General features: G+C 44.4%; 52 protein-coding genes and 2 pseudogenes (1 of these 54 only partly in view). 33 read left to right on the forward strand and 21 right to left on the reverse strand.

Annotated features, from left to right (window positions below; all coding sequences use genetic code 11):
• The first annotated feature begins 96 nt into the window (after positions 1 to 96).
• Positions 97 to 633: a GNAT family N-acetyltransferase gene (locus OCV20_RS22305; RefSeq protein ID WP_086775376.1), complete on the forward strand. Its 537-nt coding sequence runs from the start codon at positions 97 to 99 to the stop codon at positions 631 to 633.
• Positions 634 to 771: 138 nt separating this feature from the next.
• Here the strand turns inward: OCV20_RS22305 and OCV20_RS22310 are convergent, their stop codons facing one another.
• Both OCV20_RS22310 and OCV20_RS22315 read right to left on the reverse strand, forming a co-directional pair.
• Positions 772 to 2,121 carry a sensor histidine kinase gene (locus OCV20_RS22310; protein ID WP_086775375.1) on the reverse strand — a complete coding sequence of 450 codons (1,350 nt, stop codon included), beginning with the start codon at positions 2,119 to 2,121 and terminating at the stop codon, positions 772 to 774.
• Positions 2,114 to 2,803, reverse strand: coding sequence for a response regulator transcription factor (locus OCV20_RS22315; protein WP_048608971.1), 690 nt, complete (start codon positions 2,801 to 2,803; stop codon positions 2,114 to 2,116). The genes OCV20_RS22310 and OCV20_RS22315 overlap by 8 nt, the downstream gene beginning before the upstream one ends.
• A gap of 532 nt (positions 2,804 to 3,335) precedes the next feature.
• Between OCV20_RS22315 and OCV20_RS22320 the strand changes: the two genes are divergently transcribed.
• The 4 genes and pseudogenes from OCV20_RS22320 to OCV20_RS22335 form a co-directional block, all read left to right on the forward strand.
• Complete coding sequence (locus OCV20_RS22320) at positions 3,336 to 3,893, forward strand: hypothetical protein (protein WP_048608973.1); 558 nt, start codon at positions 3,336 to 3,338, stop codon at positions 3,891 to 3,893.
• Between the two features lie 133 nt (positions 3,894 to 4,026).
• Positions 4,027 to 6,027, forward strand: a complete 2,001-nt coding sequence (locus OCV20_RS22325; RefSeq protein ID WP_086775374.1) for a putative bifunctional diguanylate cyclase/phosphodiesterase — start codon at positions 4,027 to 4,029, stop codon at positions 6,025 to 6,027.
• 249 nt (positions 6,028 to 6,276) lie between these two features.
• On the forward strand, positions 6,277 to 6,756 hold the full coding sequence (locus OCV20_RS22330; protein WP_048608977.1) for a type II secretion system protein: 480 nt from the start codon (positions 6,277 to 6,279) through the stop codon (positions 6,754 to 6,756).
• Between the two features lie 841 nt (positions 6,757 to 7,597).
• Positions 7,598 to 8,083: pseudogene (locus OCV20_RS22335) on the forward strand (EAL domain-containing protein); the annotation flags it as partial.
• A 40-nt stretch (positions 8,084 to 8,123) separates the two neighbouring features.
• On the opposite strand, the gene OCV20_RS22340 reads toward OCV20_RS22335, so the two are convergent.
• Complete coding sequence (locus OCV20_RS22340; protein ID WP_086773621.1) at positions 8,124 to 9,044, reverse strand: IS5 family transposase; 921 nt, start codon at positions 9,042 to 9,044, stop codon at positions 8,124 to 8,126.
• A gap of 72 nt (positions 9,045 to 9,116) precedes the next feature.
• Here OCV20_RS22340 and OCV20_RS22345 point away from each other — a divergent pair.
• Positions 9,117 to 10,406: pseudogene (locus OCV20_RS22345) on the forward strand (EAL domain-containing protein); the annotation flags it as partial.
• Between the two features lie 25 nt (positions 10,407 to 10,431).
• Here OCV20_RS22345 and OCV20_RS22350 read toward each other — a convergent pair.
• Positions 10,432 to 13,011 carry a bifunctional diguanylate cyclase/phosphodiesterase gene (locus OCV20_RS22350; protein WP_086775776.1) on the reverse strand — a complete coding sequence of 860 codons (2,580 nt, stop codon included), beginning with the start codon at positions 13,009 to 13,011 and terminating at the stop codon, positions 10,432 to 10,434.
• 159 nt (positions 13,012 to 13,170) lie between these two features.
• Here OCV20_RS22350 and OCV20_RS22355 point away from each other — a divergent pair, with 159 nt between their 5' ends.
• The 3 genes from OCV20_RS22355 to OCV20_RS22365 are packed head-to-tail and all read left to right on the forward strand — an operon-like array spanning position 13,171 to position 15,250.
• Complete coding sequence (locus OCV20_RS22355; protein WP_017060587.1) at positions 13,171 to 13,542, forward strand: GntR family transcriptional regulator; 372 nt, start codon at positions 13,171 to 13,173, stop codon at positions 13,540 to 13,542.
• Positions 13,539 to 14,393, forward strand: coding sequence for an ABC transporter ATP-binding protein (locus OCV20_RS22360; protein ID WP_086775775.1), 855 nt, complete (start codon positions 13,539 to 13,541; stop codon positions 14,391 to 14,393). The genes OCV20_RS22355 and OCV20_RS22360 overlap by 4 nt, the downstream gene beginning before the upstream one ends.
• A complete protein-coding gene (locus tag OCV20_RS22365) occupies positions 14,393 to 15,250 on the forward strand; it encodes a hypothetical protein (RefSeq protein WP_086775774.1) in 858 nt (285 codons plus the stop codon). Before OCV20_RS22360 ends, OCV20_RS22365 begins: the two co-directional genes overlap by 1 nt.
• A gap of 105 nt (positions 15,251 to 15,355) precedes the next feature.
• Here the strand turns inward: OCV20_RS22365 and OCV20_RS22370 are convergent, their stop codons facing one another.
• Positions 15,356 to 16,198: an IS3 family transposase gene (locus OCV20_RS22370; protein WP_108721729.1), complete on the reverse strand. Its 843-nt coding sequence runs from the start codon at positions 16,196 to 16,198 to the stop codon at positions 15,356 to 15,358.
• Positions 16,195 to 16,704, reverse strand: coding sequence for a helix-turn-helix domain-containing protein (locus tag OCV20_RS22375; protein WP_086774936.1), 510 nt, complete (start codon positions 16,702 to 16,704; stop codon positions 16,195 to 16,197). Before OCV20_RS22375 ends, OCV20_RS22370 begins: the two co-directional genes overlap by 4 nt.
• Positions 16,705 to 17,610: 906 nt before the next feature.
• On the opposite strand from OCV20_RS22375, the gene OCV20_RS22380 reads away from it, so the two are divergent.
• The 3 genes from OCV20_RS22380 to OCV20_RS22390 all read left to right on the forward strand — a co-directional run bounded on the left by OCV20_RS22380 (position 17,611) and on the right by OCV20_RS22390 (position 19,015).
• Positions 17,611 to 17,898 carry a putative quinol monooxygenase gene (locus OCV20_RS22380; RefSeq protein WP_086775496.1) on the forward strand — a complete coding sequence of 96 codons (288 nt, stop codon included), beginning with the start codon at positions 17,611 to 17,613 and terminating at the stop codon, positions 17,896 to 17,898.
• On the forward strand, positions 17,898 to 18,452 hold the full coding sequence (locus OCV20_RS22385; RefSeq protein WP_086775495.1) for a nucleotidyltransferase family protein: 555 nt from the start codon (positions 17,898 to 17,900) through the stop codon (positions 18,450 to 18,452). The genes OCV20_RS22380 and OCV20_RS22385 overlap by 1 nt, the downstream gene beginning before the upstream one ends.
• Positions 18,453 to 18,577: 125 nt before the next feature.
• On the forward strand, positions 18,578 to 19,015 hold the full coding sequence (locus OCV20_RS22390) for a bifunctional diaminohydroxyphosphoribosylaminopyrimidine deaminase/5-amino-6-(5-phosphoribosylamino)uracil reductase RibD (protein ID WP_086775494.1): 438 nt from the start codon (positions 18,578 to 18,580) through the stop codon (positions 19,013 to 19,015).
• Between the two features lie 17 nt (positions 19,016 to 19,032).
• On the opposite strand, the gene OCV20_RS22395 is transcribed toward OCV20_RS22390, so the two are convergent.
• Positions 19,033 to 19,485 carry an NUDIX hydrolase gene (locus tag OCV20_RS22395; protein ID WP_086775493.1) on the reverse strand — a complete coding sequence of 151 codons (453 nt, stop codon included), beginning with the start codon at positions 19,483 to 19,485 and terminating at the stop codon, positions 19,033 to 19,035.
• A 279-nt stretch (positions 19,486 to 19,764) separates the two neighbouring features.
• Between OCV20_RS22395 and OCV20_RS22400 the strand changes: the two genes are divergently transcribed.
• From OCV20_RS22400 to OCV20_RS22410, 3 genes are all read left to right on the forward strand, one after another.
• Positions 19,765 to 21,477: an RluA family pseudouridine synthase gene (locus OCV20_RS22400; RefSeq protein ID WP_086775492.1), complete on the forward strand. Its 1,713-nt coding sequence runs from the start codon at positions 19,765 to 19,767 to the stop codon at positions 21,475 to 21,477.
• 155 nt (positions 21,478 to 21,632) lie between these two features.
• Positions 21,633 to 22,013 (forward strand): hypothetical protein, encoded by a 381-nt coding sequence (locus OCV20_RS22405; RefSeq protein ID WP_017064884.1) that lies wholly within the window; start codon positions 21,633 to 21,635, stop codon positions 22,011 to 22,013.
• A 274-nt stretch (positions 22,014 to 22,287) separates the two neighbouring features.
• Positions 22,288 to 23,484 carry a multidrug effflux MFS transporter gene (locus OCV20_RS22410; protein ID WP_456154906.1) on the forward strand — a complete coding sequence of 399 codons (1,197 nt, stop codon included), beginning with the start codon at positions 22,288 to 22,290 and terminating at the stop codon, positions 23,482 to 23,484.
• A gap of 64 nt (positions 23,485 to 23,548) precedes the next feature.
• On the opposite strand, the gene OCV20_RS22415 is transcribed toward OCV20_RS22410, so the two are convergent.
• A complete protein-coding gene (locus tag OCV20_RS22415) occupies positions 23,549 to 24,505 on the reverse strand; it encodes a GlxA family transcriptional regulator (protein ID WP_086775491.1) in 957 nt (318 codons plus the stop codon).
• A gap of 89 nt (positions 24,506 to 24,594) precedes the next feature.
• Here OCV20_RS22415 and OCV20_RS22420 point away from each other — a divergent pair, with 89 nt between their 5' ends.
• Entirely contained in the window at positions 24,595 to 25,155 is a 561-nt protein-coding gene (locus tag OCV20_RS22420) for a cysteine hydrolase family protein (RefSeq protein WP_086775490.1), read from the forward strand.
• A gap of 145 nt (positions 25,156 to 25,300) precedes the next feature.
• On the opposite strand, the gene OCV20_RS22425 is transcribed toward OCV20_RS22420, so the two are convergent.
• From OCV20_RS22425 to OCV20_RS22440, 4 genes are all read right to left on the reverse strand, one after another.
• Positions 25,301 to 26,659, reverse strand: a complete 1,359-nt coding sequence (locus OCV20_RS22425) for a Na+/H+ antiporter NhaC family protein (RefSeq protein WP_086775489.1) — start codon at positions 26,657 to 26,659, stop codon at positions 25,301 to 25,303.
• 189 nt (positions 26,660 to 26,848) lie between these two features.
• Positions 26,849 to 27,613 (reverse strand): hydratase, encoded by a 765-nt coding sequence (locus tag OCV20_RS22430; protein WP_086775488.1) that lies wholly within the window; start codon positions 27,611 to 27,613, stop codon positions 26,849 to 26,851.
• Positions 27,614 to 27,825: 212 nt separating this feature from the next.
• On the reverse strand, positions 27,826 to 28,131 hold the full coding sequence (locus OCV20_RS22435; RefSeq protein ID WP_050711803.1) for a DUF3861 domain-containing protein: 306 nt from the start codon (positions 28,129 to 28,131) through the stop codon (positions 27,826 to 27,828).
• Between the two features lie 63 nt (positions 28,132 to 28,194).
• Positions 28,195 to 28,656, reverse strand: a complete 462-nt coding sequence (locus OCV20_RS22440) for a DUF2798 domain-containing protein (protein WP_086775487.1) — start codon at positions 28,654 to 28,656, stop codon at positions 28,195 to 28,197.
• A 97-nt stretch (positions 28,657 to 28,753) separates the two neighbouring features.
• Here OCV20_RS22440 and OCV20_RS22445 point away from each other — a divergent pair, with 97 nt between their 5' ends.
• A complete protein-coding gene (locus OCV20_RS22445) occupies positions 28,754 to 29,179 on the forward strand; it encodes a MarR family winged helix-turn-helix transcriptional regulator (protein WP_050649739.1) in 426 nt (141 codons plus the stop codon).
• A gap of 111 nt (positions 29,180 to 29,290) precedes the next feature.
• Here the strand turns inward: OCV20_RS22445 and OCV20_RS22450 are convergent, their stop codons facing one another.
• Positions 29,291 to 30,352 carry an MBL fold metallo-hydrolase gene (locus tag OCV20_RS22450; protein ID WP_086775486.1) on the reverse strand — a complete coding sequence of 354 codons (1,062 nt, stop codon included), beginning with the start codon at positions 30,350 to 30,352 and terminating at the stop codon, positions 29,291 to 29,293.
• 187 nt (positions 30,353 to 30,539) lie between these two features.
• On the reverse strand, positions 30,540 to 32,324 hold the full coding sequence (locus OCV20_RS22455) for an SgrR family transcriptional regulator (protein ID WP_086775485.1): 1,785 nt from the start codon (positions 32,322 to 32,324) through the stop codon (positions 30,540 to 30,542).
• Positions 32,325 to 32,926: 602 nt separating this feature from the next.
• Between OCV20_RS22455 and rimK the strand changes: the two genes are divergently transcribed.
• Together rimK and OCV20_RS22465 are read left to right on the forward strand one after the other, a co-directional pair.
• Complete coding sequence (gene rimK, locus OCV20_RS22460) at positions 32,927 to 33,832, forward strand: 30S ribosomal protein S6--L-glutamate ligase (protein ID WP_019824669.1); 906 nt, start codon at positions 32,927 to 32,929, stop codon at positions 33,830 to 33,832.
• Positions 33,833 to 33,864: 32 nt separating this feature from the next.
• A complete protein-coding gene (locus tag OCV20_RS22465) occupies positions 33,865 to 34,293 on the forward strand; it encodes an ATP-dependent zinc protease family protein (RefSeq protein WP_019824668.1) in 429 nt (142 codons plus the stop codon).
• A gap of 130 nt (positions 34,294 to 34,423) precedes the next feature.
• On the opposite strand, the gene OCV20_RS22470 is transcribed toward OCV20_RS22465, so the two are convergent.
• Positions 34,424 to 35,212, reverse strand: coding sequence for an MBL fold metallo-hydrolase (locus OCV20_RS22470; RefSeq protein WP_086775484.1), 789 nt, complete (start codon positions 35,210 to 35,212; stop codon positions 34,424 to 34,426).
• A gap of 402 nt (positions 35,213 to 35,614) precedes the next feature.
• Here OCV20_RS22470 and OCV20_RS22475 point away from each other — a divergent pair, with 402 nt between their 5' ends.
• The 9 genes from OCV20_RS22475 (at position 35,615) to OCV20_RS22515 (ending at position 44,211) form a co-directional block, all read left to right on the forward strand.
• The gene (locus tag OCV20_RS22475) at positions 35,615 to 36,217 is read left to right on the forward strand and encodes a 2OG-Fe(II) oxygenase (RefSeq protein ID WP_050621773.1); all 603 of its coding nucleotides are present in this window, start codon (positions 35,615 to 35,617) and stop codon (positions 36,215 to 36,217) included.
• A gap of 93 nt (positions 36,218 to 36,310) precedes the next feature.
• A complete protein-coding gene (locus tag OCV20_RS22480) occupies positions 36,311 to 36,820 on the forward strand; it encodes a helix-turn-helix domain-containing protein (RefSeq protein ID WP_086774936.1) in 510 nt (169 codons plus the stop codon).
• Positions 36,817 to 37,659: an IS3 family transposase gene (locus tag OCV20_RS22485; RefSeq protein ID WP_108721729.1), complete on the forward strand. Its 843-nt coding sequence runs from the start codon at positions 36,817 to 36,819 to the stop codon at positions 37,657 to 37,659. The genes OCV20_RS22480 and OCV20_RS22485 overlap by 4 nt, the downstream gene beginning before the upstream one ends.
• A gap of 292 nt (positions 37,660 to 37,951) precedes the next feature.
• Positions 37,952 to 39,244 (forward strand): extracellular solute-binding protein, encoded by a 1,293-nt coding sequence (locus OCV20_RS22490; RefSeq protein ID WP_086774563.1) that lies wholly within the window; start codon positions 37,952 to 37,954, stop codon positions 39,242 to 39,244.
• 242 nt (positions 39,245 to 39,486) lie between these two features.
• The gene (locus tag OCV20_RS22495) at positions 39,487 to 40,368 is read left to right on the forward strand and encodes an ABC transporter permease subunit (protein ID WP_017071586.1); all 882 of its coding nucleotides are present in this window, start codon (positions 39,487 to 39,489) and stop codon (positions 40,366 to 40,368) included.
• A gap of 38 nt (positions 40,369 to 40,406) precedes the next feature.
• Positions 40,407 to 41,249 carry a sn-glycerol-3-phosphate ABC transporter permease UgpE gene (gene ugpE / locus OCV20_RS22500; RefSeq protein WP_086774564.1) on the forward strand — a complete coding sequence of 281 codons (843 nt, stop codon included), beginning with the start codon at positions 40,407 to 40,409 and terminating at the stop codon, positions 41,247 to 41,249.
• Positions 41,239 to 42,537: a sn-glycerol-3-phosphate ABC transporter ATP-binding protein UgpC gene (ugpC, locus tag OCV20_RS22505; RefSeq protein WP_086774565.1), complete on the forward strand. Its 1,299-nt coding sequence runs from the start codon at positions 41,239 to 41,241 to the stop codon at positions 42,535 to 42,537. The genes ugpE and ugpC overlap by 11 nt, the downstream gene beginning before the upstream one ends.
• Before the next feature lie 56 nt (positions 42,538 to 42,593).
• Positions 42,594 to 43,313, forward strand: a complete 720-nt coding sequence (locus OCV20_RS22510; RefSeq protein ID WP_086774566.1) for a glycerophosphodiester phosphodiesterase family protein — start codon at positions 42,594 to 42,596, stop codon at positions 43,311 to 43,313.
• Positions 43,314 to 43,473: 160 nt separating this feature from the next.
• Positions 43,474 to 44,211 carry a sulfite exporter TauE/SafE family protein gene (locus OCV20_RS22515; RefSeq protein WP_048612840.1) on the forward strand — a complete coding sequence of 246 codons (738 nt, stop codon included), beginning with the start codon at positions 43,474 to 43,476 and terminating at the stop codon, positions 44,209 to 44,211.
• A 105-nt stretch (positions 44,212 to 44,316) separates the two neighbouring features.
• On the opposite strand, the gene OCV20_RS22520 is transcribed toward OCV20_RS22515, so the two are convergent.
• Complete coding sequence (locus OCV20_RS22520; protein ID WP_086774567.1) at positions 44,317 to 45,090, reverse strand: L,D-transpeptidase family protein; 774 nt, start codon at positions 45,088 to 45,090, stop codon at positions 44,317 to 44,319.
• 2 nt (positions 45,091 to 45,092) lie between these two features.
• On the reverse strand, positions 45,093 to 45,575 hold the full coding sequence (locus tag OCV20_RS22525; protein ID WP_086774568.1) for a GNAT family N-acetyltransferase: 483 nt from the start codon (positions 45,573 to 45,575) through the stop codon (positions 45,093 to 45,095).
• A 219-nt stretch (positions 45,576 to 45,794) separates the two neighbouring features.
• On the opposite strand from OCV20_RS22525, the gene OCV20_RS22530 reads away from it, so the two are divergent.
• From OCV20_RS22530 to grxB, 3 genes are all read left to right on the forward strand, one after another.
• The gene (locus OCV20_RS22530) at positions 45,795 to 46,775 is read left to right on the forward strand and encodes a Gfo/Idh/MocA family protein (protein WP_086774569.1); all 981 of its coding nucleotides are present in this window, start codon (positions 45,795 to 45,797) and stop codon (positions 46,773 to 46,775) included.
• A 164-nt stretch (positions 46,776 to 46,939) separates the two neighbouring features.
• Positions 46,940 to 47,098 (forward strand): hypothetical protein, encoded by a 159-nt coding sequence (locus tag OCV20_RS22535; RefSeq protein WP_004733064.1) that lies wholly within the window; start codon positions 46,940 to 46,942, stop codon positions 47,096 to 47,098.
• 347 nt (positions 47,099 to 47,445) lie between these two features.
• Positions 47,446 to 48,078, forward strand: coding sequence for a glutaredoxin 2 (gene grxB, locus OCV20_RS22540; protein ID WP_086774570.1), 633 nt, complete (start codon positions 47,446 to 47,448; stop codon positions 48,076 to 48,078).
• 280 nt (positions 48,079 to 48,358) lie between these two features.
• On the opposite strand, the gene OCV20_RS22545 is transcribed toward grxB, so the two are convergent.
• Positions 48,359 to 50,323 (reverse strand): CHASE3 domain-containing protein, encoded by a 1,965-nt coding sequence (locus OCV20_RS22545; protein WP_086774571.1) that lies wholly within the window; start codon positions 50,321 to 50,323, stop codon positions 48,359 to 48,361.
• A 267-nt stretch (positions 50,324 to 50,590) separates the two neighbouring features.
• A complete protein-coding gene (gene ppsR / locus OCV20_RS22550) occupies positions 50,591 to 51,424 on the reverse strand; it encodes a posphoenolpyruvate synthetase regulatory kinase/phosphorylase PpsR (RefSeq protein WP_086774572.1) in 834 nt (277 codons plus the stop codon).
• 178 nt (positions 51,425 to 51,602) lie between these two features.
• On the opposite strand from ppsR, the gene ppsA reads away from it, so the two are divergent.
• Positions 51,603 to 53,975, forward strand: coding sequence for a phosphoenolpyruvate synthase (ppsA, locus tag OCV20_RS22555; RefSeq protein WP_050645846.1), 2,373 nt, complete (start codon positions 51,603 to 51,605; stop codon positions 53,973 to 53,975).
• A gap of 116 nt (positions 53,976 to 54,091) precedes the next feature.
• Here ppsA and OCV20_RS22560 read toward each other — a convergent pair whose 3' ends face one another.
• A complete protein-coding gene (locus OCV20_RS22560; protein WP_086774573.1) occupies positions 54,092 to 55,447 on the reverse strand; it encodes a serine hydrolase domain-containing protein in 1,356 nt (451 codons plus the stop codon).
• Positions 55,448 to 55,539: 92 nt separating this feature from the next.
• On the opposite strand from OCV20_RS22560, the gene OCV20_RS22565 reads away from it, so the two are divergent.
• On the forward strand, positions 55,540 to 56,517 hold the full coding sequence (locus OCV20_RS22565; RefSeq protein WP_086774591.1) for a helix-turn-helix domain-containing protein: 978 nt from the start codon (positions 55,540 to 55,542) through the stop codon (positions 56,515 to 56,517).
• A 55-nt stretch (positions 56,518 to 56,572) separates the two neighbouring features.
• On the opposite strand, the gene OCV20_RS22570 is transcribed toward OCV20_RS22565, so the two are convergent.
• Positions 56,573 to 57,671, reverse strand: the 3' portion of a protein-coding gene (locus tag OCV20_RS22570) for a hypothetical protein (RefSeq protein WP_048609044.1). The gene runs 17 nt beyond the window's last position; only the last 1,099 of its 1,116 coding nucleotides appear in the window; its start codon lies beyond the right edge, outside the window; the stop codon is at positions 56,573 to 56,575.

Below are 57,671 nucleotides of genomic sequence, written 5' to 3' on the forward strand. Positions count from 1 at the left end.
TCCGTGCTACAAGTGGTTGCATATTAAAAATCATGCGACATTATAGCCTGCCGACTAAGATTCGCTTAAATAAGCAGCCATAAGAAAAGGAAAGACATGTTTAAAACGGTTATCGACAACGAACTCTCCATCGCATTGGTTGAAGAGAGCTTCGCTTCTCACTACGCGGAAATCTCACAAAGCCAGAATGAGTACCTAAGCCAATGGCTCGTGTGGCCGCCACATTGTAAAACCGAACAAGACTTTAGGATCTTCATCCAACGCTCGCTACACGATTATGCGGAAGGGAAAAGCATGACTTGTGCGATCGTGTATCAAGACAAGGTCGTCGGTAACTGTAGTTTCAATACCATTGACCATGATAAGCGAAAGGTGACCATAGGTTATTGGTTATCTGAGGCCTACCAAGGAAAGGGGATTGTGACTCGCGTTGTCCAGAAGCTGATTGATATTGCTTTCAATGAGTTAGATATGGAAAAGGTCGAGATATCAGCCGCAACCGGTAACCAAAGCAGCCGTAAGGTTTGTGAGCGCTTACATTTCACGTTAGAAGGTATCATCACACGTAACGAAAACTTGAATGGTCGCATCGTTGACCACGCTATTTATGGCCTTCATCGCTCTAAGCTCTAAGCTCTAAGCTCTAAGCTCTAAGCTCTAAGCAGTAGTAACTAAGAAGTCACTAGCTTGTAAATCAGAATATGAAAAAGCCACGGTATTAGTCCGTGGCTTTGTTATTTGACGAGCCTGAACAGCTCTTAAAGCTACAGCTTATGCGATCTTAGGAATCACGATACTGAACTTGGCGCCACCATAGTTGCTGTCGTCGATTTTGATATCCCAAGAAAGCTTTTTAGCCGCCGATAGAGCAATCGCGAGGCCTAATCCCAATCCACCTGTGGTCGACGTTCTGCTTGAGTCTAGTCGAGAGAACGGAAGGAATACCTCATCACGCTTATTTTCGGGTATTCCAGAACCATTGTCTTCAATCACCACCAGCCAGTTTTCTGAGTTTTCATCTAACGTTATCCACACTTTGTCTTTCGTGTAATTCCCCGCATTCTTGAGAACGTTATCGAACACCAAGCGCGCCATTGAACAGTCACATTTAATCTTGCACTCTAGATGTACCTTAGATTCAAAGGTGACATTCTCTAGTTTCGAGTAACGAATTCGGTCTAGGCAATACTCACGAAGATCGGAGGTCACTTTAACGAGCTCAAAGAAAGAGTTATCCATGACATTCAACTTCGACAGCATGATGATTTCTGACGTGAGCTCGTTGATATCCTCAATGTAGGTATCAATGTCATCGAAAAGAACCTGATGATTATCGGGCGCTCCCCTTCTTAATATATCGGTCGCCAGTTGAATACGACTTAGCGGAGTTCGCACTTCGTGTGGGATAGCTTGAGCGAAGATATGACTTTGTTTTACTTTGCTTTCGATCTCTTCAGCCATGAAGTTAAAACTGCTGGCCAAATCAGAAACAGGATGGATGTCGTCCATGTCAGATCGAGTACTAAGCTTGCCCTTACCAAATTGCTTCTGCTTCTCGACGAGCAACTCTATTCTTTCTTGAAAACGCCTCACAGGTAAGTAAACACTTGCTCCAATCGCCACAATCACAGCCAACAACAGCCCTAACAAAAAGTGTCGTTCTGAATCTTCGTACCATTCAATGTCAGGAGAGAAAAAGTCCCCTACCTCACTGAACCCAAAACTAAATTTAGAGTTTGGTAGCTGAAACACGGCCGAATAGAGGTTGTCATCACTTAGATATATCGGCACACCGTTTAAGGTTGTGTATAACTCACATTGTTGGCAAGGCGCCTCGCCCGACCAATTCTCCAACAGGCGTAAATTGAAGATATAAAATTGTTGGTAGCCTGTTCTATCGAGCTCTTTATAGAGTGAGTTTTCTTGATTGTGTTGACGAACATACTGCTCCGCAAAGTAGATGCCATCATTGAGGAAGGTTTCGATCTCGGTGCGTCGCATGTGCCCTTCACCAAGGTTCAAAAACAAAAATATCGTTGCCGACATCCCAGTCACAATCCCAAGGTATAAGCGAGCAAACATCGAAACCGAGCGAAGCTTCGTAGCAATGAACTTACGCAACCAGCATGTACCCCTTGTTGCGAACCGTACGAATCAACTGTTTGTCTTTTGCGTGAATGCGCAGCTTTCGCCGTAACCCAGACACGCGCATATCAATCGAGCGATCATTAAACGCGTAATCAATCCCTCTGAATAGCTGACAACACTGGTCTCGAGTCACGACCTGACAGATGTTATTAACAAGAAGGTTTAAGATTTCAAATTCAGCAGAAGTAAGCTTGAGGTTTTGGCCATAGAGTGTGGCACTTTGAGCAGAGCTGTTGATCACAATATCGCACTGTTTTTCAGCCGTGGTTTCTTGGGTAGTTGTTACGGGAGTGGCTCGACGCAATAACGCTTCAATTCGCGCTAACAAAGCATGGCCACGAATCGGCTTGGCAACGTAATCGTCCGCGCCAAACTTAAATAAGCTGACCTCACTCATTTCATCGGCAGAGGCCGTTAGCACTAAAATCATTCCATTGTAAAACTCACGGGCTTGACGGCAAATCTGCGCGCCGCTCATCCCTGGAAGCATCAAGTCCAACAGGACTAAATCAGGTTCAATACTGCGAATCGCTTCAAGTGCCAAGTTCCCTTCATGAACAACGCTAACATTGTAACCTTCGGCTTCGAGGTAAAGCGTCGTTAAACGAGCTATCTCTTGGTCATCTTCAACAATGAGCACTTTGGTTTTCGACATTCCTATCACCAGTATTTATTAAAAGCGAGGGCAGTATATATACTGGTCATAGATCATCAATGTTGCGATCATAGCCCTACATTTACCGTACGCAAAACATAGTAATCACTTTTGTACATACACGTTTACAAAATAGAGAAGCAACAGCCAGTGCGCCTTGGTTTATCAAGGTTTCCTCCTTCAGAGCACATTATTTGCTGTGTTTTAATCGCCTACCACCCGCTTACATTTGCTTTATTTTCTTACGCGCACTTACATTTGAGGCGTTTACAAAACCCAATCAAATCAACTATCCATGCACCAATGATATAACAGTTAATAATACTGAAAAACCCCAACTTATTGGCTAGAAAATTCAAATAAATAGGCTTGCAAGCAAAGGTAATCGATTACTTAACCCCATACTCAGAGCTTTCCATTCTTCATAGTGAGGTAGATCCTGTTAAGCAATACCTTCTTAAAGTAACATTCATCCAATTAATGAATAGATTCAATATTACGCAATAATCACTTTCACAGGGCCCATTTTGAGATGAATAAAACGCTTTCATTGTTACTGACCACCACCGCTTTAGTTTCAACACCACTCATGGCTGGCACCAATAAACAAGAAATGGTGAATCAGATTCAATCGCAAGTCAGTTCTTGGATAGACATTCAGGTCACGCCACAAAACAGCATTATTCAAAAGATGGTCTTCAACTGTGAGTTCTACAGTGCAACGCCTTACATTAAGTCACCAGACGGAAGCGAGAGCAGTTCTGGCTCATACCGCTTTTACGCACATAACGGTGTATTGGGCTCGATGACAGAACCCTTCACCACTCAACCTCTGCCTGAATTGACGATGTGCCTGAAAGAAGAGTTCGTGGTGACCAACCAAGATGAAGCACAGCTATTATTTGAAGCTATCGAAACGGTCTATCCAAACCACTCTATGTTTGATGAGAACTTTCCTAAAGAGATCATCCAACAACCAAATGGTTGGCACTTCATCGACGGAGAGATTTTTGATGATAAGAAAGGCTATGTCGTCGAAATTACCCCTGAAGGTAAAGTGAACAAAATCATCCGCTCACTGAACCTTTAACACGCTGTTTCTTCTGTGGCACTTTGCTGTGCTTAAGTTCTTTATTGTTCTTAAGCTCTTTCCTGTTCTTTAAAACAGCTTCTTAACAGCGATTAAAGGCCAGAATTCAATTTGATACGCGACGACCGAACATATGATTTCGGTGGTCGCTGTTCGACAAAAATATCAGTTCACCGAGTTCAATATGATGACCAGTTATCAACCCTTCGAGCATCTCCAGTGTCCAATTTGGATATACGACATTGATAATAAAAGAATAACTTGGGCAAACAGCAGCGCCCTGCCTCTGTGGGAGTCTGAATCTCTATTTGAGCTGACATCTCGCGACTTTAGTGTCGAGATGTCAAAAGCAATCGAAGCGACATTGGAAGAGTACCAAAGGCAATTTCTACGCAACGAAAGCATCAAGACATGGTGGAACTTCACTCCCAACTACATTTCGAAGCGTGCATTGTGTCTGTTTTCTGGGATCCCACTGCACGATGGTCGAACGGGTATGTTGGTACAAGTCGTCGCTGAAGAAGGAAGCTTAAGGCACGACCTCGCTTGCTCTGATGGTGCAAACCTCTCCCTTCTGTTTAATAAGTCGGGAAGCGTAGTGAGTGCTAACTCCGAATTTTTTCACAACTACGGCTCACCGTTTAGCACCCTATCCGACTTCGTTTCAAGTGAAGAGACAGCAGCACAATGGCTGTTTACCGTGCGTAAAGGCCGAGAGATATTAGAAGAAGTCAGCTGCGAAATAGATGGCAAGACACACCATTTTGATGTGCAAGGAAAGTGGCTCTTCGATAAAAGCGAACTGCTGTTAAACCTAACCTGTACAACTAAGCAAAAAGAGAAACTGATAAAAGCCAGGTACAACGCTGAACACGACTGTTTAACGGAGCTTTATAATCGCCGTGGGATCACCAAACTTCTAGAAACCAGCATTGCCTATCGCTCACCGTTTGAATTGATGTTTGTCGACCTTGATGGCTTCAAATTAGTTAATGACACTTATGGGCACACTGTCGGAGACCAACTACTCAAACAGGTTGGTGAACGCCTTAAAGAGTTGGTTGATGAGAAATGCATGATCGGGCGATTTGGTGGCGACGAATTCATTGTTATTGCCCACACCTGTCGAAATCAAAATATCCCATTACTCTGCTCTCGTATCATTGATGCATTAAACCGAAGTTTCCATATCAGAGGCATCGGCAGTTTGTCTGTCGGTTGCAGCATAGGTACCGCACATTTCCCTGATAACGCGGTTGACCAAGAAACATTGCTAAAACAAGCAGGTATGGCGATGCATCTTGCTAAAGCGAATGGTCGAAACCGCTTCCAAACGTTTACCCCAGACTTAGCACAAACCCTACATCGCAAAGTGGAGATCCGCCACCGACTGGCACGCGCCATCGAAAACGACGATCTCAACCTTCACTACCAACCGATCATGAACACCAACAGCGACAAGGTAAAAGGGTTTGAAGCCTTGCTTCGATGGTCGGACAAAGAGCTAGGTAACATCGGCCCTGATGAGTTTATTAGCTTAGCGGAGGAGACAGGACAGATTGTGCCGCTCGGGAAATGGGTTCTTAACTCTGCACTCAAACAGCTATCTATATGGCAACGTGAGTTTGATAGTGAATTGATGATGAGTATCAATATTTCGAGTATTCAGATGCACGCCACCTTTGCCGAGCAGCTATTAGCAATGTTGAACTTCTATAATATCCAACCTCAAAGCATCGCCCTTGAGATCACCGAATCTTCCATGATCTTCAAGCATGGTGAAGTCAGACAAGCGTTAAGCGATATTTCTAAATTGGGCGTAGAGCTACACCTTGATGATTTTGGTACAGGCTACTTGTCGATGTTGCATGACTTACCGATTAGCACCGTGAAACTCGATAAAAGCTTCGTCCACGGTTCACACAAAGGGAGCAAAGCGATTGTCCAAGCCACCCATGCTATCTGTGAAAAATTGGGGTTGAAAGTGGTTGCTGAAGGTGTCGAAACCGAAACGCAAAAAGCGTTCTTAATCGATTGTGGATACGAGTATCTTCAGGGATTTTTATTTAGTAAGCCAATTCCCTCAAATGAAGTCGAAAGTCAGTTTTTGAACGGTCGACAAATCCACAATTAAAGACTTATTTATCAATAAATTAAGTAGTTTGAATACTTCGTAAACAATCGGCTGCTGTGGGTGTGCACGCTTACGTATGCTTACATAGCGTTTAACAGTAAGCAAAATGACTAAGCTATTGTTTATAAAGAAATTTCCTTAGAGACTCACACAATAAAACACCAAACCATTATACCCACTAACTGTAATGACTTTGGTATTTAGATTACCCTCATTCCGTCCCTTTAGCAGAGCAAATAATCGGTAACCATGAACAGACAAAACGGCTTCACTCTCTTAGAGCTCATCATCTCTGTATTAATTTTAGCGGTCGTTTCGGCGACAGCTATGGTCAAGTTCTTAGACGTTCAAGGAAGTGCTCGGGCGAGCAAAATACACGATGTGGCTGGTAACCTTCGCACGGGTATCGATATGATCTACGCGAAGTCAGCAATTGCTGGCGTTGAGGATGAGTGCAACTATGTTGAAAAGACGGAGATTGAAACCTACTACGTCTGCCACGGCTATCCAATCGCCTATGTTGATTCGCTAAGAAGACTGCTCAATATCGACGCAACAGAGCTTCATGTTATCAACAAAGAAGTAGACTCTGGCAGCAATGCAGAAAGAGTAGCCGCCATCTCTTTCGACACCGAAAACTACACCTATTCGCCAGAAGGAGACTTTTGCCAGGTGCTTTATCAGCCAGAAAAAGAACCACAAATCGTGGTGCTTGATGGTGCATGTTAAATACTCAACGATTGCACGCTTTCTATAGTTAACACAAAGCCACCGCAACAGATCTTTGAATATCATGTGGTTACGCTAATAGTTGCTCAAAAATAACACTAATTGATCTAACTTGTTGCTGATTACACTTTTAGGCAGTGCTCATGGTATAACACCAACCTCATTTATATCTTATTTTCATCACTAGCCGATGGATATTTACATGGGTACACGTTTGATACATATGTCAATAATAATCCTATTAAAATCCTTTAATCAACGCCTCATGATAAACATCATACTTTCCCTATTTTAAATATCCCACCTTAAAGCTTCATCATTTAAAATATGTAACAGAATAAATCAAAGTCAATTATTCAACAAATATAATCAATTCTATCATTGACCAATTTAATTTAATTTAATTACCAAACCAATAAGAAAATTAAATTATATTAATATCACATAAATTGACATAATTTAATTTTATCCTGAAAAATTCTGATAAATCTGACATATCGATAAGCTGAATGAATACCACCAGAAGCTACGTTAGAAACCTCTAAATCCAGTCGCTAAACCTACCGCGTAGAAGCTGTGAAATGGATAAATACCAAAACAAATGGATAAATCCCCTTTACCCCTTGTAAATCATTGGCTTTCATTTATAAATTCAACTTTTGGGTGAACATCTCCATAACCTTTCATTAAAGCCCAAATTCTGCGATTAGTATCAACATCTTGAGAGAAAATGGTGACATTTTGGTTATATTATTTAGATCGAACTCTTGTGTTGAATGAAAATCCCAGCCATCACATATCCATCACACAAATATAATAACTATCGCTTAGGAGTTGAGCTATGCACTGTTCTTTCAATATAAATAACAATAATGAGAGCTTGCAACTAATCTACAATCAAGAAAAAATATACATAAAAAGAAACAGTAATAAGATATCAGAGGAAACTCTTAATAGTAAAGAGAGTTTTGTTTTCAAATACCTTATTGAACACTCGTCAATATCAAACCCTCAATCTGCACGAGATGTTGAAGAATCTTTTAAATTACATTTTGACGAAGAGTTTAGCTTATACGCGTTAAAAAACATTATTGCTTCTATAAGAAAGAAATATCGAAGCTTATGCAAAAAAGCGAAGGTTGATAATAATAGCGAACTTATCTCTAACCTTTATAAGGTAGGTTACTTTATCGATCTCGATAAAAGCTCAACCAACCGTATCGCACCAAAGTACGACATCAACCAGTTCAAGCCCAGCCAGATCGAGATGCTGAAACTGATGTTCAACACCTATCATCGAGAGCTGATCAAGGGGCTTTGTTGCGTAATTAAATTTAGAGATAGAGCCAACCCGTTTCGCTTGTTTCTTAGTCAATACGACAAGTTTCAGGCATACCTAACCCAGTAAGCTTGTTCAACGCTTTTATCATCGCGTAAGTTTCACCCACCTGGGCATTGTAATTTCTTAAGCTCAGTTTCCCTCCTAGCAACTGTTTAACTCGATACATCGCTGTTTCTGAGAGTGAACGTTTGTGGTATCCATACCGCTCTTTCCAATACTTATTTGAGTCGTATAATTTCTGGCAACCCACGGCGAAATTTCGAGGGTGACCACGCTCCCAGAAGGCAGCCCCTTCTCTTGGGGGAATAAGCGCAATAGCTCCCTTAATCTTAATAGCAGCGTGACACGCTCTCGTGTCGTAAGCGCCATCACCAGACACCTCAAGGATACTTCGGCGTGTTTGTTTCAGTAAGTTCGGGAGTACTTCTCCATCTGTAACCGTCGATAAACTTAGCTCGGCGGCAATGATCTCATGAGTGTTGGTATCGACTGCAATATGCAGCTTTCGCCAGACTCTACGCTTGCCATCCGTCCCATGTTTTTTGACTTTCCATTCACCTTCGCCATAAACCTTAAGGCCAGTAGCATCAATGGCTAGGTGCTGTATCGCTCCTCTCGTTTTAGTCTTAAATGAAACCTCAACTTGCTTGGCTCTACGACTGATGCAGGTGTAATGCGGACAACTTAACGGTACATGGGCTAACCTAAATATCGAGTCGATAAATCCTTGCAGCGCTCTCAATGGCATAGAAAAAACTCGTTTGACCATGAGTGCTGTCGTGATAGCTAAATCACTGAACCGACGCGGCCTACCGCGCTTATTCTGTTTGCTTTGCGCCCATCCGCTTATTGCTTCTTCATCAATCCAAAAAGTCAGAGAACCACGGTTAATGAGTGATCGGTTGTATTGCTTCCAGTTGGTTGTTTTATAACGAGGCTTAGGCATAGGACTACGAGATAGAGTGGAGGTAGCTGATCAGATCGTAGGTTCTTGATTTAGTTCCATTGAATTACGCAACAAAGCCTGATCAAGGCTCTGATAGCCGTGTTCACCATCTCTTCCTTTTTCCTATTCGTTGTCTACTTTTTCCAAATCCTTTATACGACGAAGATTGCGAATGAATACAGTGAGAACACCAAACATATAGCAGCAGAACTCATGGACTACGGTTGCGATAGCCACGGGGCTGTGCACTCGCTAAGGCACTCGCTCAACCTTGATTCTGTCGTCATGACCACACCTTATGGCTCATGCTATATCTCTAAAACACGCTCTAAGATGATAGAGCTCGATCAGGTAGACGACTTCTACGATAGCGCTGATTTTGCCTATTCACGCTTCATAGATACCGAACACGACATCGAGATGATTGTTCGAATATCTAAACGCTCTATCGAAGCTCGATACAAGAACTCACTATTGCCTCTGTTAGTCGATTCTATCTCCATCCAGAAGAATGGTTACTACATCCTAAACCTTGGCGAAGAAAGTAAATCTATCTATCAAACATCCCTGCCAACCGGTGCGACCATCACCTTCTACAGTGACGACATTGTTGCGCTGTGGATTGCGCTTTCTCTGATACTCGCCACCCTGCTTTATCGCTCCTATATTCTGGGCTTTGTGATCTACCTGTTTCGTTGGAAACACATCTCCTTTGAAGAAGAGCCGATCATCAACACCGAAGATAACAGCGTTCTCTACTACGAGTTATTATCTCGTGTGCGTAACGTCGGTGTCTTAAGCTTCATCAACACCATGAGACGCACCAATTTACTCACCTTTCATACCATCTTGCTCATCGAGACAGTCAGAAAAGCGAAGTTAAACAACAGCCATGAGATCTATGGTGTCAACGTGTGCCCGAGCGCTTTGGTAGGGTCGAACTTCGCAAGGCTCAGAGAGCATTTAGCCGCGATGGAAGCGAATGAGTTTGTCGTCGAGATTACTGAATATTCGAATATTGGCTATGGATGTGAGGTTATCGATAACATTAAGGATATCAAAAAGCTTGGTATCACCATCGCTCTAGATGACTTCGGTACGGGCAATAACAACATCGAAATCATCAATGTCATCTCTCCTACCTATCTAAAACTGGATCGCTGCTTTGTTAAAGATATCGAGTCAGGAGAGCACCATCAGGGTGTATTGCTTAATATCTCGGAGATTGGACGCCTATCAAATATCACAATGATTTATGAAGGTGTCGAGACGCGTAGGCAGCAATATATCTTGTGTCAGTTAGGCTATAACTTACATCAAGGTTACCTGTATAGCAGGCCTCAAAGTACAACCGACGCATAGCCTAGCCAATATCACATCCTGTGGTTCAAGCAACTGCGTGCTCTGCTGAGTCAAGTGGATGTGGTGTAGGGCGAATGGTCGCTCTCACACAAGCTTCTGGCTCCACTGGAAAGTAGGCGTCAATCAACCCTTGGGCAGAAAGCGGCTTATCAAAGTAATAACCTTGTAGTAAATCACAATGGTATTGCTGTAACTTCGCCATCTGTTCTGGGGTTTCTACCCCTTCAGCCACAACCTTCATCTGGCAAGATGCACCAATATCAATAATGGCTTTCACCAAGGTTTCACTGTGTTGGCTGGAATTCAGTTTGCCAATGAAAGAGCGGTCTATCTTTATCTCGGTGATCGGCAAAGTATTTAGGTAATTCAGTGATGAAAAGCCTGTACCAAAGTCATCGAGTGAGATGCCAAATCCATATTCTCTTAGCCTTTTCAATATTGGCTCGACAATATGCAGGTCTTTGATGAGGATGTTTTCGGTCAGTTCTAACGTCACTCGGCAAGGGTCGATGCCGACTTCTTCAATGAGGCGGATGACTTTATCGTCGAACCCTAGCTCAAACACTTGTTTAGGTGACACGTTCACGGAAACACAGACCGCCTCAGGACCGTTTGGCATCAAACGTAAGGTATCTTCACACGCTTTCCTTAATACAAACTCACCAATCTCATGAATCTTGCCGATTCGCTCTGCTGCGGGAATAAAATCCAACGGAGACACAAAGCCAAGCAAGCTATTATGCCAACGACATAGCGCTTCAACGCCTTTTAGCTGCTCGGTATGGGAATCCACTTGAGGTTGGTAAAGCACACTGAACTCGCCCTTCTCTAATGCAGTTTTGAGCTGTTCTTCGACTGAAAATCCGTACTTCACTTTCTGATTGATCACATCGTCATAGAAAATCGCATCGCCTTTATTCAGCTCCTTGGCCTTGTACAACACAATATCGGCTTTGGTTAGCAGTTCCTCTACCTCTGTTCCATCATAGGGATACATCGACACGCCAGCCGAGCATTGTGTCGAGACCGAAGCACCATGAATATTAAATAAGGGTTTGAAGACATCTTGGATTTGTTGGACTTTCTGCTCCGCTTCCACAAGGTCGTGAATACCCGGTAGGCAGAAGACGAACTCATCGCCTCCGAAACGTGAAACAATATCGTTAGCCCCTAAAATTCGCTCAAATCGCAAACCTATCTGTTTAAGGAGTTCATCTCCACTCGCATGGCCATATTGGTCATTGATGCGTTTAAAGTTATCTAAGTCAACGAACACCAACGCCACCAATTTGCCTTCCAATTTCGAATGAGCGATAGCTCGACTCACTTGCAGTTCAAGCTCAGAGCGATTAGGGAGTGCGGTCAGTGAGTCGTGTCTTGCCATATGTTGTAGACGGCGACGGCTATTTTGGATTCGATTGAAGTCGTCAGAAATCCTCTGCTCCATTTGATCAAAGCGCAGTGATACCCTTCGACTAACCAGAGCGCTGATAAAAATACAGAGTAAGGTCGCCAGCACACTTAATATAAGAATCAGTCCAAACTCATTACGTGAGTCCAAGAGTAGCTGGTTTTTTCTGTGTTCAATGGAAGCATTAATATTGTTCAAGTACACGCCTGTACCCACTATCCAATCCCAATCTCCGACCTTTTTTACGTAGCTACTCTTAGGTCCAATGAAACCTTGTTTATCAACGGTGATGTAGTCAACAAACCCACCCGACTCAGCCTGTGCTAACACGTCTTGCTTGAAGTTGTTTCCAAGGTCGTCGTAAACATTAAGATCTTGCCCGGTATGAATTTGGTGGGCGTGAAGTAGGCTGTCACCATTCTGTTCAAAAACGAACAAGTATCCATTATCACCGACCGTTACCTTCGACAATATCTCAAGAATTCTTTGGTAACTGACTCGTTTAACATCATCGAGAGAAATGCCAGTACCGAAATACCAATCAAAGGGTTCGAACCGACGAATGTAGCTGAGTTTTTCGAAGTGCGTATTGTCGATGTGTGGCTTTTCAAAATCTTGTCCATCAAAGCCAGGGCGAGGCACAAAATAGCGGGAATAAGCCCCATTATTCTGTTTAAGAAGCGCTATTTGTTGTTTGATGACCGCCACACCACGGCTATCAGTCGTTTCAAGTTGATTGGTATTTTCTAACTCAGGAGCGCGAGGATGAACCAGCACTGTGCCCTGCATATCGTAGGCGTAAATATAGTCTTTTTTGTCCGCGTAGCTCAGCTTTCTGATCTCGTTAAGAATGAGTAATTTAAGCTCTTCTTCCGGCAGGTGTTGATTCGAGGAGTAGATATTCTGTGCGGCGGTATAGGCTCTATCTAACCGACGAGTAATACGCTTTTTCACCTCGATTTCGACAAGACGTTGAGTGTGCTTTATCTGTTGCGACACTTGCAGAACTTGCGTCTCAATAGAGTCCTTTTGGGCGGAGATGTAGTCTGTTCTGATGAGGTCTACCAATGCCTTGACCTTCTGGTCTACGCTCGTAAACATCGCCACGTTCAAGACGATTGCAGAAAAGATGATGATGGTGATCGGCAAATACTTAGTAAACCAGACCAACTTTTTATCATTAATGTGCAACATACAAACTCAACACTACAGAACAGTATTCCATATAATCTCATTATTTTACTGAACATCCAACCATAAAAGTTAACATTCAGATAATTTATAGAAAAAGCTTGTCTATCTTGTAAAAAAGGTTAGTGTTATACACATGTATATCACCATGCAGTTTTAATTATGACCGAATGGAAAGACGACCAGCCGATCTTTAGGCAGCTTGCCGCCAAGATCAGTGACCAAATTCTTCAGGGTGTTTGGCTAGAGCTACAAGCACTGCCCTCTGTACGTGCGGTTGCCGCCGATCTCAAGATCAACCACCTTACTGTCATGAAAAGCTACCAGTTACTGGTGGATGAAGGCTTGGTAGAGAAAAAACGCGGCCAAGGCATGTATGTGGCCGAAGGGGCACTTCAAAAATTGAAAGAGTCTGCACACCAATCATTCATCAACACACAAATCCCAGCCATCGCTGAGACGCTAAGCATCATTGATATGAGTGTCGAAGAACTCGTGAAACAGCTAGCACAACATATAAAGGACAAGTCATGAGTACTTTACTTTCCGTGAAAAACGTAACCAAAACCTATTCAAATCAAGTGGGTGTCGAGAACATCAGCTTTGAGTTAAAACCGGGGCAAGTACTTGGTCTGCTCGGCCACAATGGTGCGGGTAAATCGACGCTGATCAAATCACTGCTTGGCGGACACAGCTATCAAGGTGAGATAGAGGTTAATGGCTACCACCCTATCCACCAGCATGCAGAACTCATGCTGCACTTGTCGTACATCTCAGACGTTAACGTGTTACCCGAGTGGATGACCGTTAAACAACTGCTCCGATATACCCAAGGTGTACACCCTAGCTTCAATAAACAAAAAGCTGAGCAGACATTAAGCAGCACCAACATCAAGATCTCCTCGACTATCAAGCAACTTTCTAAGGGAATGAAGGTACAACTTCACCTTGCGATCATCATCGCGACTGACACCCAAGTGTTGATCTTAGATGAGCCTACACTTGGCCTAGATTTACTGTACCGCGATACTTTTTATCGCCACCTACTCGAGTGGTTCCACGACGGCGAACGCGCCATGATCATTGCAAGCCATGAGGTTTCAGAGATTGAACACCTATTAACGGATGTGCTTATTTTAAAACAAGGCCATTGTGTGCTGCAAAAGAGCATGGAAGACATCGAAAACGACTATTTCATTATCGAAGTCGCAAATAACCATTCAAGCGAGATACAGAAACTCAACCCACTGACCTCGCAATCAGGCCTGGGCACCACCAAGTGGTTGTTGGAAGGTCAGTACAAAGCGCAGGTTGAATCACTGGGTAACATCTATAACGTTGGTCTCGCAGATCTATTCCTTGCAACACAGACGGAGAAGGCATAATGCATCCAAGTTTTTACATGCTAGAAAAAGAACTCATCGAGCACAAAATTAACACTCGATTGCCTCTGTTTGTCGCGTTATGTGGTTTCTTACTGTTCGTTAGTCTGTTCTTTAATGGCGCAGCGCAGCATGAGTTTTTCTTCGAAATGCAAGTGAACGGCGACGTGAGCGACATCCACAGAGAGTTCGCACAAGACCTCAACTCAGTGATCTACTTTGGCGCGGGCCTTATTTCACTGATCCTGTCGACGCTTTACATCCCTAAAACGCTGCGTAAAGAGCGCCAAGAAGGCAGTTCGATGTTTTGGAGAAGTATGCCAGTATCTAACGCAATGACTCACGGTGTGAAACTCGGCTTCGGTTTAGTGGTTATTCCGGCAATCTGTGCGTTGCTCGTGCTGTTCGCCGATTTCCTATTCTGGATATTGAACGTGTCTAGCGAGCAACAACTGGCGCTACTGGTTGAGCAGCAATCCCTAATGTACGTGCTGAGCAACTGGCTCGTATTCTTCGGGAGAATGTTGTTAGTTGCACTGGTTTTACTACCACTGGCAACTGTGACCCTAGCGATTTCGCAGTTGGTGAACTCTCCATTGCTTGTCATTTTTATCTCAAGCTATGCGATTAAGTTCCTCTCTGTCGCTGTATTTGGGTTCTATGGCATCAACGATTTCCTATCTCTCATCGCATCACTGCCAATGAAGGTACTGACAGCAAGCAACCCATTCAGCGCAATTGCAGAAGCGCCGGTTTTATCGTTAAGTATTTACGTACTGATTGGCGTTGGCGGTTATCTGCTAAGCCTAAAGCTAAATAGAACTGACGATGTGAGCTTAAAGACACTGTTCCAACGCTAGAGTCTATCCTAAGCACGAGTCTTTATCGGGCAGTCACATCAGGTACCAAAATCTAAATCAAAGCTTCCAAGAAATGAAGTGACCCCGTAAAGTTGGACATTTCTGTTAAGCGGCTTTCAAGGCCTGAGTTCGATATTCTATCGGAGTCAGGCCTTTTAGTTTCACTTTTATACGTTTGGTATTGTAGTACTCGATGTATTCTTTAATCTGCTCTATCAGAGCATCTGCATCTTCAAAGCTTTGGTTGTGATACATCTCGGTTTTGAGTAAAGCAAAAAAGTTTTCAGCAACAGCATTATCCAAGCAGTTACCTTTTCTCGACATGCTTTGCGTTAACCCACTCTCCGCTACCTTTTTCTGATACTGTCGATGGCGATATTGCCAACCTTGATCGCTATGTATAATTGGCTTTGAGTTGGGTTTAAGCGTTGATATAGCTTCCGTCAGCATATCTGTGACAAGCGGCAAGCAGGCATTTTTGGCCACTCTATAAGCAACCACCTCCTGAGTAAACAAGTCGACAACGGGAGATAAGTATACTTTCTGCTCTTTGACTTTGAACTCCGTGACATCAGTTACCCACTTTTCATCGGGTTGAGTCGCACTAAAATCTCTTTCAAGAACGTTGGGAGCAGCTTTTCCTGACTCTCCTCGGTATGAACGATACTTTTTAATCCTGACCGTCGATTTAAGGTTGAGCTGAGCCATAAGCCTTTGAACCGTTTTGTGATTAAGCACGAACCCCTGATTCTTTAGTTCCAAGTGAATACGGCGGTAGCCGTATCGCCCCTTATGTTCATGATAAATTGACTTTATCAACCGCAGCTCACGTTCGTAGCTATTTTGGCGCTTGCTCGTTTGAGCCTGATAATAAAAGACACTTTTTGCCAACTGTAGAGTGTGCAGTAAGTGCTTTAATGGGTACTTGCCTTTAAGAGTTAGAGCTATGACCGCTTTTTCTTTGTTCGACGGTTTTTTTTCTGCTCCAACTCTTCCAACTTTTTTAGAACGGCATTCTCGGTTCGTAAGTAGACCAACTCCTCTTTTAGCTCCTCAAGTGTCATTTCATTATCAGGCTTAGTGGTACGTTGAGGTTGCTGTTTCATTGAGGGTCTTCCTTTCTGGCGCATTTCGAGCCCCTTGATACCGAGCTCATTAAATCGTTTAAGCCAGACAGAGAGTATTCCAGGGGATGAGAGGTTTAATACAGCGCTAGTGTGCGTGAGAGACCATTCATTCGTCCACATTAAATTCAATGCTTTTCGTTTTGTTTGAGCAGTCGCGGCATGATTAGTTGGTAAAAATGAATCAGTACCATGGATGGCAAAGACTTGAGCCCAATACCGTATCTGCCTTGAAGAAATTGAATATTGTTTTGCTAAGTAGAGAGATGACGTGCCATCTAAGTATTGCTTAGCAATGATACATTTTAGCTCTCGGCTATATTTGGACATAAAAAGACCCCCAATAATTGGTGTCCAACTATTGGGGGTCAGTTCAAAATCGGGAGCTTTTTTATTATCAGGACGTTAACGAATACAGGGATGCGAGAACGAGGAACAAACAAGTTTTAATTTGGAGAACGGATTTAACAAACGAAGATAAACTTAGAGGAGGTATTAATGAGCTGACATTGAATTGCATTGTTGTTAATGCCTGCCAGCTCTTTGGGGATGATTTCGTTAGTCGCCGACCAGATGAAGGTCCTTGAGAGTGCTAATGAAATCGGTTTGTTGCGTTTTACATTTGATTAAGCTTTTCAGCTTTTAAAGCTTTACGATTTAAAGCTTATTTCTTTGATGCTTCTTTTGACGTGTCTTTCCAGTATTGGATACGAACGCGATGAAGCTGTGCTCTTCTCATTTTTTTCATAAGGGATATTTCCTTTTCTTTAACTGCTCTTCATGAGCTATTTTTATTGCCAACCATTCGAATCTAACGGTGTTTGATGCCCAGATCAATGATACAAATCACAAAATATATAGAGTTTTGAGTACCATTTACATCAAAGTATGACCTAGATATCAACTATGGCTCAATTCAATCCTATGAGCCGCTGTTCAAAATTAAGGTTAGTTCTCTCAGATGACAAATTCATTTCAGTATCAATACAGTTCAATGATACTAATTTAATAGACCGGACCAACGCTGATTTAGTTCCAGTATCTTATCATTTATTGATTACATCGCCCTTAAAGTTACAGCGTAACTATAAATACATTCGATGTGAGCAAATAATCGCCACATTAGCCTATACGTCACAACATCAAAATGGGATTATGTTTGTAACGGATAGAGCTTTTGATAGAAAAAAACCGTAATGGACCAAATTAAATAGACGTAATTAAATGGACGTAATTATGAGTAAAGTAATTCTGCAAGGGCATATTCTAGTGCCAGACAACGATCTAGAAGCCGTCACACAAGCCTTGGTTGTACACAAAGAACTGACACTGGAAGAACCTGGTTGTATTGTGTTTCGAGTCAGTCAAAGCACCCTTCAACCTAATCGCTTTGAAGTGTATGAAGAATTCACTAGCCGAGAAGCATTCAAAGCCCACCAACAGCGAGTAAAAGCGTCTGAATGGGGTGAAATCTCCCAGAACGTGACACGTCATTACCAAGTCACTGATGTTCCGACATCATAATGATACATCCGCTAGCCAAACGCATCGTCACATTGATCAAAAAAGATCCCTTACGAATGCAGGTTTTAGACTGTGTCGCTCAGTTGGATTTACCGCAATGTTACGTCGCTGCGGGCTTTGTGAGAAACCTCGTTTGGGATCACCTGCATGGTTATGCCTCCCCGACCCCACTCAATGATATTGATGTGATCTACTTTGATCCCATGGATACCTCTTACGAGTCGGATCTTAGATACGAGGCTCTGCTTAAACAACGGTTACCCGACCTGAATTGGCAAGTTCGCAATCAAGCCTGCATGCACACCAGAAATGGGGATGAATCTTACCAAGGCTCATTGGATGCGATGAGTTATTGGCCAGAGAAAGAAACCGCCGTCGCTGTAAAACAAAGCCTCAATGGAGACATCGAGTGTCTTGCATCTTTTGGTTTAGAGAGCTTGTTTGATTTGAAAATTACACCCAACCCAAAGCGTAGCCGAGATATCTTTGCTCAAAGAGTGCAATCCAAAGATTGGCTAACCCAATGGCCCAAGTTAACGATTAGTCACCGTTAACTAGCAGTCGAATTCAAACGCTAAAACCATTGACTAAAAGTCCAATCAGATCGAACATGCCCCACTTCTCAAATCAAACGCGCACTTCACCAACTGCTGCGCCCTCGTCATACTGAGTAACGACCATGAACCAACAATACATGCTGCAAGCACTTGAAGCTTCGCGCCAAGCCCTACCCGATTGCCAACCAAACCCGCCAGTAGGCTGCGTTTTGGTGAAGAACGATAAGGTGGTGTCTGTTGGATACACGCAAAAAGTCGGCGGAAACCACGCCGAGGTTGAAGCGCTCAATAGCTATGACAACGGAAAGGACGGAGAAATGGAAGGGGTTACCGCTTACGTGACTTTAGAGCCATGTTCATTTGTTGGCAGAACACCCGCTTGCGCCAATACATTGGTTAAAGCAGGTGTAAAACACGTAGTCGTGGCGATGCTAGACCCAGACCCTCGTAATAATGGTCGTGGTGTTGCGATCCTTGAATCGCACGGCGTGAAGGTGGATGTGGGGTTATGCCAAGCACAAGTGAGCGCCTTTTTAACCCCTTACCTTGGTAAGTCCTAGATCTTAAACAGCCAGTATTAGTTCAATTTCACTCGATAAAGCGGATTGACTGGCTTATCGACAAAATACGACCAAATATGATCGTAGACGGCATGTTGGTTGGGGAACGGCGCTAACGCTTTTGCTTCTTCTAAATTACACCAGCGGTACTCGGTGTGTTCGTCATTCAGTTCAATCGCTTGGTTGGGCGGGCATAGCACTGCAAAGACAGGGATTAGCTGAATTACATTCACGTGCGCCTCGTAAAACTGCTCCAGAAACTGCGCGTTATACAAAGCTTCCACTTTAATTTGGGTCTCTTCTTCAAACTCGCGCACGATAGCCTGCCAGCCTGTTTCTCCCGCTTCAATCGAGCCTGCGACATGGCACCAAAATTCGCCCTTCACACGCTTCATTAGTAGCATTTTCATTTGTCCGTCGATCTCTGAAATAGCGACACCGGAAACAATCGAAGTATTGATTGGAATCATAACGTTACCTTAGTTTTCATAACAGGGCGGCAAGGCTATCACCCTTGGTTTGTTAAATTGTCTTCCATGATTAAAAACGAGAAGTTACTCATCAATTAATGACGTTCAAGCCATAACTCATAGGTTCGTCGCTTGGCTATCTAACAATAGAACCATTTCTTATTTGAGGCGCTTTTCGATAAAGAGTAGAATCGCCGCCTTGTACTGTGTTTAACGTCTCTAAATATACACAGTAGACTCACAACCATTTATCACCACGATATAAGTATTAATACGACTATGCACTCATCAAAACCAACGCACGACTCAGAAAACAGCCACACACCTGAGCATTGCTTCACTCGTTTTCAACAGCCGATCGAGTCATATTCGTTGCCTGAGCGTTTCACATTCCCGTTCTACTACGAACCACACCCATTGTGTGAAATCGCTTCTCATCAGCTTCAACAGTATCTAGAAACTCAAACCGATTGGCAGCATGACTTCGGACTGGATTCTGACGCTGGTCGCGGCAAAATGTTTGGTGTGTTACTGGTGAAAAGCCCAGAAGGTGAATTGGGTTACTTCTCGGCTTTCTCTGGAAAAATCGCCGACCAAAACCTACTGCCTCACTTTGTGCCACCCGTGTTCGACATGCTGAGCAGCGATAGCTTTTTCCATCAAGACACAGCCGACATGATGGCTGTCAACGCTGAGTTTAAAGCGCTGCAAGCAAATACTGAATACCTTGAATTGTGCGAGCAACTGGCGCAGCAGAAAGCGCAAGCGGAGCAAGAGATTGAAGCTCAGCGCCTATTGATTATTGAAGGCCGAAAAACGCGTAAAGAACAACGTGAACAAGGTAAAGAAAGCCTTGATGAGCAAGCTTTCGAACAGCTAAATAACGAGCTAAACAAGGCCAGTGTTGCTGACAAGAACCAGCAGAAGTACCTAAAACTTAACTGGGAACAGACTCTGCAAGTGTTGCAGGCTAAAGTTGATGTGTTCACCACTCAACTGGCTGAGCTAAAAGAGCAAAGAGCACATATTTCTCATCAGCTTCAACACAAGTTGTTTTCACAATACGCTTTCCAAAATGCGGAAGGAAACGTTGAAGACCTTAACCAGATCTTTGAAAACACGCCAAACAAGATACCACCAGCTGGCTCAGGCGAATGCGCTGCGCCTAAATTGCTGCAATACGCGTACTTGAATGGCTACACACCGTTGGCATTAGCTGAGTTTTGGTGGGGTCGCTCTCCAAAGTCGGAAATCCGTAAGCACAAGAAATACTACGCCTCTTGCCAAAGCAAATGTGTACCAATCCTTGGCCATATGATGAAAGGCCTTGAAGTCGATCCAAACCCACTATTAGAGAACCCAGCAGAAGGCAAAGAGCTGGATATTCTGTTCCAAGATGAGCACATCGTTGTAGTCCACAAGCCAGCAGGTTTTCTATCTGTGCCGGGTAAAACCATCAAAGATTCCGCCTACACACGTGTTCAAGAAATGCATCCCGATGTTGAAGGCCCATTTGTTATTCATCGCTTAGACATGGCGACCTCTGGCATTCTAATCTTCGCTCTAACTCGACGTGCGAACAAGAGCTTGCAGAAGCAGTTCATTACTCGTGAAGTCGAGAAGCGATACGTGGCAATGATTGAAGGCGTTCTAGCAGAAGATGAAGGCTATGTTCGACTGCCATTGCGTGGTGATTTGTATGACCGCCCTCGTCAGATTGTCTGCTTCGAACACGGCAAGCCTGCAGAAACCAAATGGGAAGTGATTGAACGAAACGAGCAAACCACTAAGGTTTACCTGCATCCTAAAACAGGGCGTACACACCAGTTGCGTGTTCACTGTTCACACGAAGAAGGCCTTAACATGCCTATCGTCGGTGATGGCCTATATGGCAATAAAGCCGACCGACTGCACCTACACGCAGAAAGACTTGCGCTGCACCACCCTGTGACCAAAGAGTGGATGGAATTCCAGTTCGACGCTGAATTCTAAAATTTCTCTTTAGTACCGAGCTTTGATAAGGAGTCACAACCACTTGTGGCTCCTACCTCTTTTGGGTATATCTCCACGCTTATTGCACTACATCAAGATTCACTTTGTCGTGAAGAGTAGCATGCCCACCTTCTTCTCTCCTTGAGGCCTTTGATATGTCATCAGCTGCTTTGAATTTACAACCTAACAAACTGACTTCCCCATTAATTGCGACTCAAGCACCAAGCTTGAAGCCACTGACATCCAAAAAGCCAGACTTAAACTCGGCAATGCTTAACTTAATTGAAGAAGTTAAAAACGAACTCCCACTTTACGAGTCGGAGACGTTTATCTGTGGTCCAAAAGGAAACTGCTCGGGTTGCTCTAAGAAACTACTTGAGATGGTCGACAGCGAGTTAATGTATTGGGAGCACAGTATTTCCATTGGCCAAGGCCCTAACTTCGAAGAACTGCGCCGCTTTGGTAAACTCTGCAGCAGCGTTCGACGTGGTTTAGAGCGTAACGGTTTAGTCGAAAAACGCCCAAAGAAAAGATAACAAGCCAAGTCGATAATCATTACAATGTGTCGCTGGCGATTACAAGCTACACTGCTACTAACTGATTGAACTCGTTAGCTATAAAAGCAATAATGTTTTGTAATACAATTTAGTACGCAGACCGACTTCATAGATTCGAACTCATAGAGATAAGTTCATCGATATTTTCAGCATATTCTTGAACGACTCTATCCTTCTTGTCTGACGTGCCTTAGCCTTCTGTATATCGATATCACATCAATTACAAACCTATCTTGGACAATGGAGAGCCACCTTGAAGAGACCACAACCAGTACTGGGAAAGACCGGTATGCTATTTTTTCTCGTCATAATAAGTGCTTTCCCTCCATTGACCATCGACCTTTACTTACCTGCGCTTCCGCAGATGGTCGAGGTGTTTAATACTGACCGATCAATGGTCAACCTAACCCTGAGCAGCTACTTCGTTACTTACGCCATCGGTCTTTTGTTCTGGGGGCCGCTCAGCGAAAAATTTGGTCGTAAGCCGATCCTATTGATTGGATTAGCGGGTTATATGGTCGCGAGCATATTGTGTGCGATGACCAATAGCATCGAACAGTTAATTGGCGCTCGTGTATTCCAAGCCTTTGCTGGTAGTGCTATCACCGTTATCGCTACTGCCATCGTAAAAGATCTTTATGATGGCCGAGAACGTGAAAAGATCATGGCGACTATCATGTCACTGGTGATCATCGCGCCGATGGTTGCGCCTGTATTTGGTGCCTTCTTACTGAAAATTGCGTCTTGGCGAATGATGTTCGTCACCCTCGCCATTTTTGGTGCATTTGCGTCAGTTTTAGCTTGCTGCTATCGAGAAACGCTCGAAACCAAATACCAAGGTTCTATGTTCCGTTCATGGGGAAGAATGGGCGTGGTCATGAAAAACCGCTCGTTCCTCAAGCTACTGGTCATTTTCTCTATCATACCGATGGCATTAATGGGCTTTCTTGCGGCGGGTTCTTATATCTACATCGATCACTTTGGCTTGACCGAACAACAGTTTAGTTACGCGTTCGCATTCAATGCATTGTGCGCCTCATTTGGTCCAACAATTTACATGAAGTTGTCCTACCGAATGCCGGTTCAAAAGGTCATCTCAGGATGTTTTGCTTTATTGGCACTTGCGGGCATCTTCACCCTAACCATTGGCGACCTGTCCCCTTGGTTCTTTATGTTCATCGCTGCACCAGCGACACTGATGGCGATCATCATGCGAGTACCGGGCACCAACTTAATGTTGAATCAACAAGATCATGACACGGGTTCTGCCGTCGCACTGATACAGTTCTTCAGCATGATTTGTGGCTCGCTTGGCATGGTATTAGTTTCAATACGCCCAGAGTCACTGATTGAAAACCTAGGCTTTATTCAGTTATCCATCGGTACGCTAGGCGGTCTGATGTGGCTAATGGTCAGAAACAAAGAGTTCGTGACGACGAAGCTGAATTAGGCCCTTCCACGATAGTCGCTGACAGTACCAGTCGATAAGCCAGAGGAATGGTGACTAATAAAAATCATTCCTCTGATAGAAATCTAGAGCGAAACCTTGATGGTGTTAAGCCAATGATTTTCATGAAGACTTTTCGGAAGCTGTTTACGTCCTCATAGCCAACCAGGTAGCTGATCTGATCTACCGATTTGTGGGAGCTTTCCAATAGCTCGCATGCGCTTTGAATACGCACGTGTTGGATATAATTGATAGGCGTAAAACTGGTCGCTTTAGTAAATTGTCGGATAAAGGTTCTTCGAGTCATGAAGGCTTCTTCTGCCAATTGATCGAGCGACAAAGGGAGATGATGATGCTTCTGAATAAAACGCTGCACCGATACAATCTTGTCATTGCCGTGAGCATAATTCGGTACAAAACTCTGATAGTAGCGCTGCTCTCTCAAGCCCGTATCAAGCACTAGGTATTTACCGAGATTACGAGTATTGGTCGGCGTCGTGTATTTGGTCAGGATAAACAGAGCCAGATCCATCCACGACATCAAACCACCTGCGGTGATAATGTCAGCGTCATCGATCAAGATTTTGTCGACATCAACATCGACCTCAGCATACTGCTCCGAAAATTGTTGCTGGGCTTGCCAATGCGTTGTCACGGTTCGTCCTTGCAACAAACCCGTTCCCGCCAAAATAAACACGCCTGCGCAAGCAGAACACAGGATCGCCCCACGTTGATGAGACTGCACAAGGTAGTCTAACAGCCCTTCATCTGGCTCTAGGTAATATCTGCCATCTAAGTTTGGCGGCACTAGAATGATGTCGGCCTTTGAGTCCTCAAGTGGTCCGTTGGTCGACATAGACAAGTCGTCGTGAGGCTTAATTTCAACATGAAACTGAACCTGCTCATTGGAAGACTCAATGCTATTCGCCAACTGAAGAAACTCTTTCACTCCGAACACGGCACTTTGCAAAGAGCCTGGATAGTCGATGATTTCGACCACAACTGATTTTGTCACTATTGCCATAGAGTCTGTCATTTTTGACGTGCGATAAAAACTACAGAGTATTCATAATATCCCTACACCGCAATACACCAAATACAAAGGTATAGACTATGAAGAACACTGCATTACTACTTATCGACTTTCAAAATGATTATTTCCCTTCATACGAGGGTTCAAAGTGGGCACTGTCTGAAACAGAAAAGGCAGCCGAAAAAGGGGTACAGTTATTAAAGGCTTTCAGAGACAAGCAACTTCCTGTGGTTCATGTACGCCATGAATTTCCGACCAACGAAGCACCCTTCTTCTTGCCGGATTCAGACGGCGCTCAAATCCACAACAGCGTGACTCCGCTAGAGGGTGAACCTGTTGTCGTAAAGCATCAAATCAATAGCTTTAGAGATACGGAACTGAACAAGGTGCTAAAAGATCAAAGCATTGAGAAACTGATCATTGTCGGCGCAATGAGCCACATGTGTATCGATGCTGTGACTCGTGCAGCTACCGATTTAGGCTACGAATGCCACGTAGCGCATGATGCTTGCACAACCTTAGACATGGAGTTCAACGGTGTTAAGGTTCCCGCTGCGCAGGTCCATGCGGCATTTATGGCCGCACTGAGCTTTGGTTACGGCAATGTCGCGACCGCTAGCGAGCTTGAAAGCCAACTTTAGTAAGGCTCAAAACCGTCCACATGGGCGGTTTTGTCTATTTTCAAATCAGAGTCAGCTTCCAAACAATTCTTTCAGGCGCAAAAAAGGCCCCTATTGAGGAGCCTTCTTATCAGAGCCAGTGATCACTCAGTTTAGTCAATTGTTACTAAGCATTAGCCACTTGACGCGCTGGGTGTTTAATAAATACAGCGACTACAGCCACGATTGCAAGTGCGAAACAGTAGTAAGAGTTAGACACGATCTCTAGAGGCGATAGGTTAAACACAGAGCCCAATAGCAATACCTGAGCACCGTAAGGCAATACGCCTTGAATCACACACGAGAAGATATCCAATAAGCTTGCAGAGCGGCGTGGAGACACATCGTTCTCTTCTGCTAATTGGCGAGCAACACTACCAGACACAATGATTGCTACCGTGTTGTTTGCCGTACATAGGTTCACCATTGATACCAAGCCTGCAATGCCTAGCTCACTTGCGCGGCCATTCGCTTGCTTAGAGTGAGAAGAACCAAATGCACGAATCAAACCGCTCACTAAGTTAGTCAGAAACGCTAATCCACCTTGGCGACGCATCAGCTCACTCAAACCACCAATCAGCATCGACAGTAAGAAGATCTCTTGCATGTTGCCAAAGCCTGCGTAGATATCTTGAGCGTAATCCGTCAAGCCGTAGTTCTCAACTGAACCTAGGCTCACTCCACCCGCTAGCAAGATACCGATCGTTAACACAACGAATACATTCATACCCGATACCGCAAGGATTAGGATAGTGATGTACGGAAGGACTTTCAGCCATTCAATTGGACCTGTTTCAGGTACCTGAGTCGCTGTGCTGTTGAAAGCAAAGATAACAATCGCGATAAGTGCAGCAGGCAGTGCAATACGGATGTTCTCTTTAAATTTGTCTCTCATCTCACAGCCTTGCGAGCGAGTCGCGGCAATCGTGGTATCAGAGATGATTGAAAGGTTGTCACCAAACATAGCGCCACTTAGCACCACACCAGCAGTCAGAGGAATACTCATGCCAGCTGAGTCAGCAATGCCTAGTGCAACAGGGGCTACCGCAGCGATAGTACCCATAGAGGTGCCCATTGCGGTCGCAATGAACGCCGAAATAAGGAAGATGCCCGGTAGGATCATGCTCGTTGGGATAGCCGATAGACCAAGGTTTACCGTCGCGTCCACGCCACCAGAAGCTTTAGCCACAGCAGCAAAAGCACCCGCCAATAGGTAGATCATACACATTGCAATAATGTCTTTGTGACCCACGCCACCTAAGAACTGCTCGATCGCACGGTTCAATTTATCTTTGCTCAATAGCAGCGCTAACATCACGGCAGGCAGAGCCGCAATCGGAGCTGGAAGCTGATAGAAAGCAAAATCGACGCCTTGTAGCGACAGGTATGTACCCACGCCAATAAACAGCGCAAGGAAAACAATCAGAGGGATAAGCGCAACTGCAGAAGGGGCAATTACCGCGTTAGAATTTTTTGAATTGGACATGGAACGACAACACAATAGAACAGGAAGGTGAGCAGACTAATGTCACACTTGGAACTTGTCAACGTCTAGACGTCTAAACGCCTAATTTAATGCAAAGTAATAAGAACCCTATTGAGCATCACGTAATAAAAAAGGCTATTTACTCATCAGTAAACAGCCTTTCGATAACAAATAGTACGCCGCTAGAAGTTAGCGTTTCTGCTTGAACGTCACTTGGTATTCACCAATGCCTTCATAGTGGAAGATCGTTGGCTTATCGAATTCCATTTCCACGATACCGCAGTAAGAGCCCGTGATAATGGCTTCACCCGCTTGGAAATCAACACCACGACGCGTCATGTAGTTAATCAGCCAGTAAATTGGGCTTGGTGGCAGTGTATTCGGGTGCTTACCGTCGAATGCTTGAACTTGCTCGCCTTGAGTCACTTCAATACTGATCTCTGCAGAAGTGAACGCTTTTTCGCGATCAATCTCAGGGCCAATAAATAGACCTTGATTTACTAGGCCATCGGCCAGCTTTTCATAGAACTCAGCGCCGCTGTCATCCGCAAAACGAGACTGCATTAACTCAAGTGCCATGTGGCAAGAACCAATCGCTTCGTTGATTTGCTCTTCGCTATAGCCTTCTTGGCTTGCAGGCAGGCTCTTAGCAAGCGTAAATGCAATTTCAGGCTCAACACGTACTACGTCGTTGTCAGCAAACAGTTCACAAACTTCGCCTTGCTGAACGCTGCCCGAGAAGATTGGCGCAACAACAAACTTGTCTTCAGCCAGAGGAAGTAAGCACTTCCAACCGCCGACTTTATCGCTTTTCAAATCGATCATTGAAGATTGGATCTTTAGCGCATCTTCCAAGTTATTCGGACGGTACTGTTCGTCCAATCTTGGTGCTTTAGTGCCAGCAACGCGACGACTCAATAGTTCTTCAGCTGCTTGTTTAAATACATTTGTCATATAATATCACCTTTAGTTTTATGACCAGTATAATATCGGATTTCTTAAAGCTTGAATAGACAATTCAACAACGGTGCTACACCGAAAATTCAGCCATCAATTTTCGCATATTCTAGACTCAAACAACTGAAATTATTTTGATTTAAAGACAACAAAAGCCAGTAAGTTGAAGTTCGTTACTGGCTTTTCGATGTGTTGCTGATGGTTAGGCTTTACTGCCCTTTCAAGGTCTTCTTAAGGTTTTGCATGAAGTCTCTGAAGTGAGGCATAAAATTCACAAACAGAGGATGCTTGCGATCTTGCATCATCAATGGACCGAGTAAGCGGATACTCACGCCTAGTCGCGTTGCTGATTGCTCATCTAAGCCGCTGTCTTGTTTGATCTTCTCAACAATCGCGAACATGTTTTCTCTGTCTTCAATTTCAAACTGCATGGTTTGAAGTTCGCGGTCTTCTTTAACGCTCACTTCTTCAATAGTAATGCGGTAGTTATTGTGTTTGCCTGTAAATGCTTTCATGTGGATCTCCTACAATACTGTGAAATGTTTTGGCTAGCTCTTCATGAATCGTTCTAGCTTGGGTTAAACCGTCATCGACATTACGACCATGATCGTAAGGCCAACAGGAAGCGCGGCAATAAATCCATTAAACCATCCACTGGTAAACGCCGATGTATCCGAAAATCCAATATTATTTGCCGCTGTTACAAATGCCATCATGGACTCCATAATGAATGCCATGATCAGTCCTACGATCAGGTTGCGAACTTTCTCGCCATAAGTTGTGAACACTCTAGCAACGGCTTTAGTGACTAAAGCCATCATCACCGCGCCCATTGGCATCATGATCACGACAACAAGGGCTAACGAAGAAAGCCAGTTGCCAATAAATGCCTCGCCGAATCCGACATTCATGTAGGTCATCACGGCCGTTAAGCTGCCCCCAATGGTTAGCATTAAGCTCATCATGACCAAAATTTTGTATAAAACGGGTGTGCCTTTTTGCTCAGGAAGAGTTGGCGTAAGTGTTGCTTGAATCGTCATATCTATTTCCTGTCTTGAATTTACGAACAATTAAGTTGATAATGTCAACCATAAACAAAGTAGTTGACAGTGTCAACTACATTTCTAAGGATCGTTTATGTCTGATAACACATCGCTAGAGTCTATCTTTCGTTTAGTGCACTCTTTGAAACGTCAAATGAGCGAACAGATTGAGAGCTTAGACTCAGAGATCGCACCTATGAACATTCGTGTCATGAAGATCATTACCAAGAAGTCTCCATGTACCGCTATCGATATCGCACACTTCCTAGATCGTGATAAAGCACAGGTCACTCGGCTCATTAATGCCTTGATCAATCAGGAACTTGTAAAGAAATCTCCGAACCCGGAAGACAAGCGCAGCCAGTTATTGGTTCTGACTGATAAGGGTCAAGAGATCATGAGTAAGGTCTCGGATATCGATCGAGACATGCTGAAGAAAATGACCAAAGGCATGGCCGAAGACGAGTTAGAGCAATTCAGAAAAATTGCGAAGAAAATGGCACAGAACTTAGAAAGCTGATCTTCAAAATAAAACAAAAAAAACGCCACCGAATCGAATGTTCGGTGGCGTTTTTGTATAAGTTGGGTTGTACAGCTTAGTGGTTTAGCTATGCCTATTTGGATGACAGCTCTAATTCGATGTTAGTTTCCACCACGCCTGAACAGGTACCGGATCTGAGATCACCAAACGTTCACCCATCACTGGGCTTACCATTTGTACATCTCGCTCTTTGCTTATCGCCAGTGCTTGTTCCATTGGGTCTTGCCAATCATGCATAGAAAGGTCGAAGGTACTGTTGTGGATTGGCATCATCACCTTACCTTGCAGATCAATGTGCGCCTGAACACTCTGTTCTGGGAACATATGAATATCCGCCCAAAGTGAGTTATACGCGCCCGTTTCAACCATAGTTAAATCAAACGGCCCATAGCGCTCACCAATCTCTTTAAAGCCGCTGAAGTAACCAGAGTCACCGCTAAAGAAGACTTTCTTGTCTGAAGCGTTAATAACCCAGCTACCCCACAGTGTTTGGTCACGATCAAGCAAGCCACGACCAGAGAAATGCTGTGTCGGCGTCAACGTGAACTCAATGTCTGAGGCCGTTGCCGATTCCCACCAGTTCAATTCGATGATCTTCTCTTTATCCACGCCCCACTTTTCCAATAGAGCGCCCACTCTTAATGGCACTAAGAACGTTCCCACTTTGTCAGCGAGCACCTTAACGGCACCTTTGTCCAAATGGTCGTAGTGATCGTGGCTGATCACCACCACATCAATATCGGGTAGGTCTTGCAGCGTAATTGGTGTTGGATGAAAACGCTTTGGTCCCATCCATTGCACGGGTGATGCACGATCACTGAACACAGGATCGGTCATCACTAGCTTCCCATCCAGTTTCATCATCACACTGGAGTGACCTAAGCGGTAAGCAACGTCGTCTTGTTCTTCGAGCAATTGCTCAGCTGTCATTGGAATCAAAGGCAATGCAGCGCGCGGCACTGGCTCGTTTCTTTCCACAGTCACGTATGCTTTCAAGATTGAAAAAATATCAGACATACCCGATTTGTATTCCAACTCACTGTTAGCAAACTTCTTTGGAAGCTTATCTAGATTGTCGTTTGATTGTGAACCTGTGCTTACGATAGCGACCACGGCAAGTACTCCTAAAATCGGTAATAGATATTTTTTCATTGGTATCTCTTCATCAGTTGGGATAGGCCCAACACATAAACTACACCGACTAGTTTACATACCAAAAACAAAAAGTAAACCAATGAGTGTAATTTTTAATTTATCTAGACGTAAGCGTGTCAAAGTCGATTTTGGAAAAACCAACTTTGGCAACGAGTTAACTTAGTTATTTAGCTAGTAAGAAAGATTAATCAGCAGACCATACATTCTTGAAATCTGGCCATCCCCAGTTGGTGATGGCCACGTTTTTCAGAATCCCTTGGAAACGAACGGTCTGTAAGTGGTGGAACATAGGCACTAACCAATAATCTGAGATCAGAGTAGACGCGATAGGTTCTAGCTCTGCCAAGTAATTAGGCAGTTCCACGGATGCTTTATGACTATCCAAGCGCTGCTTGAGCCAGTCACTGTTCACCTCTCCTAAAGCAGAGTGCAAAACAGGATCGTTCATCATCCACGAGAACAGTGAAGACGGGGCATTGTCATCGAGGTTGAGGTTACACAACACCAAGTCCTCCTTTAACTCGCCACTCTGAGAGAACTGCGCCAACTCTCGAAAACTGTAGGTGTTCACCTCAACGTCCACGCCATATCGTTTGAGTATGTCGGATACGCAAATAGCACATCGATACAACGCATAATAGTCGTAAACCGCAATGCTCATCTTTTTCGGCAGTTGTGTCTCTTTCGAAGGCGTTCGATACAATTTCTGCCAACTTGGCAGTATATTTTGAGCTAAAGAGACACTAAACAAACCCTTGTTGTGTTCAAGCTGAGACAAAATCGCTTGTGGGTTGGTCAGTTCTGAAAGGTATTTTCGCTGCTCATTATTTAGTGGGCTAGCCGCTGAGTTCTGATTGAACAGGATAAACAAGCATCCATCCTCGACTCGGCTACGAAGGCCGTCTGTGTCTGCTGAAACAAGGTCCGCATCGCTTTTCCCTAATTGATGGAAGCAAGATGAATCTTCATAAGGCGATACGTGCATTTGGCTGTCATCGAAGCGAGCAGTGCCCGTCATTGATTCCTCAAACTGCCAGATGGTCACCTCATCGGTTAACGAACGACAACCATAATAGTGCTCAAATGCGGCGAGCTTGATTCGTTCATTGTTGGTCTCAACCACTTTAAATGGACCAGTACCAATAACAGCATGGGACACAGAACTTAATGGAGACGGTTCACGGGTAACTTGCGCTGCGGGTTGAATCGAGTATTTAACGCCAGCAAGTAAACCAGCAAAGCCGGTATCTGCTTTGGTGAGTTGGAAGCTGATCCTCAATGGTTGTTCACTGTAAACCGAAGCGACATGGGAGAGCTCTGTCTGATAGAAAGGTAAGGTTTGCAACGCAGAAAACATCGAAACTAATTGCTTAGCATCCACAGGCTGTCCGTCATGGAAAGTAAGTCCCGGGCGCAGATAGAAAGTCCAAACGAGCTTTTCAGCGTCATATTGCCAATGATGCGCCAGCTCAGGCTTCAACTCGCCTTTGCCATTACAAGTCACTAAACAACTGAACACTTGCCTGATCAAAAATCGCTCACTACTACGATGAATATGATGCGGGAACAGGTCTTCGAACTTACGTTTGTAGGTTAATTGGACGTGCAGTAGCCCTTCTCGCATAGTCGCACCGGATGTTTCTTGGAGAAGAGAGCCAAACACTGTGCGGTCATTATCCAGAATAGAGAGCGCTTTTTCGTACTTACCCTGCTCTATAAGCTTGCTGGCAACATGTTGAGTCAGTTGTTGATTGCTAAAGCGCAATGTCAGGTTAGAACGTTGATTCCTGCCAACTTTTGGCTCCCACACCACCCATTCAGCCTGATGCATCTTGCCGAGTAAGGTTCGAGCATGGCGCAAACTGGTAAACAGCTTGTCTGCCACCTCAGTCAAAGTGACCGAATGTGAGATGTTAGGCTCGAACGAATCCAGCCGAGTGTAGTAACGCATCATGTTTAGATCAGACAAATAATGAACCTTTTAGAAACAACCCTTCCTCATAAAGCCGATTATAAAACACATTTGTCTTTAAGTGACGATAAAAGACAAAAACAGGAACAACCCACTAAAAATCCATCTGTTTATTACTTCCTATTAAATAACCATAATTAATGGGTCAGCAAGGAACTTTGAGTACCCACCAAAGCCTAATACAAGAGAAGTAATCATCATGAGAAAATACTATCTTAATAAGCTAAAAAGCACCTGTAGCAAGCTCGAAAGAGAAGCACTACGAACACTTATAGAGCTATGTAACTGGCGTTATTAGTACACTTTTGAGCACCGAGTTAACGCGAGTTGAGTACAACCTAATATGCTCCTACCCCCAATATGAGTTAGGTCTCAACTCGCTTTTCCATTCCAAATCCCCTTTTAACCCAGTTGTACCAATAGCTCACGCATTCGATAAATTTCTGTTGTCGACTCGACAAATTTAATTCGCTTTCTTAGTTAAACGAAAAGCCTTAAGGTTCGCCCCGAAGCAAGCAAGGAGCCTCAGAAAAACTGAAAGCTCAGCTAACAACTAATTTATTTGCAGTTACCAATCAGGTATTAACTAAGGAAACGCCATGCGTATCGCAATTCTTTCTCGCAACGAAAATCTATACTCTACTTCTCGCTTAAAAGCGGCTGGAGAAGCACGTGGTCACCAGGTCGATGTTATCGACACGCTGCACTGTGATATAGATATCGCGAGTAACAATCCGAAGATTCGCTACATGGGTGAAGAGCTACCTCAATACGATGCTGTTATTCCACGTATTGGCGCTTCCATTACCTTTTACGGAACTGCGGTTGTTCGCCAATTCGAAATGATGGGCACTTTTTGTATCAATGAGTCAGTTGCAATCAGTCGTTCTCGCGACAAACTGCGCTCACTACAACTGTTGTCTCGCAAAGGTATTGGCTTACCAAAAACAGGTTTCGCTAGCCGCCCAGACAAGATTCAAGACTTGATCAAAAACGTAGGTGGCGCGCCACTGGTTATCAAGCTTCTTGAAGGTACTCAAGGTATCGGCGTGGTTCTAGCTGAAACAAACAAAGCAGCAGAAAGCGTTATCGAAGCATTCATGGGCCTAAAAGCGAACATCTTGGTTCAAGAGTTCATTGAAGAAGCAAATGGCGCAGACATCCGTTGTTTTGTTGTTGGCAACAAAGTAATTGCAGCGATGAAGCGTCAAGCTGGTGAGGGTGAATTCCGCTCTAACCTGCACCGTGGCGGTACAGCTCAACTGGTTAAACTAACCAAAGAAGAGCGCGCTACAGCAATCAATGCTGCGAAAATCATGGGTTTAAACCTATGTGGTGTTGATATTCTACAATCTAAGAATGGCCCTGTTGTAATGGAAGTTAACTCTTCTCCTGGTCTAGAAGGTATTGAGAAAGCGACGGGCAAAGATGTAGCAGACATGATTTTCGAATTCATCGAAAAAAATGCAAAACCAAACGCTAACCGTACTCGTGGCAAAGGCTGATTTAACGCCGTTAACTCATGATTGGAAATGACATGAACAATAAAATGATCATAGGGAATACAGAAGCACTTTGCTTACCAGAGTTAGGGATAACTGGACTACATACACGTGTTGATACAGGGGCTAAAACCTCTTCTCTACACGTAGACAATCTACTATGTGTAAAAACAGACGGTGAGAACTTCGTTGAATTCGATCTTCACCCAGACGTTTACCACCTAGAAGAGACAGTACGCTGTAAAGCGAAGCTGAAAACAAGTAAAAGAATCAAATCATCGAACGGCGAAGTTGAACACCGTTGTGTGATTGAAACCATGCTAAAAATCGGCGGTCAGGAATGGCCTATCGATATCACGCTAAGCAACCGTCAAGATATGACTTATATGATGCTGCTTGGTCGTCAAGGCATGAGTGACAAAGTGATTGTTGATCCAGCGGGTGAATTCCTGCTGACTCACTAATCAGAGTCATCGTAACCGCTCCACAGGTTATAACTAAATAAGGCCAGTCTCATGACTGGCCTTATTGCTATCTATTTTTCAATTTCTACTTTCAGCTCTGAATACACGACTTTGCATTCAGACTTCTGATCTATTTCTTCGACTTACCATGAGATTGAAAACCAAATCGCCAAATCGATAACAGTAATTTCTTGGTTTTGATTTTGGTTACCCGCCAATGTGTCACAGGTCTTCTTGGCGCACTCATCAACAGATGTTCAAAAGCTTTCTGACTGAAATCGACTTGGCCACCATGCGCCACCAGCAAGGTATCGAGCTGCATGTCATAAATGCGCGATACAGACGCTCGATACTTATTAGGGTGAAAGATAGGAAACGGCGGAATCAGCTTCTTCTTAACCTCGACCATTAAATCAGCCACATAAGCCACGCTGTGTGATGGGCAATAAACAGAAAGATCTCTGTCGGTATGGCCCGGCGTTTCTAGAACCAACCAATCATCAAACCCCGGAATGCTCTCACCATCCGACAGCTTGTAATCAGGCTTTAACTTCCTTGAGTACCATAAGTTCGCTTTGGGTTTTCCTAAGCGGTTCGCCATCCATCTTGCTAATGCTAGATCGGTCAGGTGCATCAAAATGCCATCAATGCCGTGATACCAGTCTTTATCTCGGTTTGCTGCCACCAAATGACAATTAGTCAGTTTTCTGAGCGTATGCGCAGCGCCTGCATGATCTGGGTGCATGTGTGTAACAACCACAGTGTGTAGGTCGCTAAATTCACGGCCAAGATCATCTTCAATGAAAGCTTTAAGATGGGGTATATCCGCACGGCACGCGCCATCAAGTAACAGCAACCTGTCTGGGTACTCTACGAGATACATGTCTTGGATATAGCCTTTGATGGTATGCAGCTGCAAAACCGCTCCTTGTGATAAAACAACTGGTCAGACCTATACAATAGCAAACTCGACTTCAATTGTGATCATTTTGTTAAAAGCAATAATCTAAAACCGGATAGAGAACTCGAATCAAGATTTCGATTGGAATCCACTAAATTGCTCAAATCCAATGTTACTCAAATCCAATGTTACTCAAATCCAATTCAACTCAGAACAATGAGAACAGATTCCAAAGATTGCCATCAATTTCATCCGATATTTTCAGCATTATCGAATGCCCGCATTGCCGTAAACCTTGCTCTATAGGCCTTACGATTCAAGCTGCCAACTCCATTTATCGTGACGACAAAGCATGTGATTTGTTGACCTGAGTTATTAGGACTATATATGCGCCTCTAATTTATTGTCTGAGTGCTATACATGAACCAATTAATCGATGCTCTTTCTACCCAAGGTTATTTCGTTTGGGATGACTTCTTAACTCAAGAAGAAGTGGTGGCATTGAGGGATTGCATTCCAGAGAACTGGAAAAAGGCTAGGATTGGCCGTAACGATGAAGTAACGCGAGAGTCGACCATCCGTAGCGACAAGATTCAATGGGTGCGCCGCGATATGGGTCAGCCAGCATCTCTGTTTTTAGATAAGATGGAACAAATTCGTTTAGCGGCAAACCAAGCGTTCTTTTTGGGTCTGTTCGAGTACGAAGCGCACTTTGCTAAATACGAAAAAGGCGACTTCTACCAGAAGCACTTAGACTGCTTCAAGGGCAATGAGAACCGCCGTCTGACTACCGTGTTCTACATGAACGACGAGTGGACAGAAGACGACGCAGGTGAGCTTGTGGTTTACGATCTAAAAGACAACCACATCGCGACCATTCCACCAAAGTCAGGCCGTTTGTTTGTGTTCTTATCTGAACAGTTCCCACACGAGGTACTGCCGACCAACACAGAGCGATTCAGTATTGCAGGTTGGTTCCGTATTAACGGCGTGAAAGACAACCAACTCGATATCGCTCACTAGAACAAAGCCGATTGTTACAAGCTCTAGCTTATTCAAAGCCTCTCCTTTGAACTGACCCCCAATAGTTGGACACCAATTATTGGGGGTCTTTTTATGTCCAAATATAGCCGAGAGCTAAAATGTATCATTGCTAAGCAATACTTAGATGGCACGTCATCTCTCTACTTAGCAAAACAATATTCAATTTCTTCAAGGCAGATACGGTATTGGGCTCAAGTCTTTGCCATCCATGGTACTGATTCATTTTTACCAACTAATCATGCCGCGACTGCTCAAACAAAACGAAAAGCATTGAATTTAATGTGGACGAATGAATGGTCTCTCACGCACACTAGCGCTGTATTAAACCTCTCATCCCCTGGAATACTCTCTGTCTGGCTTAAACGATTTAATGAGCTCGGTATCAAGGGGCTCGAAATGCGCCAGAAAGGAAGACCCTCAATGAAACAGCAACCTCAACGTACCACTAAGCCTGATAATGAAATGACACTTGAGGAGCTAAAAGAGGAGTTGGTCTACTTACGAACCGAGAATGCCGTTCTAAAAAAGTTGGAAGAGTTGGAGCAGAAAAAAAACCGTCGAACAAAGAAAAAGCGGTCATAGCTCTAACTCTTAAAGGCAAGTACCCATTAAAGCACTTACTGCACACTCTACAGTTGGCAAAAAGTGTCTTTTATTATCAGGCTCAAACGAGCAAGCGCCAAAATAGCTACGAACGTGAGCTGCGGTTGATAAAGTCAATTTATCATGAACATAAGGGGCGATACGGCTACCGCCGTATTCACTTGGAACTAAAGAATCAGGGGTTCGTGCTTAATCACAAAACGGTTCAAAGGCTTATGGCTCAGCTCAACCTTAAATCGACGGTCAGGATTAAAAAGTATCGTTCATACCGAGGAGAGTCAGGAAAAGCTGCTCCCAACGTTCTTGAAAGAGATTTTAGTGCGACTCAACCCGATGAAAAGTGGGTAACTGATGTCACGGAGTTCAAAGTCAAAGAGCAGAAAGTATACTTATCTCCCGTTGTCGACTTGTTTACTCAGGAGGTGGTTGCTTATAGAGTGGCCAAAAATGCCTGCTTGCCGCTTGTCACAGATATGCTGACGGAAGCTATATCAACGCTTAAACCCAACTCAAAGCCAATTATACATAGCGATCAAGGTTGGCAATATCGCCATCGACAGTATCAGAAAAAGGTAGCGGAGAGTGGGTTAACGCAAAGCATGTCGAGAAAAGGTAACTGCTTGGATAATGCTGTTGCTGAAAACTTTTTTGCTTTACTCAAAACCGAGATGTATCACAACCAAAGCTTTGAAGATGCAGATGCTCTGATAGAGCAGATTAAAGAATACATCGAGTACTACAATACCAAACGTATAAAAGTGAAACTAAAAGGCCTGACTCCGATAGAATATCGAACTCAGGCCTTGAAAGCCGCTTAACAGAAATGTCCAACTTTACGGGGTCACTTCACTTCGAGAGGCTTTTTTGTTGAACAAATGCCGATCAAATATTGGTCAACAAACCTCTTAAAAACCGCACGCAATAAATATCAAAATCATCAATAACTTTTCTCTTAAACCAAATCGAAATGAATCTTTCATATCAGTGAAACGGTTTAGCCACTTAAGTGAAATACGCCCTGTTCAAGATAGCTTCAAACGACACCCCTACCGTCTCGTTAACACTCTAATCCAATACCTCGACATCGATTTCATCCAAAAGGAAACGAAGATGAATAAGCTAATTTTGGCAGGCGTTCTTTCTGCGACAGCGGCAATGCCAGCGTTCGCAACGACTCAAGTCACTTGGTGGCACGCAATGGGCGGCCAACTTGGAGAAACAGTAAACAAAATTGCGACCGACTTTAATGCATCACAAGATGATTACCAGATCACGCCAATCTACAAGGGTTCATACACAGAGACCTTAACAGCGGGTATCGCGGCATACCGAGCAGGTGAAGCACCCAATATTCTGCAAGTCTTCGATGCAGGTGCAGCAACCATCATGAACGCGAAAGGCGTCGCGAAACCGGTACAGGATATTCTGGTTGAGTCGGGCTACAACTTTAATTCAAACGATTACCTAGCCGGCGTTCGTAACTTCTATGCCGACAACCAAGGCAAGATGGTTGGTATGCCTTTCAACAGTTCGACACCGGTTCTTTACTACAACAAAGATCTTCTCGCGGAAGTCGGTGCAGACGCGCCTAAAACTTATGAAGAACTAGAAGTGGTCGCTAAGAAGCTGAAGGCAGAAGGACACATCGCATTTTCTCAATCTCTAACACCGTGGATCATGTTCGAGAACTTTAAGTCTCGCCACAATCTACCGGTCGCGGACCAAAACAACGGCTACGACGGCTTGTCCACTAAGATCATGTTCAACACCAAAGACATGATGATGCACGTTAGCAAGATGAAAGAGTGGTCAGATCTCGGTTACTACAAGTATTACGGCAGCGACTGGGATGCAAACCAAACCCCTTTCGAGCGCCAAGAAGTGGCGATGTGGATGGGTTCTTCAGGCTCATTCGGCGGCTTACGTAACCGCGTACCTTTCGAACTCGGCACCACATACCTTCCATACTGGAAATCGGTTAACCCAGACGCAGGCTTAACCTTCATTGGCGGCGCAGCTCTGTTTGCACTCAATGGCCATGACCAACAGCAAGACAAAGGTGTAGCGGCGTTCTTTGATTACCTGACTAAGCCTGAAACTCAAGTTTATTGGCACAAAACCACTGGCTATGTACCTGTAACAACGGCTGCCTATGAGCTAGCGAAAGAGTCTGGCTACTACAACGAACAACCAGACGCAGAAGTGGGCGTAAAGCAGCTAAGCCTAAAATCGGGCGAGTGGACTAAGGGCTACCGCTTAGGTTACTACCCTCAAATTCGTGAAGTGATGCATCGTGAATTCGACAATATCTTCGCCGAGCGCTCTAGCGTCGAGAACAGCCTAGATAAAGTCGAAGATGAGAGCAGCAAACTGCTGAAACGCTTCGCTCGTACGATGAACTAATTTGGCTTTTTAACCAAAGCAGATTACTGAGCTAAAGGCTTAACAACCGAAAGCCGTTCATTGCTCCTCACCACTTGTCACTGCGTCATTAAAAACGCAATGGCAAGGAGTGAGGAGATTCTTCACTAGCGCCATTTCTTGCTCCAAAAACTACAACTCAACTGGATGCATTCCTTTGCTATAGCGCTAGTGCTCACCGTAACTAACAGTGATAACAGTCACTAATTTTTGGGGATTACCCTGTGGAACGACGTCAGCAATTCTTTCACTCTCCGTTGCCTTACCTATTTTTGGCGCCTCAGATACTCATCATTGCGGTTTTCTTTATCTACCCAGCAGCAAAGGCAGTTTACCTGTCCTTCATGCTAGAAGACCCTTGGGGCACCTCATCGATATTCGTGTGGTTCGAGAACTATCAAATGCTGTTCGAATCGAGCGAGTATCTGAACTCGATTGGCTTCACATTAATGTTCGCAATCGTGGTCTCTTTCTTATCGCTTGCCTTAGCGCTGCTGCTCGCCGTAAAAGCCGACAACATCATTCACGGACAAGGGGCTTACAAGGTCACTCTCACTTGGGTTTACGCGGTTGCTCCTGCGATTGCAGGCGTAATCGGTGCTTTCTTGTTTAACCCACATATTGGCGTGTTTACCGAGATATTTGCGGTTATAGGTTGGGACTTTAGCTTCCAGACCGACCCTTTAGATGCCACGTTTGCTCTGATTTTGGTCTCAGTGTGGAAACAGGTTTCGGTGAATTTCATCTACTTTCTGGCTGGGCTTCAATCGATCTCTTACGCCGTAAAAGAAGCGGCGATGCTGGATTGCGTCAGCGACTCAAAACGTTTCTGGACCATTACTTTCCCGCTACTCGCACCTACAGGCTTCTTTCTTCTGGTCATCAACCTCACCTACTCGTTCTTTGAAACCTTTGGCGTGATCGACACCATGACCAATGGCGGCCCGGGTGGCGGCACAACGTCGTTGGTGTACAAGGTGTATCGAGACGGGTTTGTTGGCGCAGATTTAGGCGGCAGCTCTGCGCAATCAGTTGTGTTGTTGCTACTGGTACTCACTCTTACATTTATCCAGTTTCGCGTTGTAGAAAAACGTGTTCATTACTAGCCCACGACAGCTAGGTTTTAACGCGGCAGGAGTTATTTATGAAAAGTAATAAGGTCTCTGACCACCTAATTTTAATTACTGGGATGCTGTTTATGTTGGTCCCTATCTGGCTCATCTTTGCTAGCTCGACGCATAACCCAAACACCATTGTCAGCGAAGGCCTGCAATGGCTTCCAGGCGATAACTTTACGGCCATTTATAGCGAAGCTTGGAACAAAAGCATGGGATTCAGTGGCGAAGTCACCGCCAGCAAAATGATCGCCAACTCGATGATCATGGGGCTAGGCTTTGCGATCGGTAAGATCATCATTTCGATGATGACCGCGTATGCTTTGGTCTACTTCAGGTTGCCTTATGCTACAGCTTGGTTCTGGTTGATCTTCGTGACGCTTTTGCTGCCATTAGAAGTGCGCATTATCCCTTCCTATGAAGTTGTCGCTGGGCTTGGGCTGCTTAATAGCTACACCGGTTTAATTCTGCCTTTGATCGCCTCAGCAACCGCTACGTTCTTTTTTAGGCAGTTCTTCAAAACCATCCCCGATGAATTGTTAGAAGCCGCTCAGCTAGATAACGCAGGTCCGTTTCGATTCTTTGTCGACATCTTATTGCCACTGTCTAAAACCATGATCGCCGCAATCTTCATCATCATGTTTGTGGTGGGTTGGAACCAATATCTGTGGCCAATCATGATGACCACAGACGAAGGCTACAACACCATCGTGATGGGCATCAAACAAGTACTCAAAAACATCAATGAAACCAGTTTACCGCGCTACGACTATGTTTTTGCCATGGTGATTTTAGCTATGTTGCCACCCGTTTTAGTGGTGGTTGTATTTCAGCGTTGGTTTGTAAAAGGGCTAGTAGAAAGTGAAAAATAATAACGACAAAAATCAAATGAACGATCACCGCATTCAATCACTCGCTGAGTACAAGATGTCTCACCCGGCTTCTCCGCAAAAATCAGAGGACACCCCGATGCCAAAGTTAAAGCAAACGTTAGGGCACACCCAAGCCACTCAAAACCATACGCACAAAGCACCTACCATGTTGGGCATCAAAAACTTGGTAAAGACTTATGAGAACGGTCATCGTGCAGTGAAAGATGTCTCGCTTGATATCGAAAAGGGTGAATTTCTTGTGTTGGTTGGCCCATCGGGCTGCGGCAAGTCTTCTATCCTGCGTTCAATAGCAGGGTTGGAAAGCATCTCTGGCGGAGAGATTCACTTGGGTGGCCGTCGTGTTGATAACGAAAAGCCAGCTCAACGAGATATCGCAATGGTCTTTCAAAATTACGCACTCTACCCTCACATGACGGTATACAAAAACCTCGCTTATGGTTTAAAGAACCGAGGTGTCAGCCAACACGTAATTGAAGAGAAGATTGAGAAAGTCGCCAAGACACTGAAAATCGAAGAGTACCTAGACCGCAAGCCAGCCAAGCTTTCGGGTGGTCAGCGCCAGCGGGTTGCCATGGGGCGAGCGATCGTACGCGACCCTCAACTGTTCTTGTTTGATGAGCCTTTGTCTAACCTAGATGCCTCATTGCGCGCTCACATGAGATTAGAAATCAAAAAGCTGCAACGCGAGCTAGGCGTAACCAGTGTTTACGTGACTCATGACCAAGTCGAAGCCATGACACTGGCTGATAGAATTGTGGTTCTCAACAAAGGCCAAATTGAACAAGTCGGCACACCAAAAGAGGTCTACCACCAGCCTGCCAGCACCTTTGTAGCAAGCTTTATTGGCAGCCCCGCGATGAACTTCTTAACTGCCACGCTCGATGATGGCTATCTTGAAATCGGCGATCAACAAATGTATCTGCCAGAGTATGCGCACGTTAAGGACGCGACTATCACGCTTGGCATTCGCCCTGAACACTCTGAGGTTTGTTCCGAATTAAAGATGAACACCTTGCCTCTCGAACTGCGTATCAATGTGGTTGAGCCGTTGGGGCCGAATCAATTGGTTCATGGCCTGGTGAACGACCAACCCTTTATCGCCGTCACGCCAGAAACGACACTATGCCAAGTACTGCCACTCGGATTAAGCATTGATAAATCCAACCTGCATATTTTTGACAGTCGTGGCAAGCGTATTCAGCCGAATAACTTTACTTCACAAGAGTCACGCGAAGAGGCGACAAGCATAACGACGGCTCTCGCTTAATCGAGTACACTGATATTTAATGCGTTTTTACGGTGCGTCTTTAAGAAGGATTAATTATGTCGTCTATCATCGTAGGTCATCGGGGTGTAGCAGGTACTCACCCAGAAAATACCAAATCAAGCATTGAACAAGCCGCTAAACTCGGCTTGAAATGGATCGAAGTAGATATTCAGCCAACTCAGGATGATCAACTTGTGGTTTGTCACGACCACACCCTTGAGCGCTGCAGTGATGGCAAGGGTCGTGTCGACGAGCATACCCTTGCAGAACTGCGTCAGCTCGATTTTGGCAGTTGGAAGTCTGAGCAGTTCGCTGGTGAAAGAATATTGACGTTGGAAGAGTTGCTCGCGCTTGTTGAGCAGCATGATCTCAGCGTGAACTTAGAAATCAAAGTAGACAGTCGACATCAAGCGCCTCATGTCGTTGATTTGCTGCATACCGAGTTGATTCGTTCAAATCTAGACACCGACAGAGTGCTGCTTTCAAGTTTCAGTCATCAAGTCGTTTCTGAAATGGCTCGTCACCTGCCGAGATACCGCGTAGGTGTGATCACAGAGCAACTGACTCAAGCCGACTTGATGTTGATTGACGAGGTTAAAGCGTTCAGCTGTCACATGAACTACGAGCATGTGAATCAGAGCGATCTTGATACACTCAGTGAAGCAAACATTCAAACTTGGTGCTACACAGTAAACGATCCGTCTCACTTCAAATTCATCTCAAAAGTAGATGCCGTATTCACTGATTTTCCAAATCAATTCACCCCTATAAATTGACCAAACAAATACCGCAAAAATAACCCCGAGAGACTTTAAAATTAACTCTCGGGAAACCTTAAAATTAGGTAGCAAACACAAGTGAGTAGGAGTACATTCCGCTACTCACTTGGTTTCATTAGCTCGCTCTATACAGACAGCTTCATTGGTTACTTAATTTATGGATCTCATTTTTAGTCCAACCTTCCCAATTTTGGGTGCAATCTTCATTTTCGCCGCTATTGTTCGTGGCTTCTCAGGTTTCGGTTTCACCTTAGTAGCATTGCCATTAAGTGCGTTATTCGTGCCTGTTATCGAACTGGTTCCCGTCTTCATGTTGATCGATCTCCTAGGCAATGTTCAATTACTGCCTAAAGTTCGAAAGCATGTTAACTGGCGCTGGGTTTTAAAGGTATTTATCCCTTGTTTTGCCTTCACACCAGTCGGCTTACTTCTGCTTAAATCCGTTAGCCAAGACACGATCATCTTGATCATCAGTGCCTTCATTTTTGCGTCTGCACTTATGATCTACAAAGGCTTCCAGTACAAAAGCGAACCTAGATTTGCTCCCTATATTCTAGGCAGCCTTGCGGGTGTAATGAACGGCGCGGCTTCGATGTCAGGGCCTCCAATTGGCACTCATGCATTGGCAAGCCCAGTCGCTCCGCACATAGCCAGAGCTGGCTTGATAGCCTTCTTTGTATTGGCGGATTCTACTGCATTTGTTTCGGCATCTATCGCTGGGTTAGTCGACCGCGATGTAGTTTGGCTGACTCTCGCGCTTCTACCAAGCAGCATGTTTGGCGGTTATGTGGGTTCTAAACTGTTCGAGAGATTTGGTGGAGCGAAGTTCAAGCCAGTCACCATTGCATTGCTGATTGTGATTGCAATCTTCAGTGCTGGTCGAGTCTTACTGTAACTGGCTTTAGCGGTTAATTTTGGAAGTTGATTTCAGAAGTTGGTTTCGCGAATTGATTGCGCTAATTGACTGCGGAAAGTGATTAAGAAAAGTGGGTACCAATGACTACCATTCGATATGGATAGGGGTACCCATTTTTACAAGTAGGAGAAACTCATCCATATCTTGATTGGTTAATGCGATACAGCCATCCGTCCAATCAAAGCTTTGGATAAAGCTCGGCGAACGACGCTCACCATTTTTGATGCCATGGATTTTGATGTTTCCTCCGGGGTCTACGTCATTTTGCTCTGCCCATTGCATATCAGAAGGTTGCGGATAGTTAATATGTACTGAGCGATAAAAGTCCGACTCTTCCATCACATAATCGAGCTGGTACTCCCCTTCAGGCGTTCGGTTGTCCCCTTCAAAGCGTTTATGCCCTTTCGGTTGTTTGCCTAGCGCAATACGAAACTCCTGAATCACCTCTTCACCTTTTAGCAGATACATCCTACGTTTCGATTTATCGACTTTAACTAAAGTAACCACTTGCGCCAGCGAATCTATCTCAGAAGCGCTACCTGGTAGGTTGTAAAACTGTCGTGAGGAACTTTGAGGTGGACGTTTCGATGACCCTTGAGAAAGCTGAGCAACCTTTTCATCAGAACGACTGTTAAGAACATCATCCACAATAATCACATGCTTGGAGTTTGAGCTGGTGGAAGAGGTTGAATTAGATGAAGACGTTGAGACACGTTGAGAATGAGCAGGTGCAGACTCGAATACGATGGTTTCGATAGCGGTCGCATCAGAGACTATTTTCTCGACCACGACTTGCTCAGCATTCGCGTTCGAAGCCACAAACAGTAAACACAATGATAATGGCAAAAACAGACGCACCTTTAGATCTCCTCAAAACGCATGGACATGGTTCGTGACTGAGTTTCCATTCCTAACGACTCATAAAAACCCTGAGCTTGTTGATTAAACTCCATCACCTCTAACCTAAGTTCTATCGCCCCTCTCGCCTGCGCCCATTGATTAAACGACTTCATTAACGCTCGACCAGCACCTTTGCTCTGAACCTGATCGTTCACCACAATCGTATTCACCCTTGCCACCTTGTGTGGCTGAATAAAACTGACGCCTTTATTCTGCGTTACCTTACCCGCTAAAAAACCAACGACTTGCTTGTCATCGACTGCAACAAAGAAAGCGCCAAGTGGGTCAAGCATCAAGCCTAACCAATACTCTTCACTGTCGGCCAAACCTTGTGACGCTGGCGCAAATACCATAGGCGCACCAAGATGATGTTGACGGTTTATCTGCTCAGAGAGCGCTAAGATCGCGTTAATATCAGTTACCTTGGCCGTCCGGATTTGCATATCATCACCTTGTTTGAATTCAATAACACCTTAGCAAAAATGGCTTAGTTGTGCACCGTTACACTGGTCAACTCAGACGCTCTGTGAAGGCTGATTATTAATATTAGGCACTATGTTTAGGGAAATTGTTCCGCAAATCTCAGGCACATTGCCAGCCGTTGAGTGCTACTATCTCTGCAGAATCAATATACTAACGACGACTAACGACTGGATACCCATATGATTAAGTTTGCTGTAATTGGAACCAATTGGATTACACAAAAGTTTGTTCAAGCTGCTCACGAATCTCAATCAATGCAACTTGCTGCGGTTTACTCTCGAAATCTAGACAGCGCGGCACAGTTCGCCCAAGAATTTGACGTTGAAACCACGTATGACTCACTCGACGCATTGGCCAATGACAACACTGTTGAAGCCGTGTACATCGCTTCACCGAACTCACTGCATTGCGAGCAATCTATCTTCATGATGGAACACGGCAAGCATGTCATCTGTGAAAAGCCTGTCGCATCGAATATTGAAGAAGCAACACGAATGTTTGAGGTCGCTAAGCAGAACGGTGTGGTGCTGTTTGAGGCGTATAAATCTCAATTCCTACCGAACTTTAAGCAAGTTCAACTTGGGTTAGAAAAGATTGGTAAGGTACATAAGGCACACATCAACTACTGCCAGTATTCATCACGCTACCAAAAGTACCTAAACGGCGAGAACCCAAATACCTTCAACCCAGCTTTTTCTAACGGCTCATTGGTCGATATTGGCTTTTACTGTGTTGCCGCGACAGTCGCGCTATTTGGCAAACCTGAAAATGCACAGGCTTCTGCAAAGCTACTTGATTCAGGTGTCGATGCTCATGGCTGTGCGATCTTCCAGTATCCTGAGTTTGACGTGACCCTTGCTCACTCCAAAGTCAGCGACTCTTATGCACCAAGCGAGATCCAAGGTGAATTAGGGGCGATCATCATCGATCACATCGCTGAATGTACTGACGTTAAGATCCGCTACCGCGATGGCACGGTAGAAAACCTTACTCAAGCACAAAGCGAAAACTCCATGAGTTACGAAGCGCAGGCCTTTGCTAGCTGCATTGCTGGCGACAACGCAACACAAGCGCAGGCCCAACTGCGCGCTTTAACGGTTGCTAAGTTAATTACAGAGATGCGCCAACAAGTTGGTGTCGTTTATCCAGCGGATAAATAACGTCACAGCGTAAGTTAACAAACTGATTTTTAAGACATACTGATTTATACATAACTAAATTTAATCTTTACGACAAATAACTGGATTAGTTGATTGGGGTGCCATCTGTTTAAATCCGCGTTCGATATCTATCGTATTTATTTAATTTATTGAAGGTGTGTAAAGTGTTTTCAGTTGATGATCGCGTTGTAGCAACAAAAGGTGTTGAACTAGGTGAAATGGTAGTAACTGGCCTAAGTGCTGGTGGCGGCTACGTTCACGTTACAACGGTAGAAGGCGCAATGACGCTTACTTACCCAGCGCAAGATCTTAAAAAAGCATAGTTTAACCACTCTGCCCTTTTAGTAGTCACTCTACTAAAGGTAACAAAATTGAGGCTTTGGCTGACTTCACTCTTCTGCATTAGAGTGAGCAGCCAGAGCCTTTTTTATGCCCGTCATTTACCCACCAGCTTTCTCATTCGCTTACTCGTTACAATAAAACCGCAGTCAACTGACAATAGAATTAGGCAACGACTTTCTACATTCAGTACTTATTCCCATCGTTCTCTTGATATCCCCGAGCACTTAATCGCAGTGAATAGTTCTTGTTAACAAAGGCTTATTGTCTGCGAAAGTTTCTGGTACATTAGCATCATCTTATACTAAGAAAGACCCGAACGAGGGAAGCTATGAAGCTTTACATTTACGACCACTGCCCTTTCTGTGCAAGAGTCTCCTACATTGCTCAATCACTAGGCTTGAACATTGAGCTTGTTTCTGTCGATTATGATGATGCCCAAACCCTTATCGATCTGATCGGTAAAAAAATGGTACCCGTCTTACAAAAAGACGACGGCTCTATCATGGCTGAGAGCCTAGATATCATCGCGTACTTCCTGGACTTGAAATCAAGCGATGAGCAGCGTGTGCCATCAGAGCAAGTGACGGCGTTCCAAACTCGCGCATTCCCTCTTACTCAACAGATTGGTCGCCCACGTTGGTGGAACCTCGACTTGGCTGAATATCGCTCTGCTGGAGCTAAAGAAGCTTGGCGTGCCAGTAAAGAGACTGAAGGTTTTAACTTTGAAGAACTGTTAGAAAAGACGCCTCAGTTCGTTCAACTGATTAACCCATTACTGAAAGATGCCGAGCTATTACTGGACCTAGAGAATGGTGAGTCATCACTGCCTCTAATCGATCAAGCAGTGTATTTCTCGATGCTTCGCGGCTTTTGCGTAGAGGCAACAATTGAGTGGCCAAATGATTTGAACCGCTGGATGGAAACAAAAAGCCAAGAACTTGGTATCAGTTTACTGCGCTAAACTAATTATTGCGTGAAGCGTTGACTGAGCTAAGTTTGCTTGCTGAACTATGCTGATTTACTGAACTATAGTTACTTATTGGACTATAACTACTTACTGGATTATGGCCATTTAACGCACAACGAACCACGCACTGTATAAACAAAGCAGCCTCGATACTAATCTGCATCGAGGCTGCTTTAATTTTTTGAGCAATAAAAATAGAGTCCCACTATTTCAATAGAGGCTCGGCATGACAGCTGTAGCCTTTGCTTAAATTGCCAAACGACTCCGTACTTTCTCAGCTAACATTTTTCACTTTAAACTGACCAACAATTTTCTGTAGTTGTTCCGCTAAACTCACCAACTCTTGGCTTGATTCTACTGTTTGTTCAGCCCCGGCAACGCTCTCTTTGGTAATACGATTAACGTTCACCACATTTTGATTGATCTGCTCAACCGTCACACTTTGCTCTTCAGAGGCGCTCGCACTTTGTGTACTGATATCAGAGATATTGTTGATTGAACGAGTAATAACATCAAAAGCTTGCCCTGATTTCTCGGCATTTTCTACGCTCCTCTTGGCAATATCACTGCTTTTCTGCATGCTACTCACCACATCTTTCGTCCCGAGCTGCAAACGTTCAATTAAACCTTGAATCTCCGAGGTCGAATCTTGTGTTCGTTGAGCAAGGCTCCGCACTTCATCAGCCACCACAGCAAAACCTTTTCCTTGTTCTCCCGCTCTTGCAGCTTCAATAGCCGCATTCAATGCTAGCAAGTTAGTTTGAGCCGCAATGTCTAATATCACATCAAGAATACCGCCTATATTGGTAGCTTCACGGGAAAGATCTTCGAGGCGAGCCATTGTACTCTCGATCTCAGATTCTAGGGAGTTAATACTCGTGGTTGTCTCTTGTACTACTGTCAAACCTTGCATCGCTTCATCACTCGCTTCACTTGCAGATTGAGCGGTATCGACTGCATTTCTCGCAACTTCTTGAACAGAGATAGACATCTGGTTCATCGCAACAGCGACTTGATCTGTCATCAACATCTGTTCATTCGCACCGTTGTTCGTACTCACCGTAATATTCGTTAATTGAGTCGATGAACTGCTCAATCGTTCACTTGCCACCATCATGTTACCAATGATGGTTTTCAAGCTTTCTGCCGTTGCTTTCAACGAGTTGGTTAACTCTCCAATTTCGTTCTTAGCACCTTTTTCAATATTGACCGTCAAATCACCTTTAGCTAATTGCTTAGCGATGCCAATAACGTAATTGATCTGTGAAGTGATACTTCGAGAAATGAACGCACCAAAACCAAAACAGAAAACGACCGAAGAGACGCCACCAACTGCAAGTGCCATCAGTGCCAAATCAGAGGCTGAGTTTGCTGCCTCTTTTCTTTCGACCATAAGCACTTGCTCGACGTTAATAATTTCAGCAACTTTATTACGCAAGCCATCCATGTATTGTTTACCCTGCTTTTGAGCAAGCTTTGTGTAAAGGTCGTCAATGGAGCTAAAGCGGTTGGATTCACGTACTAATGCAATCGCGGTTGATGCGTAATCATCAATCCAAGATTGAATGTCGCGCGATAATTGACTGTCTCCCATCGAAGCTAACTGCTTAGCTACCTTCGATTTCCCTTCGTGATAAGGCTCTAAAAAAGCTTCTTCGCGATTTAGCATAAAACCGCGCAAGCCCGTTTCCATATTCACCATGTTGTTGATAAGAGACTCGCCATTAAGATAGCGCCCTGTAGCAATTTCAGCTCGTAGGTTATCCATCTTCTCTTTACCAATACCACTCGCGATCAGTGCTTTGAGTTCATTCACGTATGCTTCCCCGTCATGAATGCTCTTACGTAAAACAATAACCTCTTGAGCATACACCTGCCATTCCTTAGCAGCTCGATTGACTTCATCAAATCGTTGCTGTTGAGCAGGGTTATCACTGGTTAGGTTCTTTACTATGGATAAGCTTTGCTCAAAGGCTTGTTTACCTGCATGGTAAGGTTCTAGATACTCTTCTTGGCCACCGATCGCATAACCTCGTAAACCCGTCTCTTGGTCGACCATCGAATTAACTAGGCGGTTCGATTGATCAATCACCTGGTAGGTATGCGTAACCATAGCATCGGTACTATTCAAAGTTTTAATTGAGTTCCACACCACAACACATAGTACGACTAAGATACTGATCGTAATGAAATTGCCAAAAAGTAACCTACTGCGAATAGTAAGCTCTGATATCTTCATAAACTGTTTTCCCTAACCTGTTGATGAACTGACACATGTATTTTTAATAATTATCGGTTATTTAGTTAACCGTTCCTTAAACAATAGGTATACATCCGACAAACAGGCAAAGAATTAAGCGACATTTTTCATAAGCTTTGTAGGTAAAAACTCTAACGAGGAGAGAGGAATATAGGGTGCAGAAGTGTATGAATACGGGAAAGTTAACCTCGTTGCTCCTTATATCAGGAGCAACGAAATCAAAACATAGGTTTGATCAACCACCCACTATAGCAAGCGACGTCTTAAGCCCGTTCGCTCCAAGATTCGTGTCGAAATTTCTTCAACCGATAGCGAAGAGGTATTGATGTACGGCACAGCCTCTCTGCGGAACATCGCCTCTACCGTTTGCAATTCATACAAACATTGTGAGTCACTGGCGTATTCGCTGCCTGCTAAACGGTTCTCACGAATTTCAGTGAGCCTTTCTGCATCAATGGTTAAACCAAACAACTTATGTCGGTAGATCTCAAACTCTGGCAACAACTTTAAGCGCGCCAAGTCATCGTGGATAAATGGGTAGTTTGCTACGCGTAAGCCAAACTGCATCGCCATATACAAACTTGTTGGTGTTTTGCCACTTCGAGAAACCCCTAACAAGATGATGTCGGCTTCTTCCAGCCCTTTTAGCGTGATGCCATCATCATGCGCGAGCGTGTACTCAATCGCAGCAATACGGTCGAAATACTTCACCGAGTCCTTGTTTACACTGCGTGAGCGCTGCAACTTAGGAACAGGCGCCATCTGAATGTCATCCTGTACTTTCTGCACGATGCTCTCTAACACGTCATAACAGTGCGCGGGCGCTTCTAGCAATTTATCCTTGATATCAGGTATCACAATCGAAAAGAACACCAGCGGTTCTAACCCGGTATCACGATACGAAATTTCAATCTCTTTCAATAAATCAGAAAGTTTGTCCTCACTTTCCACAAACGGAAAGGTTTTTTCATTGGCTTTAAAAGGGAATTGACCTAGAACAACATGCCCTAAAGTCTCACATGTTATGGCCGTTCCATCAGAAACATAGAATACATCACGACTTTGAATATCAATTTGCATTTTTTATTTAATGTTTAAAATTATTTTGAGTAGGATGGGAACCATAATATATATAACGAAACCCTGCTGACTATTACGTCCCCCACAGCTTTAAAAAATAATTTACATTTTTTTAAACTGATACGTAATCGTTTGCCTTTAAATCCCTACAATGCTTGCTATGTTTCTGGAGAAATAAATGCAAAATAATACCCTATGGTTCAATGGCCTATCCATGGAAGATGTCGACAAAGTCGGCGGTAAGAACGCCTCACTGGGCGAGATGGTTTCTAACCTGTCCAATGCTGGTGTTTCTGTACCTAATGGTTTTGCTACCACCTCTTATGCGTTTAACGACTTTCTTGATTACAAAGGTCTTGATGAGCGTATTCACCAACTACTTGATGAACTTGATGTTGAAGACGTTGACGCACTGCGTAAGACAGGTGCAACGATTCGACAATGGGTTCTAGATGCACCCTTCCCAGAATCACTAGAGCAAGACATCCGTGATAACTACCGCGAGCTAATTGAAGACAACGAAGAATTGTCTGTAGCGGTTCGTTCATCGGCAACGGCAGAAGATCTTCCAGATGCTTCTTTCGCAGGCCAGCAAGAGACATTCCTTAACGTGAAAGGTATCGATGCGGTACTCGAAGCAACTAAGCACGTTTACGCGTCACTCTTTAACGATCGCGCTATCTCTTACCGTGTACACCAAGGCTTTGACCACCGTGGCATTTCATTGTCTGCGGGTATCCAGCGCATGGTTCGTTCAGACAAAGCTTCTTCAGGTGTGATGTTCACGCTTGATACTGAGTCTGGCTTCGACCAAGTGGTATTCATCACCTCCTCTTGGGGCTTGGGTGAAATGGTTGTACAAGGTGCTGTGAACCCAGACGAGTTCTACGTTCACAAACCAATGCTAGAAGCGGGTCACTACCCAATCGTTAAGAAGACGTTTGGTTCTAAGTTGATCAAGATGATCTACTCGACCAATCAAGAGATCGGCAAGCAAGTTGATATCATCGACACCGACACTCAAGAGCGTAACGAGTTTTCATTGAACGATGAAGAGATCAAAGAGCTAGCAAAACAAGCGATGATCATCGAGAAGCACTACCAACGTCCAATGGACATTGAGTGGGCGAAAGATGGCATCGACGGCAAGCTTTACATCGTTCAGGCTCGCCCAGAAACCGTATGTTCTCAAAGCGACCAAAACGTTATCGAGCGTTACGAGCTAAACAACAAGGCGGACGTCTTGGTTGAAGGTCGTGCTATCGGTCAACGCATCGGTTCAGGCCCAGTTCGCTTGGTTGATTCACTAGACCAAATGTCACTGGTTCAAGAAGGCGATGTACTGGTAACAGACATGACAGACCCAGATTGGGAACCTGTGATGAAGAAGGCGTCTGCGATTGTCACTAACCGTGGCGGCCGTACTTGTCACGCTGCAATCATCGCTCGTGAGCTTGGTATCCCAGCGATTGTTGGTTGTGGTACAGCAACAAGCAGCCTAAACGATGGCGATACCGTGACAGTGTCATGTTCAGAAGGCGAAACAGGCTACGTTTACAACGGCGAACTCGACTTTGAAATCAAACGCTCTGAGGTTGATGAGCTACCAATGCTGCCAACCAAAGTAATGATGAACGTGGGTAACCCAGATCGTGCCTTCGATTTCGCGCAGATTCCAAACGAAGGTGTTGGCCTTGCTCGTCTTGAATTCATCATCAACAAGATGATCGGTATTCACCCTAAAGCACTGCTTAACTTCGATGCGCAAACGGATGAGCTAAAAGCGGAAATCAACGAACGTATTCGCGGCTACAAAGATCCTATCGATTTCTACGTAAGCAAATTAACAGAAGGCATCGCGACTATCGCTTCTGCATTCTGGCCTAAGCGTGTGATCGTACGTATGTCTGACTTTAAGTCGAATGAGTACAGCAACCTTGTAGGCGGCAAAACGTTTGAACCACATGAAGAGAACCCAATGCTTGGCTTCCGTGGTGCATCTCGTTACATCTCACCAGTATTCGAAGACTGTTTCGAGCTAGAAACTCAAGCAATCAAACGTGTTCGTAATGAGATGGGCCTTAAGAACGTTGAAATTATGATTCCATTCGTTCGTACACCAAGTGAAGCGGCATCGGTTATCGACATTCTGGCTAAGTTCGACCTACGCCGTGGCGACCAAGGTCTGAAAGTCATCATGATGTGTGAGCTACCATCGAACGCAATCTTGGCTGATGAGTTCTTGAAGTACTTCGATGGCTTCTCTATCGGTTCAAACGACATGACACAACTGACACTTGGCCTAGACCGAGATTCAGGTGATGTGGCACACCTATTCGATGAGCGTAACCCAGCCGTGAAAGCAATGCTGAAAATGGCGATCGATGCGGCAACCAAAGCGGGTAAATACGTGGGTATTTGTGGCCAAGGCCCATCTGACCATGACGACCTAGCAGAGTGGTTAATGGAGCAAGGCATCAGCTCTGTTTCACTAAACCCGGATACGGTTATCGATACGTGGTTGAAGCTAGGTAACGTTGCCAACAAGTAACGTTTAACCACTCAAATAGAAACACCGAAAAGTAGAGTCAACAAAGCCAGTCATTGCGACTGGCTTTTTCTTTATTGGCTGTTGTTTCTAGTTTCTACCTTGCTCAGCCACGGACATTACTTGTCATTCAACAACTTAGCCGCAGAGCGCATTAGTGCTGGGCCTTTGTTCTCACCAAAACCTGAGTGGTATGGGTTGGTTGAGAACATCACACCCACAAAGTCACGCGCAGGGTCGATGTAAATAAATTGGCCTAGGTTGCCGCTTTTCGACATCGCACCATCGTTGAAGATGAAATCAAACTGGTATGCGTTGTAGTCCGCTTTTTCGTTGTACGCGTGCAGTGAACTGCTCTCTTTGCTAGTACCTACGAATGCTTTTGGATCACCGCCGTTGCGGATACGATCAATCACAGCTTGTGACACCACTGGCTCATCAGCCACCGCTTTCCAACTAGGTGTAAATAGTGTTCCCCAGCGCGCCATGTCTTCTACCGTTGATGAAACCAAGCCAACCGCGATCGCCATACCATCTGGCGTCAAGTTGAATTGCATTGGTTGACGTGCGTGCACTTTTGACCAAACACGATCTTCGAATACTTGAGTCCAGGTTTTGTTTTCAACGTTTTCAACTAACTTAGTCAGTACCATGGTGTTGATAGATGCGTAACGGAAATGGTCACCTGCTTGTTCACCTTCCAGTTTCTGTGCACCTTGAGCCACTTCCATCCAAGTTTCCATCTCACCCGTTTTTGCTCTTGGTGAGTTAAACGATGCCGCAAAGAAACGCACCACATCAGAATCTGGGTTCAAGATAGACTCTAATGTCTCTTCATTGTCTAGCGCGGTCGACATGTTCAGAACTTGGTGTACTGTGATGCCATCCCAGTTCGTTCCTTTCAATTCAGAAACATACTCAGCGATCTCTTTTTCAGGGTCGACTTTGCCCTCTTCCACTAACATCGCAATCACAGTACCAACCGTGGTTTTCGCTGTAGATGCCCAAACATGCGTATCTGTCGGCTTCATACCCGGGTAAGCTTCGTAAACGATCTCCCCTTTGTGAATTAGCATAAAGCCTTGAGTACGGAACTGTTCATCCGCCAAGTACTGATCCATTGTCAACTGACCTTTGCTTTCAGTATCAACTTTGAGTGCAGCGAGTCGTGGGTCGATATTTTTAACTAAAGGCTTGTACTCTTCGTTTGGAGCCGCCAGTGCCGTTGGTAGAAACTCACTCATGTGCATGTTGTAGTAAACGCTGTGGTCGCCGCCCATCTGCCAATGAAAGTTATTGAATAACTCACGAGCTGAGTCAGTAAAACTTGGGGTAAATGCTGTGCTCGCCTCTTTCACGGTCAAGGTAACTTGGGCACCTTCAACTTTCAGAGCTTCTTCAACTGGGTTTGCTGCAAGAGCAAATGACGATGCGGTCGCTAACGATACTAGAACGGCAATGTGTTTAAGTTTCATAATTGGTCTCCTGTTTGGGTTAGGAAAAGTATAAGGAGATGCGCTACACTTAATTAGGTCATTTGGTGACATTTAATGGTAAGCACAAAACAATGAAAGCATCATCGAACACCACTAGCATATTGCTCACTTCGACCAGTAACATTGCTCCATATATTCAGTATTGTGACAAACATAGACTGGATTGGCGCACTGTCGCCGATGCGTGCGGTCTACCCATTGAGCTAACACAATCCAATCAATGGCTTCCTACACAAGACGTGATTCGCTTCATTCATGGCCTTGAGCGAAAGTTTGGTTATTCGATAGGGATTGAGGTTGGACGTAGGGCTTCTCTAGAGCAATTGTCACCTGAGCTAGACCGAAAAATTGATCAATGCACGTCACTAGAGCAAGCGGTACGTTGCTTGATTACTGAAATATCGACCTTAAGTAATCACGTCACCATATGGACGGAAAAAAGCGATGGATTGTGGTGGCTGTGTCATCGAAGTTGCTATCACCCATCGACCTTAGGTTTTGAACAAACCGAATGGTTTCGCGCCCTGACCGTGATTAGCCTCTGTCGTAAGTTCATTGACAGTCATTGGCAACCATCACACGCCAAGTTGGTCTCTAAGCACAACAGCGCACGTAAGTTACCTAAGCATTTCTTTGATTCTGATATTCGGTTTGAGCAGCAATATGGTGCGTTCTCGATTCCGCTGCCCGATGATTATCGTGCCATTTCAGAACAAAATAGTACCCATGATTGGCATCACGCCGTCGAGATATTAATAGACACCTATGCGACTCTACCTTGGTTCAATATTGAGTGGTTTGCGACCATGCTCGGCATGACAAAACGAACGCTGCAGAGAAACCTGAAAAGCAAAAACATTCTCTTTAAAGAAGCCAAAGAACAGGTTCGGGAAGCTAAAGCAAAACAGCTACTTGAAGAGACCAACCTTTCTGTTCAAGACATCAGTTGGCAAGTGGGTTACAGCGACTTAAGTAATTTCAATCGTGCATTCAAAGGTTGGGTTGGAGTCACACCTCCGAGCTATCGAAGCAATAAAAGAGGTGATTAAAACCAAAAAGTCCGGTCAAGTAACCGGACTCATAGTAGCTCTCAATGCAGGTTTACTACTCTAATAAAGCTCTGGCGTTATCACCTTGCTCATAGATATAGAGGCTGACACGAGACAATATCGTTATCTCTTCTAAGCTGACTTGAAGTGAGTTCTGCCCCCTTCCAAGGTTCGCTCTCAAACGATCAACCAACTGCTGTACAGCCATCAAATCATCTCTCGCTTTAGGTACTCGAGTGTTCATAAAGTTGAACCATTTTTCACTCATATTACGACTTATCTTGGCAAGTACCTCAGTATTGGTAATGGTGAATGCCTTATCAAGATTGCCTCCATCTCGAAGGATGTCATAGATGATGTGACCGTTCTTTTTCGCCACCATCATATTCTTGGTATTGAGCTGCAATTCACCGATATGTCCGTTGGCCATTTTTAAGAAGAACTTAATGTCTTTGTAACCGGCGTCTGTTGCTCCGCAGTTGAATTTTGCATTGTCGCCTTGGCTTGTACCGTAGCGATCTTTCATCGCAGACTGGTGGTGTTTTAGCTCAATAAACTCTTTGGTCAAAATGATCATCGCCTTGGCTACGATCATATCGTCCATATTCTCGAATACGATGGTCATACGAGCGGCATCTTTGAGATCGCCAATATCGTAGTGACGTTTTCGATTGGTAATTTTATCCAGCGCGCCGTGGAAATCTTTTACGCCTAGATAAGCACCCGGAGGCTGTTTGAGTGTGCCGTTACATACTGAAGCGACTTTAACAGCAAACTCTCTGAGCGCTTCTTGCGCCTCAACCGTTTCCATAAACATCATGAACAGCTGCTTTTTCTTGAGCGTGGCATTCGCGACCTGATTTCGAGAACCAAAATCTAGGTTACCGCTCCCTAACTTCTGGCTCGACGATTCATCCAAGTAATTATGAATTTTCTCTTTCTGAGTCATGATGTCGAGAATGACCTGATCTTGCTGCTTATTGGCGTCATTCATGTAATCGAAGTTTTCGACTTTCTGTTTTAGAGCTTGTAACTTCTGTTGGTAATCTTTGACATTAACCAAACGAAAGCCCTGAGACATAATCCCTTGCTGGTTTATCTTCGCCAGAACCTTGGCTTTGTTCTTTCTCACTTGTTCTTGGCTGATCTGAATT

This window comes from Vibrio coralliirubri, from assembly GCF_024347375.1.
In the GTDB taxonomy this organism is placed as follows: domain Bacteria; phylum Pseudomonadota; class Gammaproteobacteria; order Enterobacterales; family Vibrionaceae; genus Vibrio; species Vibrio coralliirubri.

What these genes read in the sequence shown, in the direction of transcription:
- OCV20_RS22380 (WP_086775496.1), top strand. Translation starts at nt 17,611, where the DNA reads ATGAGTAAAGTAATTCTGCAAGGGCATATTCTAGTGCCAGACAACGAT.
- OCV20_RS22445 (WP_050649739.1), top strand. Translation starts at nt 28,754, where the DNA reads ATGTCTGATAACACATCGCTAGAGTCTATCTTTCGTTTAGTGCACTCT.
- OCV20_RS22385 (WP_086775495.1), top strand. Translation starts at nt 17,898, where the DNA reads ATGATACATCCGCTAGCCAAACGCATCGTCACATTGATCAAAAAAGAT.
- OCV20_RS22365 (WP_086775774.1), top strand. Translation starts at nt 14,393, where the DNA reads ATGCATCCAAGTTTTTACATGCTAGAAAAAGAACTCATCGAGCACAAA.
- OCV20_RS22440 (WP_086775487.1), bottom strand. Translation starts at nt 28,656, where the DNA reads ATGACGATTCAAGCAACACTTACGCCAACTCTTCCTGAGCAAAAAGGC.
- OCV20_RS22305 (WP_086775376.1), top strand. Translation starts at nt 97, where the DNA reads ATGTTTAAAACGGTTATCGACAACGAACTCTCCATCGCATTGGTTGAA.
- OCV20_RS22360 (WP_086775775.1), top strand. Translation starts at nt 13,539, where the DNA reads ATGAGTACTTTACTTTCCGTGAAAAACGTAACCAAAACCTATTCAAAT.
- ugpE (WP_086774564.1), top strand. Translation starts at nt 40,407, where the DNA reads ATGAAAAGTAATAAGGTCTCTGACCACCTAATTTTAATTACTGGGATG.
- OCV20_RS22515 (WP_048612840.1), top strand. Translation starts at nt 43,474, where the DNA reads ATGGATCTCATTTTTAGTCCAACCTTCCCAATTTTGGGTGCAATCTTC.
- OCV20_RS22320 (WP_048608973.1), top strand. Translation starts at nt 3,336, where the DNA reads ATGAATAAAACGCTTTCATTGTTACTGACCACCACCGCTTTAGTTTCA.
- OCV20_RS22340 (WP_086773621.1), bottom strand. Translation starts at nt 9,044, where the DNA reads ATGCCTAAGCCTCGTTATAAAACAACCAACTGGAAGCAATACAACCGA.
- OCV20_RS22405 (WP_017064884.1), top strand. Translation starts at nt 21,633, where the DNA reads ATGTCATCAGCTGCTTTGAATTTACAACCTAACAAACTGACTTCCCCA.
- OCV20_RS22450 (WP_086775486.1), bottom strand. Translation starts at nt 30,352, where the DNA reads ATGAAAAAATATCTATTACCGATTTTAGGAGTACTTGCCGTGGTCGCT.
- OCV20_RS22465 (WP_019824668.1), top strand. Translation starts at nt 33,865, where the DNA reads ATGAACAATAAAATGATCATAGGGAATACAGAAGCACTTTGCTTACCA.
- ppsR (WP_086774572.1), bottom strand. Translation starts at nt 51,424, where the DNA reads ATGCAAATTGATATTCAAAGTCGTGATGTATTCTATGTTTCTGATGGA.
- OCV20_RS22325 (WP_086775374.1), top strand. Translation starts at nt 4,027, where the DNA reads ATGATTTCGGTGGTCGCTGTTCGACAAAAATATCAGTTCACCGAGTTC.
- OCV20_RS22395 (WP_086775493.1), bottom strand. Translation starts at nt 19,485, where the DNA reads ATGATTCCAATCAATACTTCGATTGTTTCCGGTGTCGCTATTTCAGAG.
- rimK (WP_019824669.1), top strand. Translation starts at nt 32,927, where the DNA reads ATGCGTATCGCAATTCTTTCTCGCAACGAAAATCTATACTCTACTTCT.
- grxB (WP_086774570.1), top strand. Translation starts at nt 47,446, where the DNA reads ATGAAGCTTTACATTTACGACCACTGCCCTTTCTGTGCAAGAGTCTCC.
- OCV20_RS22400 (WP_086775492.1), top strand. Translation starts at nt 19,765, where the DNA reads ATGCACTCATCAAAACCAACGCACGACTCAGAAAACAGCCACACACCT.
- OCV20_RS22375 (WP_086774936.1), bottom strand. Translation starts at nt 16,704, where the DNA reads ATGTCCAAATATAGCCGAGAGCTAAAATGTATCATTGCTAAGCAATAC.
- OCV20_RS22315 (WP_048608971.1), bottom strand. Translation starts at nt 2,803, where the DNA reads ATGTCGAAAACCAAAGTGCTCATTGTTGAAGATGACCAAGAGATAGCT.
- OCV20_RS22480 (WP_086774936.1), top strand. Translation starts at nt 36,311, where the DNA reads ATGTCCAAATATAGCCGAGAGCTAAAATGTATCATTGCTAAGCAATAC.
- OCV20_RS22475 (WP_050621773.1), top strand. Translation starts at nt 35,615, where the DNA reads ATGAACCAATTAATCGATGCTCTTTCTACCCAAGGTTATTTCGTTTGG.
- OCV20_RS22530 (WP_086774569.1), top strand. Translation starts at nt 45,795, where the DNA reads ATGATTAAGTTTGCTGTAATTGGAACCAATTGGATTACACAAAAGTTT.
- OCV20_RS22545 (WP_086774571.1), bottom strand. Translation starts at nt 50,323, where the DNA reads ATGAAGATATCAGAGCTTACTATTCGCAGTAGGTTACTTTTTGGCAAT.
- OCV20_RS22525 (WP_086774568.1), bottom strand. Translation starts at nt 45,575, where the DNA reads ATGCAAATCCGGACGGCCAAGGTAACTGATATTAACGCGATCTTAGCG.
- OCV20_RS22350 (WP_086775776.1), bottom strand. Translation starts at nt 13,011, where the DNA reads ATGTTGCACATTAATGATAAAAAGTTGGTCTGGTTTACTAAGTATTTG.
- OCV20_RS22490 (WP_086774563.1), top strand. Translation starts at nt 37,952, where the DNA reads ATGAATAAGCTAATTTTGGCAGGCGTTCTTTCTGCGACAGCGGCAATG.
- ppsA (WP_050645846.1), top strand. Translation starts at nt 51,603, where the DNA reads ATGCAAAATAATACCCTATGGTTCAATGGCCTATCCATGGAAGATGTC.
- OCV20_RS22390 (WP_086775494.1), top strand. Translation starts at nt 18,578, where the DNA reads ATGAACCAACAATACATGCTGCAAGCACTTGAAGCTTCGCGCCAAGCC.
- OCV20_RS22435 (WP_050711803.1), bottom strand. Translation starts at nt 28,131, where the DNA reads ATGAAAGCATTTACAGGCAAACACAATAACTACCGCATTACTATTGAA.
- OCV20_RS22420 (WP_086775490.1), top strand. Translation starts at nt 24,595, where the DNA reads ATGAAGAACACTGCATTACTACTTATCGACTTTCAAAATGATTATTTC.
- OCV20_RS22510 (WP_086774566.1), top strand. Translation starts at nt 42,594, where the DNA reads ATGTCGTCTATCATCGTAGGTCATCGGGGTGTAGCAGGTACTCACCCA.
- OCV20_RS22330 (WP_048608977.1), top strand. Translation starts at nt 6,277, where the DNA reads ATGAACAGACAAAACGGCTTCACTCTCTTAGAGCTCATCATCTCTGTA.
- OCV20_RS22430 (WP_086775488.1), bottom strand. Translation starts at nt 27,613, where the DNA reads ATGACAAATGTATTTAAACAAGCAGCTGAAGAACTATTGAGTCGTCGC.
- OCV20_RS22560 (WP_086774573.1), bottom strand. Translation starts at nt 55,447, where the DNA reads ATGAAACTTAAACACATTGCCGTTCTAGTATCGTTAGCGACCGCATCG.
- OCV20_RS22355 (WP_017060587.1), top strand. Translation starts at nt 13,171, where the DNA reads ATGACCGAATGGAAAGACGACCAGCCGATCTTTAGGCAGCTTGCCGCC.
- OCV20_RS22415 (WP_086775491.1), bottom strand. Translation starts at nt 24,505, where the DNA reads ATGGCAATAGTGACAAAATCAGTTGTGGTCGAAATCATCGACTATCCA.
- OCV20_RS22565 (WP_086774591.1), top strand. Translation starts at nt 55,540, where the DNA reads ATGAAAGCATCATCGAACACCACTAGCATATTGCTCACTTCGACCAGT.
- OCV20_RS22425 (WP_086775489.1), bottom strand. Translation starts at nt 26,659, where the DNA reads ATGTCCAATTCAAAAAATTCTAACGCGGTAATTGCCCCTTCTGCAGTT.